The following is a 57,671-nucleotide window of genomic DNA, read 5'->3' on the forward strand; positions in this document are numbered from 1 at the left end:
GAGTCGACGCGGAGCGTCGGCGACCGACGACAACGCCGCAGATGTGCGTGCCAGACCCCGCGACGCCGGCATGATCCAAACGACAGGCCCTAGGGCGCCGCCGTACTGGGGGGACCTCGGCCGTACGCGGGGTAGGGCCGCGCCGGGATCGGCGCCGCCCTGCCCGGTCCGGGCCGTTCACCGTCCGAGCACGCCGTCGATCTCGGTCAACTGGCGGGCGGTGAGCGGCCCCTTGGCGATCGCGCCCGCGTTCTCCTCGGCCTGGGCGACCGAGCGGAAGCCCGGGATCGGGACGGTGCGCGGGCTGCTCGCCCACAGCCAGGCGAGGGCGCCCTGTGCCAGGGTGCGGCCGTCGCTGGTGAGGATGTCCTTCAGGGAGTCGACCTGCGCGAGCCAGCGCGGGTCGGCGCCCCCGCCTTCGGAGAAGCCGGGCAGCCAGACGGGCGGCGTGCGCGGATGTCCCCGGCCGTGAGCGCGCGCCCCGCGCGGTGCTTGCCGGTGAGCAGCCCCATGGCGAGGGGGCTGCGGTTGATGCTGGCGAGGTCCGACTCCGCGCAGAGCGCGAGGAGTTCGGGGGCGTCCTGGAGCACGTTGAGACGGTGCTGCACGGCCGCGCAGTGCGGGCCGGCCGCGAAGACGGCTGCGCGCTCAGGGCCGTCGGTGCTCCACGCGTAGGCCCGGACGAGTCCCTCACGCACGAACTCCTCGCAGGTGTCGCGCAGTTCGGCGGCACGCTCGGGGTCGGCGTCGGAGAGGTGGAGCTGGTAGAGGTCGACGTGGTCCGTGTCGAGCCGGCGCAGCGAGGCGGTCAGGGCCCGGCGGGCGTACGCCGGGGAGTCGTCGCTCCCTACGAGGAGCCGGCGGTCCTCGTCGATCACGTTGCCCCACTTGGTGGCGACGACCACGTCTGCCCGCCGCTTGCCCAGGGCCCGCCCGAGGACGCGCTCGCTGTGCCCGGCGCCGTACGCGTCCGCGGTGTCGAAGAAGGTGACACCGAGGTCGAGGGCGCGCCGGACGGCCCGTACGGACTCGTCGTCGTCGACCCTGCCCCAGTCGAGGGGCCGCGTCGGCGGACGACCACTCCCCGCCGATGGCCCAGCAGCCGAAGCCGAGCGCGCTCACCTCGATGCCGCTGCGTCCCAGTGTCCTGCGTGCGTGCCGCGTGTTGTTGTTCATGCCGCAGGACGCTAGGAGTTGGAGCGCACACGAGGGCAAGAGCCGCCGCTGGAACCTGTGTTCAGGCCTGGCCGGTCTCGAAGCGGGAGATCCTGCCGTCCTCGATGACGAAGGTCCACCGTGTCTTCATCTCGCCCCAGGTGTCGTTGCTGTAGCGGGCGAGGAGGGAACGGCCGCCGTTGGACTCGTTGTCGACCTCCAGGTGGCCGTGGGAGGAGAAGATCTCCCGGTCGGTCCAGTCGGCGAGGTCACGGTCGGAGCCGTCGTCGGACATGGTGGCGTCCGGGGTGAGAACGGCCAGGAAGGCCGCCTGGTCGTGGGCGTTCACGGCACTGACGAAGGCCCGTACGGCCGGGTCACTGAGCTTGGTCACCTGAATCGTCATGCCAGTCACACTCACATCGCTCCCCCAAGGGCGCCACCCGTACGGCCGCCCGGGCCCGCCGCACCCGGCCGATCGGTGCGAGGGTGAACGCGGGAGGGGTCCATTCCGACGCTGTCCGCCGCTCTGCTCTGGGAGTCATGGTGACCTGTTACGACCGAAACGACCTGGGCCTGCTGCTGCTCCGGCTGGGCACGGGCGGGGTGCTGGCCGCGCACGGGGCGCAGAAACTGTTCGGCTGGTTCGGTGGCGGTGGCCTCTCCGGGACCGCCACGGCCATGGAGTCCATGGGGTACACGCCCGGCAGGGCCAGCGCGACGGCGGCGGGCCTCGCCGAGGCGGGCGGCGGCACGCTGCTGGCGCTGGGCCTCGCGACACCGGCGGCGGGCGCGGCGGCGGCGGGCGGGATGGCGGGCGCGGCGGCGGTGCACGCGCCCAGCGGCTTCTTCGCGCAGAGCGGCGGCTACGAGCACGCCGCGTACCTGGGCCTGGCCGCGGCCGGCCTCGCCGTGACGGGACCGGGGCGGCTCTCCCTGGACCACCTGCTCGGCCACACGGTGAACCGCGGCTGGATGGTGCCGACGGCGCTCGCCGTGACGGCGGCGGCGACGCTGGTGGTGGTCGGCACCCGCAACCAGCGGGTCCGGAAGGCCGCCGAGGGCGAGCAGGACCCCCTCTTCGAGGAGTAGGCGTCACCGCCGGCCTCGGGGCGAGAGACTGCCCCCATGGCTGATCACACCGCTACCGCCGAAGACCTCTGGGCCACGATAGAAGACCTGCACACCTGGCTGGACGACAACCGCACGCACGACGGCCGGGAGGAACTCCTGCTGCGGATGCTGAAGCTCACGGAGGAGGTCGGCGAGGTCGCGCAGGCGGTGATCGGCGCGGCGGGCCACAACCCGCGCAAGGGCACGAGCCACTCGTGGGACGACGTCCGCGCCGAACTCTGCGACGTCGCGATCACGGCCCTGGTCACCCTGCGCACCCTGACCCCGAACGCCCGGGAGACGTTCACGGCGCATTTGGCGGGGGTGGCGGAGCGGTCACTGGGGGGTTCCCGGCCCTGTTGAGGGGAAGCCTGGCGCACGTCCGGCGAGCCACGTTCTCCCCGGATACTCCCCCGAAGGGCCCCGGAACAGAGCGGAAGAGGATGCCTCGCAGGTGGGTGACCTGAGAGGCAGACGAGTCGGGCTGTACGCCGGGTATTCCTGACGCACCTTTCTGACCTGCGCTTTCGTGGGCAGTATCGGCTGTGACCTGCTAGGTCGGGTCGCAGAGGCGACCGGAGGCAGTCAGAGGAAACCGCTCTGATTCGACCCCGATTCGAACCGAGCTGCTCGGAGCCAATCAGAGGCAACCGCCCTCTGTCTTAGTCCGAGTCTGCCCAGGTCAGACGGCGTTGATCGGGCTGTGAACCCGCTGACAGCACTCGGAATCGACCTCGGTCGAGCCGCGATGGGGACGTCTGCCTCCGGCATCGGAGCCAGGCATACGAATGCCTCCAGGATGGCCATCCTGGAGGCATCGCTGGCACCGGTTGGAGGTCGGTACCGGACACCACCCGTGGTTTTAGCGGGCCTGGGTGGCGTCTCTGTCCTTGCGGGACGGCTCCACAGTGCCACACAGCACCCACCAGACAGCTTCTCTCCGACGGCCATTTCACCCAGGCGAGCGACTGGGTCTTCACCATCTGCCTACGGCTGCAGCCGATCTCATTCTGCTCGGAGACCTCACTGGCCGCTACGCGGCGGGCAGTTACAGCAGGCTCGCCTCCGACGGCCGGACCGTGTCCCTACGCGATACCCGTCAGGGCGTGGCCGAACACGGGCACCGGGTCACGGCGGCCATCGCCTGCCATGTCGCTCGCGTCGGCGGCACCGTCGACGAGCTGGCGCAGCTGTTGCTGCATCCCGAGCACGAGGGCGGGTGGCACGCCCGGAGCATTGCGCTGCGGTCCGGGCAGTCGCGTGCCCTGGCGTACATCGGTCGCGTATGGGTCAGCGCCTCGGCCGCGGTCAGCAGCACAACGATGCTGGAATCGCGGCACCACGCGTACGAGGTTCTCGCCGCGCTGCGCGACCGCATCGAGACGACGCCCTGGCGTGGGGAACGTGGGCGGACCGCGCTACGGGTCCTGCGGGCGCATCTGAACTTCGCCGAGATCGCGGGCGGTCCCCTGCACCACGCCAGCGAGCGGCAGACCGCGGAGGAAGCGGGGATATCCCGCACGACCCTCCGGGTCGTCTACGAGACCGTCCTCAAACCGCGGGGCTGGCTGCGACGCCTTCGAGTCGGCCACGGCCGCGAGGGCTCGACCTGGTACCTCGCCGAGGGCAGCCCCGACCGCCACAGCATCCCCGTAGCGCAATCTCGTTTCCGAACCACTCAGTACCCCCCCGACCCGGCACTTGAGGAGTGGTTCACCCCTGAGACGGACACGACGGCCGACCTCGACTCCACCGTCATCGGCCGACTGATGGGCCACGACGCCTTCGCCCACCGCGGTCTCGGCAGCGCCGCACTGGTGATCATCGGTGCACTGCACGCCCGGCCGGCACAGACGGTCGCCGAGCTTGTCGGCTCGTCCTCCGTCTCCCGCGCCACCCTCTACCGCACCTTGCGGCGCCTTGCCGACCACGGCCTCGTCCACCACGGCGGTGAGACCTGGACCCTGGCACCTCGCGCCCTGGAAGGCTTCGGTGACCACCCTCCAGAGGCTGCGGCCGAAGAGATCGCCGAGCCAGCCCGCGGCTGGGACGCAGTCGCGACGCGGCACGGAATCACGGGCGTCGCGGCCCGGCGCAAGGCGGTGCACGCCGCCGAGCGCGCGGCGTACCAGAAAGCACTGGAGCGGCTGTCGGAGCACCGCAGCAAGGCCGTGGTGATCCTCCGCGACGGGCGCCAGGTGCTGGTTCCCGCGCCACGCCCCGACGAAGTTCCCGCCGCGTGGCACGCCCCGGGCGGCTGCGTCCTCGATCCAGCCAGTGGCCGTGCCGCTCCCGGCTGGCGGATTGCCACCGACGGGCGGCTGATCCTCATCACCCCTGCCGACCAGCGCAGTTACGACGAGCTGGCCGCCGCCCATGCCGAAGCCCTCAGCAAATGGGAGTCCGCAGCGTGAACCCACCCCCTCGGCCCACAGCCGGTCACAGCGATCAGATCACCGGGCAAGCACTGCGGGAGCAGTACGAGTCCGGTTCCACCGTGGACCAACTCGTGGCGAGCAGTGGCCTGTCCTACGGCACGGTCCTCAACCGGCTGCACGAGGCCGGGACCGAGATGCGCACCTCATGGCAGACGCGCAGGCTGCGCGACGGGCAAGCCCGCCGCAACCTCGCAGCCCGCCTGCGTCGCCTCTACGAGCAACAGGGCGCCACCCTCGCGGAGTTGGCTGCGGCGGGGTCGGTAACGCGACGTGTGGCTCGGCGGCTGCTGATCGAGGCTGGTGGCACGCCCCGGACCACCCAGCAGACGCTGCGCATCCGCTCCGCGGCCGATGCCGCACGGCGAACGAACCTCGCGTTGTCCCTGCGGGCGCGGTACGAGGCCGGCGCCACGGTGCCGGACCTGGCCGCGGAGTGCAGCTACTCCGTCGGCACCGTCTATCGGCTCCTGCGCCAGGCGGGCACCCGCATGCGGCCCAAGCACAACCACGGCCCGGCCCGTGCCCCGAGGAAGGGGTCATGAGAGCCCCGGCAGGTGTCCCCGGCCGGGCCTGGACCGATGGCGTGCCATCCCGGATCCAGCGCTGCCGCACGAGCCCCTCCTCTGTCCGCACTCAGCTGCCTCCGTGCGTCGGCCTTCTGGTCGATGCACGCACGTCAACACACCTTTCCCGATTCAGGAGATCAAGCACCGTGAGTGAGAACACTCGTACCAAGACCCTGGCCGCGGCCACGGCCAGCGCCTGGGACGCCTTCGTGATCGTTGTCGGCATGCTCAAGGGCGGCACCGGCAAGACCACCTCCGCCTGGTTCATCGCCCTCTACTACGCCGTCGTCCTCGACCTGCCGACGCTTCTGCTGGACGCCGACGCGACCAGCCAGTCCGCCTACGACTGGTTCAAGGTCGCCCAGGCCGCCGGCTTCGAAATTCCCGAGCACCTGATGGTCGAGCGGTACCCGTTCGACGACATCGCCGAGTACATCCGCACCAAGCGCGCCGAGTTCGGCGCGATCGTGGTCGACGCCGGCGGCGGCAGCGCCCGGATCTTCCACGAGGCTGTTACCGAGGCGAACCTGCTGCTCGTGCCGGTCGCCCCCACCAAAATCGAGCGCCGCAAACTCGTGGCCACCTTCGACGAGGCCGAACGCGCCGCCACCCGCAACGAGCAGGGCGTCACCGCCCACGTGGTCATGGTCAAGGCCGACGACCGCACCAGCCTGCCCAGCCGGGCCAAGGACCAGCTGCTGGAGCCCACCGAGGGCGAGGGCATCGGCCCCGACCGCGACGAGCCGTTCCCGCTCGCCGAGACCACCATCCACTCCTGGGTCCACTACATGGAGGCCTTCGGCGAGATCCCCACCGAACTGAGCGAGTACGCCAACCTGATGAAGGAGCTGACCGCAGCATGACCGAACGCATGAAGCCCCCGGCCCGCCGCACCGGCGGCCGTACCTTGGGCGGAGCCAAGAAGACAGCCCCGCCCCCTCCCCCGGCCGCCGAGCTCACCCCCGAGCAGTACGCCGCCGCCCAGGGCGAAGGCCGTCCCGCTGCCAGCGAGCCGCAGGTGCAGTCCGCTCCTTCCGCCGTTCCCGTCGAGGCATCGGCGCGGGGCCGGACCGATGCGGTGCCCGAAGTGGCGCAGTCCTCCGCCCAGCCAACCGTTGAGGTCACACCGAGCGGCTCCGTGCCGAAGCCAGCCACCAGTCAGCCGTTTCGCCCGGCTGTCGTCGCTCCCGAGGCGGGGACAGAGTCCGCTGGAATGCCGGTGGAACGGCAGGTGGCGCCTGTGGCCCCGGCTGCCGATCCTGCAGCACCTGCGCTCCAGCCGACGCAGCCGACCGAACCCGTTGCGCAGCACAGCCCGTCCACGGCTCCTGGCGCAGCCTCGGGCGCCGAGGTGGCGCTTCGCCCCGCAGCTCCTCCGACGACAGGCGGCAACGGGTTCCCCGCGAGGACCGATGTTCCACGGGCTCACCAGGAACAGGACGTGCAATCTCAGGCAGCGCCCCACGAAGGGACACCGTGGGCTCAGGGGGCCGGCCGTCCCAAGGACATTCCCGAAACCGCCGTCGTTCTCAACCAGCGCATCATCACGCGCGAGAGCCTCGACTCATCGGTCCCCGCTGCCCTGAAGTTGAAGAAGCGGATCAAGCGCTTCGCGCTGGACAACGAACTCGACCACCTGCCTATCGGCGACATCGTCTCGGTCGCGCTGGACGAGTGGCTCACTGCCCGCGGGTTCTGAGCCCAACGGCAGTGCACGAGGAGCGGCCGCCCCACTCCAGGGTGCGGCCGCCCCACGTGCCGACTATTCCAATAGCCCAGTAGGCGGATAGCTATCCGCCTAGCCGGACCAACCGGAGCAACTCTCGTGCCCGATGACTCCCCCTACGCGCGCCGACTGCGTGAAATCGCCGCCGCGCTCGACGCCGAGTTCCAGCCAGCCGCAGACGCTCTGACGCCGCACCCCGACACTCTCAACGTCATCAAGGACCGGCACACCAAACGAGGGCAGCTGAACCATGCCGTCCCTGAAGTTCTTCAGTTCCAGCGCCGGATCCGCCGATGCAACGCCGACACCGACATCCCTCGCGGTGACATCGTCGCTCTCGCCCTTGACGCCTGGCTCCGTGCGAAGGGCTACCCGCCAGACCTGAAGCCACTGGGCACAGAATTCCCTTAACCAGACGTCTCACAACGAAAGACGCTGGGGCGCCGGGCTTTACGGTGTGGGTGGCAGCCTGCCGAGATGCCGGGGCAACTGGCGAGCGATTCGAACCTACACACGCCGAAGGCGGCACGCACGCTGACGGCTCCGCGGCGTCCAAGACGCGTCCAACAGTTCACACTTGGCAGCCGGGGGCGGGCACCATCGTCAAGGTGACTACACCACCCGCCCACTGGGATCCGATCTCACAACGCCTGTGGCAATCAGTACGCAACGGCAGTCCCCTCGATCTCACCGCTGCTTCACCCGACGGCACAACGCAAGACCCGCATTCCATGAGCCAGGAAGTCCCTGCCGAGGTTATTGCCGCTCTCCTACTGCAGCCCCCTGCGCCGGAGCCGGGCGTGGTGTCGCGGCTTCAGCTGATCGGCGCACACATCACCGGACGCCTTCAGCTGCACTACGCCGCGGTCGAGATCGCCTTCTCCCTCCTCGATTGTCGGTTCGACGAGCGGGTGGAACTCGCCGACGCCTCCCTACGCGCGGCGGACTTCACCGGCTGCCGCGTACCCCGGCTGAGCGCGGACCGACTGCGCGTCGACGGCGATCTGACGCTCGACCAGCTGGTCAGTGGCGGAGTTGACCTGTTCGGCGCGCAGATCAGGGGTGATCTGTGGCTCACTTCCGCCCGCATCACCGGCAACGGATACGGCTTTGCCGTGAACGGGCCTCAGCTCCGCGTCGAAGGCGGCTTGTACGCACACTCCGCTCACGTGACGGGCGGACTGAACCTGTGGGGCGCCCAGGCCTTCACCCTTGAGCTCACCCAGGCCCGCCTATCTGGGGAGGGGGAACGTCCGGCGTTCCGTGGCGACGGCCTCCACCTCGTTCAAGACCTCCGCTGTACCGACCTGTTGGTCGACGGCGGCGGCATCCGCCTGTTCGGCGCAACGATTGGCGGCCAATGCTGGCTTGCCCGTGCCGACATACGCAGTACCACTGGGTGGGCCGTCAACGCACCTACTCTCACCGTCGGTGGTGGTATCTACGCTGACGGCCTAACGGTTGAAGGGGGCGTCAATCTGTTCGCTGCAGTCGTCGGCGAATCGATAGAACTCACCGCCAGCACGCTCCTTCCTTACCACCAGCAGGCGCTTCGAGCTCCCGGAGCCCGAGTGGAAGCAAACATCACACTGGACAATGCGACACGCGTCGCAGGAACCATGGACCTGACCCGCGCTGAGGTCAAGGGCATCTTTTCCGTCATCGGGACAACATTCGCGCAGGAAGCAACCGTCGACCTGCACCGCGCCGTCCTCGGAGCGCTCCATCTAGAGGCCCTCACTGCGCCACCCGCCACCGTCGACCTGAGCGCTGCCACCATCGTGGCCATCACCGATGCCGCCGACTCCTGGCCCGCACAGATTGCGCTCACCGCACTCACCTATCAAGCTCTCCATCCGGTGATGCCGGCCGCTCACCGTCTGCCCTGGCTGCAGCGCGACACTGACTACCACCCGCAGCCCTACGAACAGTTGGCCGCCTACTATCGTCAACTCGGCCATGACGACGACGCGCGGACAGTACTCTTGGCCCGGCTTCGACAACGGCGGCGTAGCCTGCCAAGGCCTGCCCGAATCTGGAGCTACATTGAAGACGCCACCGTCGGATACGGCTACAGACCGGGGCGCGCGCTCATATGGCTGCTGGCCCTTGTCGCTACCGCTGCCATCGCCTTCTCAGCAGCACCACCACAGCCCGCCCAATCCCACGGACCGTCCTTCCAACCGATCGTCTTCTCCCTCGACCTGATCCTGCCTGTCCTCGACCTGGGTCAGGAAAAGGCGTTCACCCCCGTCGACAGCACTGCCTGGATCGTCTGGCTCAGCTCCCTCTCAGGGTGGCTGCTCGGCACCACCGTCATCACCAGCCTCACCCGTCGCCTCACCCGCTCCTAAACACTTGCAAAACGTGCGTGCCTGAGCACGCAATCTGCCCTTGCGACCAGGCGCGAGCCTTCTCGACTATCCGAACTCGGGGCTCATCCGATGCTCGACGGTGCCACCGGAGCATGGTCCGCGAGGAGTACACCATTGGCTCGATCAGTAGAAGCCATGGTGTAGCGGATAGTAATTGGCTTATGGCAGGAGCCTCAGAATTCCCCGACGCTGCAGTTCCCGAATATGCTCCGCGGCCCTCTGCGGAGCGGCGCCGCCGCTGACAAGCACGCCAGCTTCCAGGTTCCTGCGTACTCCGGATTCGGTGAGGTTTGCGCTGCCCACCAGAAGGACGCGGCGGTCGGCCACAGCCAGCTTGGCGTGCTGCCGTGCACGCTCGTGCTCACGTGCAGAGGGAGCCCAGTGCCAGAGTCTCAGGCCAGACACCGAGGCGAACGCAGCAGCCGGTTCGGGTCCGTCGAGCAGTCCGGCCGCACCCTGCCGGGTTTCGACGACGACATGGACCTCCACACCTCGTGCGACGGCTTCGCGCAGGGCCGATATGAGCGGTGGGTGGCGGCGGGCCGCGTACGTCATGGCCAGCAGTTCAGAGCGGGCCCGGCTGACGACCTCGGTGAGTACGCGTGCAGTCGCGCGGACCGGGACGCCCGGTGTCGCTGGCCCGCTCCACACCGTCCGTACCTCTACTTCGTCTCCGCGCCGGGACCACCCCGCCACGAAGCCGCGAAGGTAGGCAGCAGCCTCGGCCGACGGTATGCAATCGCTGTGGGCTGCCTCGTACAGCGCCCGGATGGCGTCGCCTGCAGCCGGGACCTGGACCAGGAGCAGGGCGTGCTCCAAGCCCCGGCCTCGGGCGAACACACCCGCTAAGTCCTTGGTCCGGGACGGCCCCAGCAGGATGACCGCCTGCTCGGCTGCCGCCTCGAATCCTTGGCGGCTCACGGCCTCAGACTCGCGGGAGTGAGTACCTGGTCGGTGTCGTCACCGAGCGGGACAAGGAAACGCCGGTCCAGGAAACGGTTGCCGCGTTCGCAGGTGGTCTCGGAGACGAAGAGGCAGACGTGGCAGGCCGCGCCGTGCAGGTAGTCCGCAGGGTCCTTCGGCAGCCGTTCGGCGCACAGCGGGTCGGATGAGCAACGGGCCGCGTCCTCCAGGGCCCTGCGCACGATTCTTTCGAAGTGAGCGTCCTCCGTCAGCGAGACGAGGCCGCCGAGAGTGCCCTCGGAGTCGGGAACGGCGGTGTAGATGAGGATGCCGGTACGAGTGGTCTCCTCGTCTCCGGCGTAGATGCGTTCGCCGAGGCTTGCCGAACTGTAGCCGCATTCGAGGGCGATGGTGCGGATCAGCAGATGGGAGAGAGTGTGGAGGACTATGTAGCGTTCGCCGGGCCAGCCTCGCATGGGGTCGAAGGGCCCGGTGATCCGGTCCGACTTCCGGTTGCTGCGGAATCGGCCGAAGGCGTCCCGGTGGGCGGCCATCTGCAGTGATTTCTGCATTCGGTCCTCCCAGTCCGCCATCAGGTTCTCGCGTACCCGCAGGAAGATGCCCTCGCCTCGGACTTCGCTGGCCGGTACCCAGTTCTGCGAGGTGCGAGAGAGGCGCACGAGAGTGGCGATCTCGTCCGATTCAGGGTCGGGGGCGTCGAGCCGGGTGAAGCCGACCAGCGCTCGGGCCTCTCGTAGCCGCTGCACCTGGCGGACGTCCGCAAAGAGTTCGCCGAGTGCCGGGGGCACGGTGACGCTCTCCATCGCGAAGTCATCGGTCGGGTCGGGTACGTGCGGTGCGGCGAGGACGTCCCATTCGGGGCTGAGCAGGTCGGCCGCCACCTCCGCCGCGGGCTGGATCTGCTGTCCGGCGTTGCCCTGCCTGCGGGCCTCGACGGCAGCGATCAGCGCGTCCGGGCCGTACTCCTTGAGGTAGGTGAACTGAGGCATGGCGGCCAGTGCGTCGTAGACCGGGCGCGAGGTGACGTTCTGGAGCTCCACCCAGCGTTCCTCGACGAGTTCGGTCAGGTCCTGGTTTCTGCTCGGTGGCAGGGCGAGGGCACTGAGCGTCATCGGGAACCACTGGTTGGAGGCGCCCGCCACCATCAGAGTGGCCTCGCGGTCGCACCCGTCACTCTCGAAGGCGGACAGGTGCGGATGGCGGCCGCGGCAGGCGGGCAGCTCGGCGCGGCCCCGCTCCCCCATCGCGTCACGGATGTTGCGCTTCTCCCCACAGGCGACGCATTCGAGGGTGACGTTGGCCGCCTGGTTGCCGCCGTGGTCCTTCATGCGCATCAGCGGCCGGGGACTCTTCGCACACGGGTTGCCGTGGTGGACGAACATCGCGTACGGGAACTCGTCGAGGTGCCCATTCGTGCAGACCAGCGTGAAGCGGGCGGTCACGGCGAGGGGCCTGCCGAACTTGCAGTCGCTGTGAGCGAACTTCGCTTCGTGCGGGGTGCGCGGGTTGTTGTTGAGGAAGGTGAAAGCCTCTGAGTCGATGGGTGCGAGCAGGTTGCACGCGGTACAGCGCAGCCACTGCGGGAAGGGCGTGACGGGCACGCCGATGCCTTGGGCGGCCCAGTCCTTGGGGGCGCCGTCGGCACCTTCCATCCAGGGAGCGGAGCGCAGTTCACTGATCTGTGCCCGGCCGTAGAGCTGGAGGGCCCGGTTAACGGCGGTGCGCAGCCGGGGTTCCTCGATGAGGTAGTCGTCGGGGAGGAGCCCGGTGTGGCTCCAGGATTCGAGTCCTTTGACCAGGACGGAGAAGTTAGGCAGGTCGACGAGCGCGCCGACGCCGGCCGTGTACATGAGGTGGCTGGGGCGTGCGGCACCCACGCGCCGATAGTAGTTGCCGCTCATCGCCGTCCCTTTCCTGCCGCGGTTGCGGCGTCTCCGTACTCATCGGCGTCGACCGGTGTGCCACCGTCACCGCCGGTATCCTCATCGGCGGACGTGTCCTTGCTGCCCGCAGCCCCGAAGTACCAGGCGGGGCCGCCGTTGGTGGGCTGGTCCACGAAGTTACCGCCGCCGGGCAGCAGCAGGTTGAGTTCGTTCTCCGTCTCCCGCATGGACATGGGTACGGTGAGTTCGTCCCATCGCGAGCCGTCGGCACGGTGGAGAAGTCCGGTAACCAGGGTGTCCTTCTTCTTCTCCTTGCGGTAGCCCAGGATGCCGCCGCCCTCGCGCCGTTCCTCCCAGCGGTCCTTGAGGGCGTCGATGCGTTCGGTGAGATAGTCCTGCGCGCGTTGACCGCCGACTCGGTCCGCCCGTTCCAGCAGCCGCTGTTCGACCTGCCGGGCGAGGTCGCCGTGAAGATCCACGTGCTGGGCGTCGGTGTTGCGGGAGTTCTCGTAGGCAGCCTGGCGCAACGCCGCGATGTACGTCGGTGCGGTGCCGCGGTCGAGTGCGCGGCGGGTGAACGGGGTGACCGACAGGGCTTCGACCTGGCGGTAGAAGGTCGCGTGGTAGTGCGCGAAGTCCTCGAAGTGCGCCAGGTCGCGCGGCCGGGACCAGTTGTAGAGGGTGACGACCAGGCCGGGACGCCGCGCGTCACGGCCGACGCGGGAGGACGCCTGGATGTACTCGGCGGTGTTCTTGGGCTGGCCGACGACGAGCATCAGGCCGAAGCGGGAGACGTCGACGCCGACCTGGAGCATGGAGGTGGCCAGGACGACGTCCACCGCGCGTTCCTGCACGGGCGTCATGCGGGCCCGCGGTTCGCGCTTGTCCCGCCGTGCCGCCACGTATTCGGCGGCGAAGGCCTTGCGACGCTCCGTGGTGTCCCGTTCCGGGTCGAAGGGGGACTCCAGCCGTTTGAGGGTGGCACTGATGTCCGCCGAGGAGATGCGGGAGGTCAGTTCCTGGATGGTGAGCATCCCGGATTTGGTAGGGATGCGGTTCGCGATCGTGTCGTGCCCCTTGCGGCCGCCGTTGCTACGGACACGGGTGGCGATGTCGTCGTCGAGGTAGCGCCGCATGCCGGCGAGTTCACGGGTGGCGTTGAAGTAGCCGACGAGCGTCATGTACGGGTCTGCTGCGTCTCCGTAGGTGTCGAACTGCTCCTGCGCGGCGAGCAGCAGGATCTCGGCGACCCGGATCTCGGCGGCCTTGAGCCGGGTGCCGTGGGCGCACACGCCGAGGTAGCGGCGGCCTGGGTTGTCCCGGGCGAGTTCCACCTGCCGGGAGAAGAAGGTGTCGCCGACGTCGAGGACCTGTGGCGGGAAGACGGCGACCTGGCGGGCGAAGACGCCGCGCACCTGCTCGGCGGCGCGCTTGGTGGTGGCGGTGGACGCGACGATCTTCGGACCGACGTCGTGACGTACGCCGTCGCGATCGGAGTACGTCCAGCTGCACAGTTGGTCGATGGCGGCCTCGAAGAGTCCGACGGTGGTGCCGAGGGCGCCGGAGATCAGGTGCAGCTCGTCCTGGATGATCAGGTCCGGGGGCCGCAGCCGGGTGACGGGCTGGGCAGCCACCGCTTCCAGCGTCCCCTTTCGGGTGTGACGGCTACGGCAGCCGGTTCGCTCGTCGAGGTCGTCGTGGCGGTAGCCGTGGCGCGGGCACCATTCGGTGACTCGGCCGAACAGCAGCCCGGCGTAGCCGTTCCAGGGCAGCTGGGCGAACTTGTCGACAGTAGCGATGACCATGGCGGGGGCGAGGCGGTAGATCTCCTCGTCGACGGTGAGCACGGGGATGCCCTCGTCGGGTGAACCGAGCCGGGAGAAGGGACAGCGGTCCGCGCCTTCGCCTCGCGGGCAGTACAGCAGCACGCGGCGCCGGTCGGCGTCGTAGTCCATGTTGGAGTGGGCGGTCAGGCCCTGTCCGCACCAGGGGCAGCTGAGGACCTGGATGACGCGTGCGTGCTTGTCGCTGGCACTCTCCCGGGCACCCGCGATCTGCTCCTGTGCCTCGCCGAACCAGTTGGGAGACACGGAGGTCCCCACCCACAGTCCGATACGGAACGGGGTGCCGCCCCAGCGTCGGTCACGCGCGTACTCCTCGCGCCGCAGCACCTCACAGGCGCTCATGAGGGCAGCGGCCCGCTGGAACTGCTGGGCCGTCAGCAGCCGCAGGGTGTAGCGCATGAGGACGGCGACGCCCGCACTGCCGTCGTGGGCCTCGGTGCCGCTGCCCACGATGCCTTGGAGCCTGCGCAGGGCGAAGGTGTACGCGGCGAGGCCCAGGTAGGCCTCGGTCTTGCCGCCGCCGGTGGGGAAGAACAGCAGGTCGACGAGGGCCTCGCGGCCAGTGCCGCGGTGCGGGTGGCCGGGTGCGCTCAGTGAGGCGAGGTTGAGCAGGACGAAGGCGAGCTGGAAGGGCCGCCATTCGGCCGCCTCCTTGCCCTGTGCGTGCACCTCCTCATGGGCGCGTCGGTAGGAGGCGGGGTCGTCCTCGTGTCCGGCGCGTCGGCCGGCGATGGCGGTGTTGCGCCGCTGGAGGGCCATCGCCCGGTTGGCGAACCGGAACGCTTCGAGCGCGTCGTCGTCCGTGGACAGGACGTCGATACCGAAGGCGATGCGGTGACACACGTCCTCGGCCTGGTCGATGGCCGCCTCTGCGGCTGTACGCAGGTCGGCGGGGAGGGTCCGCGTCTTCTCCCGCTGGGTCTGGAGCCAGGTGCTGTAGCCGTCGGCAAGCGGGGCCAGGGCTGCGCTCAGTTCCGCGCGGCGTCCGGGCAGGGCGAGGGCCGCGAGTTCGTCCATGCCGAGTTCCAGCCCGGCCAGCAGCGGCTGTTCATCGATTTTGGGGGCGGTGGTGGCGCGCACGTCGTACTCCGGCAGCCAGGTGGTGGCCAGCCGGTGGGCCCGCCGCTCGCCGTGGCGGACGCCGGCCGTGACGGCGACGTTGCGGCCGACGGCGTAGCGGAGGCTGTCGCGGTAGAGCAGGCGCAGCCGCCGCTCCTCCGGTTCCTCGGAGGCCCCGGCGGACCGGGGGTCGAGCGGGTCGTCGATGGGCAGGAAGACGGCCGCCCGGTCGTCGGGGAACGCGGTCATCTCCAGACCGGTCTGGAACAGCCACTGGGTGTCCCTGCGGTCGGAGGTGCTCTCGGGGAGCCGGTTGACGAGAGCGACCTCCACGACGCGCAGGTCCTCGCCGGCCGCTCCCGCCGGGCGTTCACGGACCTGTACGTCGAGGTGGATGCCGTGAGTGTCGTCCCCCTCCAGGACGCGCCGCTGGTCGCCGGCACGGGTGACCTGGACGTCGATGGGGTGGTGCATCACGGGCTCGCGCCCCCACACCCGCACAGGGTTGGGGCTGGTGTCGACGATCCTGTCGGTCAGCGAGTACCGCCCCCAGCGGGCGGTGACGCTGAGGGTGCCGATGGACGCCGGGACCACGAAGGACAGCCCCATGGAGGAGGCCCAGATACGGCCGGCGGCCTGCGGGGTGAGGCGTTCGGGCAGCTCGCCGCCCTCGGCGGCCTGCCCGTCGTCGCTGCCGAGCTCGTCGTCGCCGGTCTGGGCGGCACTGCGAGCCATCCGGCGGGCGTCGTCGCCACCGTCCGGGCGGGGCCCGAGCATGCCCACGAGGTACCGGTCGCGCGGCCCCGCCGACCGGTGCGGCAGTTCCTCCGTCTCCCCGTCCCATGGGCCGAGGAGGTCCCGCCGGATGTACGTCACCAGCCCGTCACGTACGTCGTACGAGTCCCCGGGGCGGAAGGTCTGCGGCACCTCATTCAACGGATGCGGCGGCACGCCGGGGGCGGCGGGCAGGGACGACGGCATGGGGCGGGCCCTTTCTGCCAGGTGGTGAGCCAATGGGGTGAGGCTATCGCGGGGGTGTGACAGTGCGAGCGGCTTCAGCATGATGTCGATTGACTTAGTTCACACCAGTTTTGCGAGATCAGCGGACGTAATGAGCTGCGCTCTCCGCCACACCCACGCGTCCCACCGAAATCCGTACTAGTATCTGTACAGAATCAAGACTCTATATGGGTACGGTGACAGCATGGAGATCCCCGAAGTCGTGACTGTCAGCGACGCGCGCGCGAGACTGTCGCGGATCCTGACCGACCTGTCGGAGTCCGGCGCGGATGCCGACCCGGTCCTGATCGGCGCCCACCGCAAACCCCAGGGCGTCCTCCTGTCCGTCGAGGCCTTCGAGGCGCTGAGCAGCCGAGCGGCACGACGTGCGGCCGTCGCCTCGGCCACGGGCTCCATCGAGGCCGAAGGGCTCCACGCCTCCGAGGCCTCCGACCGCGACACCGAGGCGTACGTGAAGGGCGACCTCGACGCGGACGCCCTTGTCACCCGCGCGATCACCCGCCACCGTCAGACCTCGGAGCGGCGGGCAGGGTGAACGATCCGTACGCCATGCCCAACGGCGTGCTGCGCAACAAGCTCGGCATCACCGACCATCAACCGCTCGCGGCAGCAGAGGCGGACATCACCCGGGCGCGCCTCGTCCTGCTCGCCGAACGCCCCCTGCCCGGTGCGTACGACCTCGGTCATCTCCAGGCGTTCCATGCCGCGGTCTTCGGGGACATCTATGCGTGGGCAGGCGAGTTACGCACCGTGAACATCGCCAAGCGCACGCCGTTCTGTCCGGCGAGAAACCTGGTGCCCTACGCCGGAGAGGTCTTCGGTCGTCTCGCCTCCTCCGGCCATCTGCGGGATCTCCCCCGCCAGGAGTTCGCAATCCGACTGGCCGAGCTGTACGGCGACATGAACGTCCTCCACCCGTTCCGCGAGGGCAACGGCCGCGCCCAGCGAGCGTTCCTGGCCCAGCTCAGCGCTGACGCGGGATACGACGTGAACTGGTCGGGCATGGACGCCCAGCGCAATGAGGACGCCTCGGTGAAGAGCTTCCTCGGCGACAACAGCCTGTTGGAGCAACTGCTCGACGAACTCATCACCACCACGGGCTGACACCGTCGCCACCGACAGGCGGCACGGCGTCTGGCGTCCGGCACGTCAGGCCGACACGGAGTGCGCCGGTGCCGGGCGGAAGGCCGGGCACCTGGGCCGGAAGCGGGGTTCAGGACCCGCCCGTGAGGTTCGATGCCGCTTCGAGGCTCACCTGCACCAGGCCTTCCGCTGTGGCCAGGGCCAGGTCTCCGTCAACGCAGGCGACGTCGTTCACGCAAAGGCCCAGGGGGATCCTCAGCGTCTCGGTTCCCGTCTCGCAGTTCCAGAAGCGGACGGTTCCGTCGCCGTCACCCGTGACCAGCATGGTTTCGCGGCCCGGGATCGGGTACGACTCCACGGCGGTCACGCCTGGATGGGCTAACGGCTCCCCTACGGCCTGGCCGGTCATGAGGTTCCACAGCCGCACGACCCCGTCCTCACCACCCGTGGCCAGGAGAGACTGGCCGCCAAGGCCGACGAACGCGGACAGGGCCCGCACGCCACCGGCGTGATCCGTCACCACCTCACCGGCCTTCTCACCATTGCCCGGATCCCACAACCGCACCACGCCGTCCTCACCACCCGTGGCCAGGAATGACCGCCCACCGAACCCGGCGAACGCCGATAGAGCACGCACCCCACGGGCGTGATCCGTCACCACCTCACCGGTCATCTCGCCGGTGCCCGGATCCCACAACCGCACGACCCCGTCCTCACCGCCCATGGCGAAGACGAGCCTTTCGTCATCGTCCTGGACGACTCGGACCGTGGTCACCGTGAGGACATCACCGTCATGTTCGGTCTCCAGCCCGTCGACCTGCTCGCCCTCGGCCGGGTCGAACACGCGCAGCTTCGATTCGCCGTCCACGGCGGCGATCAGGGTCTGTTCGTCCTCGCCGCTGAAGGATGTCAGCGTCCGCGTGGTCGTCACGGCGTCGTCGAACGGCACGCCTGCCGTTCGGCCGTCGTGCGGTGCCCAGATCCGTAGCGTGTGGTCGTCACCGCCGGTGGCCAGCAGTGGGTGTGTGCCAGACAGAGGCGGCACCGGCGACACAGTCCTCACCCAGTTCTCGTGGCCTGTCAGAGGCGCTGTCACCGGCTCGCCGCCGACCGGATCCCACAGTCGTACGCTGTTGTCTTCGCCGGCGCTGACGAGCAAGGTCCGTTCACCGGCCTCGGTCTTCTCGACCAGCGTTCCCACCGCGCGGACCGGCTTGCCGTGGCCGGTGAGAGGTGCCCTGGTCTGTCTGCCGATGTCCGGGTTCCAGATCCGTATCGTCCCGTCCTCACCGCCCGATGACAGCAGCACCTGCCCTTCCCGCCCCTTGAACACCGCGACGGAGAAGACGGCTCCCTCGTGACCGGTGAGGGGATCGGTGGTCTCCTTCCCGGTGGCCGGGTCCCAGATCCGTATCGTGCCGTCGTTGCCTGCGGTGGCCAGGCGAACATGCCTATCTTGGCCGTCTAGGCCAACAAACGCCGCCACCGAGTAGACGTCGCCGTCGTGGCCGGTCTCCACGAGCCGTTCGGTCTCCTGGTCGGTGTGCAGGTCCAGGTCCATCGCATACTCATCCAGGCCTCCCACCGCCAGTTCCTTGCCGGTCAGCGGCTCCCAGACGCGTAGCGTCCCGTCTCCGCCTCCCGTGGCCAGCAGCGTTTGCCCGTCGGCGTCTTCGAACGCCGCCACGCAGTGAACCCAGTCGTCGTGGCCGGTCAGTGGCTCCCCCACTGTCTCTCCCTTGACAGGGTCCCAGATGCGTACCGTGCCGTCCGCGCCCCCGGTGGCCAGCAGAGTCCGCCCCCTCGGGCCCGCGAACTCCGCGATCGACTGGACGGCGCCGTCGTGCGGCGTCACCGGGTCCCCCACGGTCTCCCCCCTCACCGGATCCCAGATCAGCACCGCCCCGTCGTCACTACCCGAAGCCAGGAGCACCCGCTGTGAGGCGTCCGTGAACGCCACGAGGGTCTGTACCGAGCCGGTGTGACCGGTGAGACGCAAGTGGGGTGCATGGCGCTTCAGTTGGCCCCAGGCCACGGACCAGGCCGCATCAGGGTCGGAAGATCTCCTGCCGAAGCGCTGTACGACGGTCTCCGGCGTGCAGCGAAGGCTCGCCAGCTCGCGCAGTCCTCGCCGATCCCGGGGGTTCGCTTTGGTGAGCTGCTCTCGGGCGAACAGGACTCCCGCCACCGCCGGAGGCAGCTGGAATCGGCCAAGGGCTCTGAGCATGACACTGGAGACGACCGCCGAGGGGTTCAGCCGGTCGAGCAGTTGGGGACGGTCCGCCAGGGCTTGCCATCCGTCGGGCCCGGCGAGACCGGCATGGGTGGGCAGGTGTTGCACGACATAGGGGTTGGGGCGCTGCTCCGGCCCGGTCGGGGGCGTCGCCAGGTGCTCGGTGATACGGCGGTGCCGGTCGTCGTGCGCGGAGGACGGAACCGTCCGGGTGAAGTGCTCGGAGAAGGTCCGGTGGGCCAGTCGGTACACGCTCTGCCCGGATTCCGTGTCAAGCAGGAGGTAGGGGGCCGCCGTCCATGTCAATTCTTCGATATCCGCGTCGGTGACCTTCATGTCAGGGCTGTCGGCGAGTGCTGTAGCGACGTCGGCCCACACACCCCCGGTCAGGGGCAGGCCGTGCCCCTGTGCCAGGGCCAGCGCCTCCAGCAGGGCCTGGTTGACAGGAGCCTTCTCGGCCAGCCGGTCGACGGCGCGGGCGAAGAGCCGACGGTGGTCGTCCTCAAGCAGCGGCCCGGGGTCGTCGGCGAGTCCCGGAGTGGCGATGATCTCGTGCACCGCCAGGCGTGCGTAAAGGAACTCCCGCTCAAGGCACCCGAGTGCTTTCGCCAGGTGGTCGATCTGTGCGGGCTCCACCTGGAGTTCACCCCTGCTGCGCGCTACCTCCAGGCGTCGCTGGATGTAGCTGGTCATGGCCTCCTCGTCACGGTCAACGTGAACGACCTTCCGGTTCCGCTCCCGGCCGACGCCCAGAGCGTCAGTGAGGTCCCGGTCCGCCGGCTCCGGCAGGTCGGGGCCTTCGAGTGTGGAGCCGCGCGTGCCGACGACGACCCGAACACCGGGGAGATCCGCCAGAGGGCTCAGGATCCGCTCGGCGATCGTCAGAGGCAGGCGGGCCTCGTCGAGTGCGTCCGCCAGGACGGTGAAAGCGGGATCGTCGGCCTCAGGAACCTGTTCCGCAACGGGGTCGTCCGTCCTGCGGAACTGCTGGATCAGCCACGAGCACTGTTCGGCGATCGGCCCCTCGGGAGGGGTGGGGAACCCGGCTGCCGCGGCGATCCGCAGCACAACCTCCCTGGGTGTCGCCCCAGTCAGGTGGAGGACCAGATCGAAGGCTTCATAGGGGCGGGGGCTGCCGAGGGGAAGGGGGTCGAGCTGCCGGTGGCGGATGAGGATGTCGGAGAGCTCACGCCGGGAGTGCACCAGGACATGCCCGAGCAAGGCGGACTTTCCCGATCCTGCCGCTCCGGTGACAACGAGCATGCCCGGTGCGGCACGGGCGAGCCAGCAGAGGATCTCATGACGTTCCTCGACGCGCCCCTGGAAGTACCAGGTCTGCTCACCGAGTTCGGCACCACTGGCCTTGGGGACGAAGTGACGCCGTTCGTCGTCGGTCAGGGACGCGATGACGGCATCGATTTCGGCGACCACATCCAGCGGTGCCTGAGTATGCGCCGCGATGGTCGACCGCGTGCGCCGCAGCACGGCACGCCCCGTATCCGTCTTCGGCGTGACAGGGCAACCTTGGAGGTTGCGGTTCAGTTCCGTGGCGAGGTCGTGCAGGTCGATGGTCTGCTGTGCGCGGAAGGTCACCGTGAGGACGGTGGTCAGCGCTCTGCGGAACGCACCGAGCGTGGTACTCCCGTCCTTGGACGTCGCCACGAGCAGAAAGTTGTGGACGTCCCCATCCCGGTAGGCGTCCCCGGTCAGCAGTTCGACGAAGCGCCCGGAGGTGCAGGCGTCGATGATGACGATGGCCCAGCCGGCGCCGTTCCTGCCCTGCCTGGCCTTGAGGTGCCGCAGCAGAGTGGGTGGGTCGATGCCGTCTGGGGCGACAAGCTTGGGACTGTGGGCGTGTGCCAGCAACGAGGTGGGCCCTCCGTCACTGAAGCCGTGACCGACCCAGTAGAGGACGGTGTCGCCGATGTCTCGGGGAGCGGACCACGTCGTCAGGCGCGTGGTGACGGCTTCAACCCCGCGGTCCTCCGGGGAAACCGGCCAGGGTTCGGTCTGGGAACCGAACGGCTTCAGCAACGCCTCGATGCCTTCGATCTCGGGATCCGTCTCCAGCCCGGGGAGGTGGAGATAGACACCGATGCCGATGGGGAAGAACTGCAGAGGTCTTCCGTCAGTGCTGTCGGAGATGGTCATGACGCACTGCGCTCAGTCGTCGTCGGAGTCGAGCGCCAGGACAAGTTGGGTGACGGGGGCGTTGCCGCCGGTACCGGCCCTGACCCGGTAGAGGCCCGGCCCGGGAAGGGTGATCGAGGCACCGATCTCACCGTCGTGCCAGCCGAGCCGACCGGTGGCAACACGCAGGCCGGTCTCGGCGTCCTGCACAGTGCAGGTGATCCCGGCATACGTGTCCAAGACGGAACCCGGTCCGGGCCTCAGGCGCAGCAACCAGGGCCGGCCCGCCTCGACGCAGTCCGGGACGTCCAGACCGATGTCCCCCTCACCCACCGCGGGGCCGAGGTCCTGATCGTGCTCGGTGAGCACCGCGCGGATATAGGCGATGGCGACGCTGTCCTTTGCCAGGGCACCGTGCTGCAGCGGGAGTGGGGTCACGCCCATGGTCGGGCCGAAGGAAGCGGCGTCCCGGTAGACCGTGCCATCCCCGGCCCGGTCCCTGCGAAGCGGGATGCCGTTGCGGTCACGGGCCAGGCCCCCGTCACCGTTGCGCTCGAACGAGAGGTACTGCTCGTGCACCACACCACTGTCGAGACGCAGACTTTGCACGGTCGGCTGCGCGACGCCGACGACAGCGCGGTGCCCCGGCAGCGCAGGTCCCTTCTCCCGCAGGTGCTGCTGGAACTCCTGCGCCTCGCGGGCGAGTTCGGCATCTCCTCCCAGGACTGCCACGTCGGCCGGGGCGAGCCGGTGGACATCGAGACCCGCGTCGACGCAGCGGTAATCTGGCAGCAGGTCGTGTACACCGGGCAGTGTCGCGCACAGGGCCTGCATTCGGCGCCGCAGCCGGGCGGGCAGCCGGCCGGAGTGGTCACCATTGAGGATGACGGCCGCCATGACCGAACCCAGGAACGGGGTACCGAGGGTGACCACGGCCCTGGTTTCAGGGGTCAGGTCGCTGCCCTGGGAGGCGGCGTGGGCGAAGGCGGCCCGGGTGACCAGTCCGCCCATGGAATGGGCGACGAACACCAAACGCGCCTCGCGCTCGTCCGGATGCGAGCAACGTGCCCGAGCATGCTCCTCGCTGGCGCGCCACCGCGCCAGGTGATCGTGAGCGGCTTCCGCCAGCCGCGCTCCATTGACGGCGACGGGGAGCCGCCAGTCGTACGCGAACTCAAGTACGGCCTTGGGGCGGGCGACAGCACGGACGGCGTCAAGAAGATCGCCGTACGGCTCGAAGCCCTTCAGGAACGGCGCCACCGTCGGGACGCGCAGCAACTCGGTGGCTTCGATCCGACCGTACCGGCCGGATCGTTCGTCGTCGTCCAGGTGCAGCGGGCGCATCCCGTCCTCGTGCCGCCATGCCTCGACCACCCACCGAGGATCACGCAGTCCCCACACCAACCGCCCGGTCGTGGTGTCGCGCAAGGCGCTGCCCATGATCCCCGGCACCACGATCACCGCATCATGCGTGGCATCCCGGATCACGGGTGGTGTCGGCGTCCAGGGCGCCACGCCCGCGCCAAAGGACATACCGGCTCGCTCGGTCCCCCCATACGTCATGCGGGAACGATATCCGGCATGCCTCACGCGGAGGCGGGAAAGCCGAGGACCGTAGGCGTGGCGACACTGTAGCGCGTTGCCCAATGTCGCGCTCATTGAAGGTAGTTGTTCTTGTTCGAAAGGCTCCACCGAGGCGTCAGCAGTGACTGGGCGCCCGATCCACCTCGGCCCACAGCGTCTTGGTGCAGGGGCCCTGCGGTCCCGTGCACCAGCGGTCGGCGAGGGCTTCCACAAGTAGCAGCCCGCACCCCGACTCGGCCTCCGTCGCTGGCAGTTCGGGCAGTCTCTGGGTGTAGGCGGGAAGCCCGCCCGGCCGGGTGTCGGTGACCTCGACACGCACCGACTCCGGCGTCAGCGTCAGGCACAGCGCGAAGTCCCGTCCCGACGCGCAGCCGATCAGGCGATGCGGGCGCGACACTGTTGACAGCCTGTCACCCCTCGCTCACCATCGTGCCTCTTGCGGTTGGGGTCTGCGCCCGGCAACAACCCGATCACCTTGTGGATTTGATCGTCGGCCACTGCCGCATACCCTGCGGTCGTCGCCGGTGAAGCGTGCCGCATCAGGCGCTGGGTGAGCAGGAGATCACGCCCCGAGGCGCGATAGACGGCTGTCCCGAAGCGGTGCCTCAGCTGGTGGTAGCGCATACGGATGCCCTCCTTGGCCGCGATGGCAGCGACCGTGCGCGAAACTCGCTCAGGGGTGACTCCGCCCCATAGGCGCCCCTCGGCCGTGAGGTCTAGCTTCTGAGTGACAACGGGAGGGACCGGGACGATATCGGTACGTCCACCCTTGCCTTGCACCCGCAGGACGACCTCGCCGTCCTGGAGAACCGATATGTCCTCACGTCTGAGCTTGGCTGTCTCATGCGCTCGCAGACCACAGAAGGCCCCCAAGAGCACCCACGCGCGATGATGGCCCCGTGCGACTGAAGTAATGCGGGCCAGGTCCCCCTCCGGCAGAGGGTTCGGCGTTGAACGCGGTGCCGGCGGCTTTCGAATGCCTGTGACAAGATCTACGCCTCTCCATCTACCAAAAGCCTGTAAGTGGTTGAGGTAGGTCCGCCGGGACCACGGCTTGAGCGAGCGCACCGCGAAGTAGGCCATCACATGATCGACTGTTAAGTCCTCAACCCGAACGAGGGCCGCCTTGGCGATGGCGCGAATACAGCGGGCTCTGGCACGGATGGTGTTGATCGAGTATCCGTCCACATGCTGTGCAGCAATGAAGGCATCGAGGACCATGAGGGGAACGTGTGCACCAACGGGGTTGGCAAACCAGACTCACCATCACATGGCCATTAAGCATTCAATAATGTCTTAAAGTATGAGATTTCGGCATCCGACTGGTATCTGGGGACGCCTCGGGGCGACCAGGCGCCTATATCGGCTCCTACGTCCTAGGCAAGGGCTTCATCCTGTCGCCCCAGCAGGCCGAGGAGCTCATCCAGCGCGACCCGCGCAACCGCGACGTCCTCTTCCCCTACCTCAACGGCGAGGACCTCAACTCCCGTCCGGACTGCTCGGCGAGCCGCTGGGTGATCAACTTCCACGACTGGCCCGAGGAGCGGGCCCGTGAATACCCTGAAGTATTCGCCATCGTGGAACGCGACGTGAAGCCCGAGCGACTCAAGAACAACCGCAAGGTCTATCGCGATTACTGGTGGCAGTATGCAGAGAAGCGTCCGGCCATGCTTAAGGCGATCAAGGGACTGGACAGTGTCTTGGCGGTGGCACTCGTGTCCCGAACCGTGATGCCAGTTTCGGTACCGACAGGACAGGTCTTCTCACACATGCTTGGGGTGTTCGCAGCTTCGGATTCTGCCCACTTGGCGTTGCTGGACAGCGGTATCCACTACGCGTGGGCAATCGCACGGGCGTCCAGCCTCAAGGGAGACCTTCGCTATACGCCGTCAGATGTTTACGAGACAATGCCGTTGCCTACCGGCAGCACGACCATGGCCGTTGCAGGTGCCGAGCTTGATCAAATCCGGCGATCTGTCATGCTCCAACGCGGCCTTGGTCTGACCAAGCTCTACAACCTCGTTCACGACCCGAGCATCATCGACGCAGATATCCATGCTCTGCGTGCAGCACATGTGGAGGTCGACCATGCCGTGATGCAGGCCTACGACTGGCAAGACCTGCACTTCCGGCACGACTTCACAACGACTCGAAAGAGCACGCGCTTCAGCCTACCCCAGCCGGTCCAGACTGAAGTGATCGACCGATTGCTCGAACTGAACCACGCCCAGCACGGGGGAAAAGCCGACTTCCTGCTCTTTTGAAGATCAGAAGAGCAGCCCCTCGCGTACTGCTGAGGGCGACTGAAAATGTCGCTGGTGATTAAGCTCCAGGAGTCGGTCCAAGATCTCGGTAAGAGTACGCATCGGGAACGTGTAGCGCACGCCTTGACGAGTTTCATGGAACCCATGTTCCAAGTTCAGGTCGCTCCACCCGTAGGCTGCCGACACAGCCTCGTCCACAGCTCGATGGCAATCTCGTACAGCTGCAATCTCGGCATCTCCGACAGAAGGATCATGGACGAGGTTGTAGAGCTTGGTCAGACCAAGGCTGCGCTCCGCCATGATCTCAGCTCGCAGCTGATCAAGGCGGGCACCCGCATCTGCCATGCCTGATGAGTAGGTAGGACGTGGAAGTGTCTCGAACACGTCTGACGGTGAGTAGTTGAGGTCAGCCTTCATTGTGGACGAGTTACGCCATGCCCAACATGTATGGAACGAACTACTGAGGAACGCGAGATCCCCGTCGGAAGCGGACGCAAAAACGGCCAACTTGTGCGAAAGGACCTGTCGGCTTGGGACTCGGGCCGGCATCACGGTTCGGGACACGAGTGCTACCACCAAGACACGTTCGCGGCCGGAGATGGCTCGGTACAAGTCCATGGCGGGCCGGGTGAAGCGCCACCAGATCTCACGACGCTGTCGGTTGTTGTTCTTGAGTCGCTCGGGCTTCACGTCGCGTTCCACGATGGCGAATACTTCAGGGTATTCACGGGCCCGCTCCTCGGGCCAGTCATGGAAGTTGATCACCCAGCGGCTCGCCGAGCAGTCCGGACGGGAGTTGAGGTCCTCGCCGTTGAGGTAGGGGAAGAGGACGTCGCGGTTGCGCGGGTCGCGCTGGATGAGCTCCTCGGCCTGCTGGGGCGACAGGATGAAGCCCTTCCCCAGAACGTTGGCCCCCTGAAAGGACTTCCCGCGGTTGGCTACCAGTCGATACGGCCGCCCCTTCACCCGTGACTGTGGATCCAGCGACGTCGTGATGCCCCGAACCTTCTCGCCGTCCAGCACTCTGTCCGCCTCGTTCGCGAGCGGCGGCACCGAAGTCCAGACGGCGCAGTACTCCAAGACCGCCGACTTTGAAGGCCAGGGTGCGCTCTTCACCGCCCGCCGGATGCTGACCTTCCTCTTCTCCTCCAACTGGTCCAGGCCGACCTCACGGGTGTCACCTTGAGCCAGAGTGTTGGTAGCGATGAGCCCCGTCTGGCCATGCTTGTTGAGGAGCTGGTGAGCGCGGAGTTCAAAGTAGGCCACCAAGTCGGCGCTACCACGCTTCTTGTCGGCGAGGTAGTCGACCATGTACTCGCGGTACGCCTCGCCCAGGGCGCCCGTGAGTTTCTGGCCGCCGAGGAACGGCGGGTTGCCGATGATCGCGTCGAAGCCGCCATGTTCCGTGAAGACTTCAGGGAAGGTCAGGGGCCAGTGCAGAGGTCGTCGGGCCAGCCCTCCGCTCGGGGCTTCGGAGGAAAGCCACTCTTCAGCGGTGGCATGGGCTTCCCGCACTTCATCCGAGTCTTCCGAAACCTCCTCGTCGATGATCCGTTCCACGATGAGCTCAGCCTGCGGGAAGAGATCCTTGATGCGCTTGCCGCCGTCCTCCACGTACCACTCGACGCGTCCCGAGGCACAGGTAGCCAGTGCCGCACCGGCGAGAAGGTCGCCGACAAGCCGTAGCCGTGCGGAGTGGCGGTTCACCTCGGAGAGCTTCTCCCGTTTACGCTGCAGCGCGACCAGGTCCACACCCCTGACCGAAGTGATCGCCAAGCGAAGGTCCTTGAGTTCCTTGGCCTTCTTCTTCAGTGCTTCCGCGCGCTCGTCGGCGTGCTTGGTGAGCAGGCTGCGCTTCTCGGTCGGTTCCAGGTGTTCCGCTCTGATCTGCTCCATGTTGTGCACACCCAGCAGCGAGTCCCCCGCCACCAACCGGTCGTCCAGGAAAGTGAACGGACGCGTCGGGTCCATGGAGACCAACCACAGCGAGAGCTTGGCCATCTCCACGGCCATGGGGTTGATGTCCACCCCGTACAGGCAGTGCTCGATCACCTGGCGCCGGGCCTCGATCACTACCGGGTCGGACTCCGCGTCTGCTGCAGTGACCGCGTCAACAGCGCGCCCCGCCCGGTACTTGACCGCCTCCTCGCGGCCCTCCCGCTCCCACGCCTCGATCAGCCGATCCCCCAAGTACCGGCAGGCGGCCACCAGGAACGCCGCCGAGCCCATCGCGATGTCCGCGACCTTCAGCTCACGGATCCGCTCAGCTGTCTTCGGCACCCAGGCATCCCTGTCCGCCGTCTGGAGCGGACCCGGCTCGTACACCAGCGGCTCCAGCGCGTGCAGCACGACCTCCTCCGCCAACCGGCGCGGGGTGTAGTGCGTACCCGTGTTCTTCCGCAGCGAGGACTCCGTCACGAACAGCGCGCCCGCCGGGATGACCACCGGCAGGTCCCGCAGGTCCCTCCGAATCACACCGAAGAAGGGCAGCAGACGTTCCGTCAGGGCCGCGTCGCGGCAGGCTGCGAGCAGCAGACGCCTCGCCTCCGTCGCGGCCTCCGCCTTCGCCGGGGCCAGCAGCTTCTCCAGACGCACCGCGCTCGCCGGCGGCTTGGGGTCCTTCCACGTCTCGTAGATCTTCTTCGCGAGGGTCTTCACGTCCCTCGACGTGGCCGCCAGGGACTCCAACTCCCTCAGCGGTACCTCGTGTTCCACGCCGTCCGGGCCGATGAGGCCGACCATCGTCTCGACGGCGCGCCGGGCGTCGTACGAGAGCAGGCCCTCGTACACGTAGCCGATCTCCTCCACGCCCAGCGCGCGGAAGCTGAGCGTGCGGGTCTCCCTCTGCCTGCCCGTGCCGACACGGACCTCCTGCACGGACTGGAGCATGTGCAGCACCGTGCGGTCGTCGATGGGGAGAAGGGGGAAGCTGTTCTCCAGCCAGGGGTACTTGTCCGGATCGAAGATGGAGCCGTCGTACGCCGGGAGTTCGAGCTCAGGGTGCAGCACTCCGCCGTGCACGGCGTGGAACAGCGCGATCAGGCGGTGCCAGGCGGCGGTCGTGTACTCCAGGGAGGCCTCGCCCTCGGCGTCGGCGCGGGACTTCAGCTCGGCGCGCAGGAAGCGGGCGGAGTAGGAGCGGGCGTAGACCTCGTTGTCGGCGGGCAGCAGTCCGCGTTCCTCGGCGAAGAGGAGGAAGACGACGCGCATCATGACCGCGACCGCGCCCCGGTAGACCTCGCTCGCCTCGACGCCGCTCGCGCGCAGGCCGGGGGTACCGCGTTCCATGGCGCTGGCGTCGGCGCGGCCGATGGCGTCCACCAGTTGCTCGACGGCCTGGCGGACCTGGATGCCGAGGGCCTCGGTGACCTCGTCGCCCGCGTCGAGGCTCTTCCTCAGCAGACCGACCAGAGTCTCGGACTCGTCGTACTCGAAGAAGCGACGGCGGCGCAGCAGGGAGACGAAGGCGCGGACGACCGTGCGTTCGGCGGCCTCGTTCCAGCCGATGGCGTCGAAGACGGCCGTGGTCGTGACGCCGCCGACCGGGGCCCAGACCAGGCACCACCAGCGGCCGTCGGTGACCAGGCCGAGGGGTACGTCGTGGTGGCGCAGGAGTCGGGCGAGGCGGTCGGCGGGGCCGGCCGCCCAGTCGTCGCCCCAGCTCGGGCGGGCCGTTGGGGCGGTGCCGCTGGGGATGGTCATGCCCAGCATTCGTACGCGCTTGGCAGCAGACCCCGTGTCCGGTTCGGCGGCGAGTTCCGTACCAGGCTCGGTTAGCGCGAAGTCGGCGCGGACACGGGCGTTGTGCTCGTGGACGTCGAGAGTGAGGCGGTCCAGGGCGAGGTCGTCGTCCTGGCCCTCGCGCAGAACAAGCGCATCGCCCCACTCCAGCAGCGAGCGCAGGATGTAGCCGGTCCACTCGTCGCGGCCGGCGTTGGTGTCGGCCTGCCAGTCGGCGTGGCGGGCGCGCAGCCGGGTGCGCTGGTCCTTGTCGAGGGCGTCGAGCTGGGGCCAGGCCTGGAGCAGGACGGGCATGGTGAGGAAAGGGCCGGAGACCTCGGTGAGGTCCAGCCATTCCTGGTGCTGGCCCCGGCCGTCCATGGCCTTGGCCCTGGCGGCGGCGACTCCGCGGGAGGAGCCACGGAAGGAAGAGGCGGCGGAGCGGCTCATCGGCTGGCTTCCTTTGCGGGGATCACGACGACGACGGCGACGGGGAAGAGGTGGGAGCGCGGCTCGTAGTAGCGGGCCGCGATGGCGGCGAGTTCGCGCTCGCGTTCGGCGGTGAGGCCTTCGATGCGAGCCTGCCAGCGGTCCCGGTCCTCGCGGTACTGGCGCTGTTCGGCGGTGGTGACCTCGCGGGTGCCGAAGAGAGCGATCTGCTCGTTGTCGTCGTCGCCCTCCTCCTTGAGCTTGGCGCGCAGGGTGGCCTCGAAGCGGTCCAGGGTGGCCCGGATGCGGTTCTCCTCCTCGGTGCGGCGGGCGGCCAGCGCCGATTCGAGGGAGGTGCCGCGTTCACGGGCGCGGGCGGTGAGGGAGTCGTGGAGGGGCTTCTCCAGCCGGGACCAGGCGTCGGTGAAGGCGTGCCGCAGGTCGGGGGCGGCCTCGGCGCCGTCGGCGAGCGCGCGGGCGAGGACTGCGCCCTGGGTGCGTACGGACTCCCAGCGGCGGAAGCGGCCGGTGTCGCCGAACCAGCCGCCCGCGTAAAGGATCTCCTCGTGAAGGCGGGTGCCATCGTTGCCGACGAGGACGTAACGGGCGTAGGCGGAGACGAGGGCCGTCTCGACGGCGGGGTCGTCGGAAACGACGGCGGTCACGCGGTGCAGACCGACGGTGTCGGCGTTCCACACGGCGGCCGTGAGCAGGCGGGTGGAGAGGGCGACCAGCGGGTGCTTGAGGTGGGCGAGCACCACGTCGTCGCGGCCGAGGGCAGCGACCTGCGGGGTGAATGTGACGGGGCGCTGCTCGGCTGGGCGAAGTTTGTGGGCGAGGCCGCGGGTGGCCCGTTCCCAGGTGCCGGAGAGCGGCGGGACGGTCCAGAGGCCTTTCATGTCCTCGTTGTAGTGCGGAGTCAGGGGCTGCTGGTGGTCCAGGGTGAGGGCGGTGTCGACGACCCGTTTGATGTTGGCTGGGGTGAGGCCAAGGGCGTCCACGGTCTCCTGGTACTGCTCGGCGAGGCGCTTGGCCTGCGCAGTGACGTTCTGCTCGGCGGCGACGGTGCCGCCAGTGCGGCGACCGGCGATCTGCTTGGGCTTGGCGTTGTCGATGTCGACGGGGGTGGTGTCGCCGGTCATACGGCGCTGTACGGCGTCGGCGATGACGGCGTTGACGGAGCCCAGGTCGGCTTCAGTGCGGGCGATCTTGCGGGCGATGCGGGAGAGGAACTCCAGGTCGGCCTCGTAGGATCCGGCGGCGGCGTTCTCCCAGCCGGCGCCGATGAAGTGAGTGATCTCCGGGTCGGTCTTCTGGCCCCAGCGGTCGATGCGGCCGATGCGCTGTTCGAGCTTGTTGGGGTTGAAGGGGATGTCGTAGTTGAACAGGCGGTGGCAGTGGTTCTGGAGGTCGATGCCCTCGCTGGCGGCGTCGGTGGCCAGCAGGATGCGGACCTTGCCCTCGTCGGTGGCGGGATGAGCCTGGAAGCCGAGGCGGATGTCCTCACGGTCGTCTGTGCTGAGTCCGCCGTGGAGGACGGCGACGCGGCCGCCGTCGGTGAGTTCCTGCTGCTGGAGCAGGTTGAGCAGCCATTTCTGGGTGTCGCGGTACTCGGTGAAGATCACGACGCGTTCGTTGGTCCAGAACTGGCCATCGGGGCGGCAGATGGCCTTCAGCTCGCGGATGAGCGCGTCGGCCTTGGAGTCGGCGGCGGCCTCGTGGGTCAGTGCCCAGCGCTCCATCTGCTGGAGAAGGGCGAGTTCCTCGCCGTCCTCCTGCGGGGTGAGGCTGGTTGAGCGCGTGAGGGCGTCGTCCTCTGCCTCCGCCAGGCCCAGGTCGTCGAGTTCGGCGACGAGGTCGGAAAAGTCCTCCAGCCAATCGGGGACTTCGGCAGCGGCCGAGCGGGAACGGGTCCGGGTGTCGTCGAGGTGGGAGAGGTAGACCTGGACGGTGTGCAGGAAGGCGGCCGGGGAGGAGAACAGCCGCTTCTTCAGCAGGAGAGTGACCAGGTCGGCGGCGCGGCGGCCGCCGCGGGCCTTTGGGGTCATCCGCTTGCGGCGAAGGTCGGAGAAGCTGCTGAGCACGCCGTGGATCTCGCGTTCGGTGTCGGTGTACTCGACGGGGAGTTCGCGGGTGCGGCGGGTGCGGAAACGGGGGGAGCCGTCGGGGTTGGTGATGGTGGACTTCAGGCGTCGGACGACGGTCTCCTTGCGGGCCTGCTCGTCGGGGTCGACACCACGGGCGAACTTCTGATTGTCGATGAGCTCCAGCAGCGCGGTGTACGACTCGGGGTAGCCGTTGTGCGGGGTGGCGGAGAGGAAGAGGCGGTGCTCGAAGTGCGGGACGAGCCGCCGGATCAGCTTGGTCTGCTGGGAGTCGACGGCGTACACCTGCTTGGGCGCGGCGGGTGCCACGTGGTGGGCCTCGTCGAGGACTAGCAGGTCGAAGAAGCGGCGGTCGGTTCCGTCCTCCCTCGTCTCCTGGCGGGTCGGGACGACCTCGTCGAGGAGGCGCTGCGCCTTGGTGCCGCGCAGCCAGGGCAGGGACACGATGGTCAGCGGGTGGACGCGGAACGGGTTGGCGGCGGTGCCGTGGGTGCGGCGCAGCCGGGCGCAGCGCTCGGCGTCGACGATCGTGAAGTCCAGGCCGAACTTCTCTGCGAGTTCGTCGCGCCACTTCAGGGTGAGGCCCGCCGGACAGATCACCATGACGCGGTGGGCACGCCCTCGCAGCAGCAGCTCCTGGACGACGAGGCCAGCCTCGATGGTCTTGCCGAGGCCGACGTCATCGGCGAGGAGCAGGTTGACACGGGGGGCGCCGACCGCGCGGGAGACGGGTTCGAGCTGGTAGGGCTCGACGGCGACGCCGGAGCGGAACGGCGCCTGGAGGGTCTTGACGTCGGCGGAGGCGACGGCCGACCAGCGGACGGCGTCGAGGAACGCGGCGAGACGGGACGGCGGGTCGTACTGTCCGGTCGACGCGTCGGGCAGGGAGCCGCGGTCGAGGACACGGCGGCCGGGCTCGACTTCCCAGATAACGGAGAGGGTGTCCCCGAAGCGGCCGTCGGCGACGGACTGGAGGTGGACGAGGGTGGCGGCGCGGCCGTCGGAGGGCGGGGCGGGTTCCACCCTGCTGACGACCCAGCTCTGACCCCGTACTTCGACGAGCTCACCGTCCCCGGGTAGTCGCTCCTGAGGAGCCGCCGCACCTCGCTCCCGGTGAGCCGTCTGCGTCATCGGTGTTCCGCCTCCCCTTGGCCTGGCATACGGCCAGAACACTACGCAATACAGGGCCTTCGCCCCGCCTCCTGCAGTAAGCTAGCACCGACGGATTATTGTGAACTAAGTTCACGAACCTCTTTCGGAATCCGTCAGCATCCACTCCAATCGGGCGATCAGGCTATCTGTCCGCGCGCGGCGTTCGTCGTCAGCCGGGAAAAACCGCTGCTGCTCCTGCCGCAGAGCGGTGAGCTGGTCACGCGCCTCGCGCAGCCGTCCCATCCGGGCAACGAGCGAGCCGATCCGGAACCTGGTGTCGAACACGCGCCAATCGGCGGCGCCGAAGACGGTCCGCTGCACGGGCAGGAGACTCTCGAACTCGTGCAGCGCCTCGGTCGTGTGCCCCAGCTCGGCCAGACATGTGGCCGAGCCGGCCCGGCAGGCCAGTACATCCGGGTCGGTGGCCGGGCGGCTGCGGCGGAGCGCGTCGCCGAGTGCGGAGTAGCCGCCGTGGGCGCGGGTGAACTCTTCCGACTTCACCAGCAGGTCGCACAGTGTGAGCCGCGCCGCCACGGTCTCGCTGTCGCCGAGCGGGCGGCCCGTCTCGTGCAGCATCCGCTCCAGCGAGGCGGCAGCCGCCGCGTGGTCGCCCCGGGCGGCCTGGTCGAGGATCTCTTGAGGTATGGCGGCGGCCGGGGCGGGGTCTGCGGTAGGCGCGGGGCGCGGGGCAGGGATCGGCCCGGAAAGGGAGTGGCCGGCCGGGGGTGATACGGACACGGAAGCGGACCGCAGGGCACCGGAGCCGGTGGCTGCCGCGCTGCCCGGCTTGGCAGACGTGCTCCCGGAGGTGGCGGACGTTCTCCCGGTGACAGCCCGGCCGGGCGACCGGGTGAGCCATGGGCGTGCCGCGCTGCGGACCTCTTCCGTCGAGGGGCGGTCGTCGGGGGACTTTGCCAGCAGTTCCATGATGAGGGAGGCGAAGCCCGCGGGTATGTCACCGCGCAGATCGCCGAGCCGGGGCGGTTCCTCGTACGCGTGCCGGTAGAGGAGTGTTACGGCCGTCCCCGCGGTGAAGGGCGGTCGGCCCGCCAGGATCTCGTACAACACACAGCCCAGGGCGTACAGGTCGCTCCGCTCCGTCGCCCGCCCGCCGTCCGCCTGTTCCGGTGCGATGAACCCGGGTGTGCCCAGCACTTCCTGGGTGCGGGTGAGCCGGGGTTCGCCGACGTCCGGCTCCAGGGCCGCCGCGATGCCGAAGTCGAGCACCTTCACCGTGCCGTTCGGCGTGAGCATCAGGTTGGACGGCTTCAGGTCACGGTGGACGACGCCGATGCGGTGGGCGTGGGCCAGGGCGTCGGCCGCTTGTGCGGCAACCTCGGCGGCGAGGTGGATCGGGAAAGGGCCGTTGCGCTTGAGGAGCCGGGAGAGGGTATCGCCCTGCACGAGTTCCATGACGAGGTACAGTCCGTCGCCGTCGTCTCCGTCGAGCCGACCCGAGTCGTACACGACCGGCACGCTCGCGTGGCGGATCCGGGCGGTGAGGCGGGCCTCGCGCAGGAAGCGCTGTTCCATGCGGTCGAGGTCGACACCGCGGCCGCCCGCCGACAGGAACTTGACTGCGACGGGCCGGTCAAGCCGCAGGTCCCGGGCCGACCACACGTCGCCCATGCCACCGCGGCCCAGGCGGTCGATCAGCTCGTAGTGTCCTCTGATCCGTCGTGTCACGCCGTACTCGGCCCCCTGCCCAGTTCGTGCGGTCGCCCGTACGGCATATTCTCACGCTCCTGGTGATCGGGTGGTCACACCGGGTACGGGCCCTGCGGGAGCACGAACGGTCGGCGCGGGTCCTCGGTACCGAAGCCGCGCAGGGTGCCGGGGCCGGGGCGGGCGGCGGGCAGCCACGGTCCGAGCGCGCCGTACACCTCGGCGGCCGAGGAGGGCCGATTTTCGCGGCCCTTAGCCATCAGGGCGAGGGCCAGTTCCTGGAGCGCGTCCGGTACGGGGACGCCCGCCGTGGCGAGGCTGGGCGGCGCGTCGTGCAGATGCCCGCGCAGGACGGCCAACGGCCGCTCCGCGGGGAAGGGCGGGGTTCCGGCGAGCATGTGGTGCAGCAGGCAGCCGACGCTGTACAGGTCGCTGCGCCCGTCGAGCGCCGCGTCGCCCGACAGCAGTTCGGGCGACGCGTAGCGGAGGTTGCCGGGCTGCTCACCGGTGGCGGTCAGTCTCGGGCCCTCGTCCGCCATCAGTTTCACCAGGCCGAAGTCCAGGATCTTCACCACGCCGTCGCGACGGATCATGACGTTCTCGGGCTTCAGGTCCCGGTGGACGAGACCTGCGGCGTGCGCGGCGGCGAGGCCGGAGCAGATCTGGGCGGCGACGGCCGCTGCGGACGCCACGTCGAGCCGTTCCTCCTCGGCCTCGTCGATGACTGTACCGAGCGTCGCCCCATCGACGAGCTGCATCACGAGCCAGTGGGTGTCACCGGTGACGGCCGCGTCGTGGACGGTGGCGATGTTGTCGCTGTCGAGCGCCGCCGCGGCCTTCGCCTCCCGTACGAAGCGGCGCCGCGCCCGCTCGCGGTCCTCCGCCTCGGCGAGGAGTTCCGCGGCGACTGTCTTGACGGCGACAGGACGCCCCAAGTGCAGGTCGCGTCCCTGCCAGACCTGCCCCATGCTGCCGCGTCCAAGAGGACGGTCAAGTGCGTAGCGGTCGCCGAGCACGGTGCCCTGGCCGATGGTGTGCACGAACTCCCCCTCCTGGCGGGGCGATCAGTAAAGTGATCGTAGTTCCTGGAAGGCTGGCCGGAGGGGGCGGGGATGGCGACGCTGGGCATGCACCGGGACTTTCTGATGGAGTTCGCCACGCTGGAGAAATCCGTCCAGAAACGCGTCTTCGAGGTGTTCGAGAAGTTCGCGGCAGCCAAGCACGCGGGACTGCACCTGGAGAAGCTCACGCACCAGAAGGATCCGCGGCTGCGGACCATCCGGATCACCGACTTCTGGCGCGGCGTCGTCCTCAAGGCGGAGTCCGGCGACAGCTATCTGCTGTTGAGGGTGCTCCCGCACGACAAGGCCAACGACTGGGCGGCGAAGCACCGGGCGTCGGTGAACGAGGCCACCCAGGGCATCGAGATACGCAACGATGTGGCCCTGGAGCGGGCCACGGCTGGGCTGCGTGCGTTGGCCGCCGACGAGCCGTCCCGTCTGTTCCCCGCCGCGGAGTATCCGGACAAGGTGCTGCGCAGCCTCGGGGTCGACGAGGAGATCCTGCCGATCATCCGGCTGGTCCCCGACGAGGCCCACCTGGAGGCACTGCACAAGGTGCTTCCCGAGCAGCAGTACGACGTGCTGCTCGGGCTCGCGACCGGTATGAAGCCCGAGGAGATCGACCGCGAGCTCGTGCAGGCGTACGCCCGGACAGCCGTGCGGAGCGCCCGGGCCTCCGAGGGCGACGAGCTGGGCACCGCGATGGGCCGCTCACGCGGCCGTATCGCCCTCGTCTCCGGAGCCAATGAACTGCTGGAGATCCTTCAGCGCCCCTTCGACGCCTGGCGGGTCTTTCTGCATCCGAGCCAGTACCGGGTGGCCTACCAGGAGAGTTACGCCGGCTCGGCGCGGGTCACCGGCGGGCCGGGTACGGGCAAGACCGTCGTGGCGCTGCACCGGGCGTACCACCTCGCGCGGGGCCTGCCCGCCGACGCGCCCGACGGCTGTGTACTGCTGACGACCTACACGAAGGACCTGGCCGCCGAACTGCAGCGCTGCATGGAGCTGCTGATCACGGAGGACGCTGTCCGCGCGAAGATCCGGGTGGTGAACGTCGACGCCCTGGCCAACGAGATCGTACGGGCGGACCGCGGCGGCGCACCGCTGAAACTGGTCTTCGACCAGAAGGAGATCACCGCTCGGTGGGCGCGGATCGCGCGACGCTTGAACCTCGACTTCACGGACGTCTTCCTCGACCAGGAGTGGCGGCACGTCGTCGTCGCGCATGCCGTCGCCACTCCCGAGGAATACCTCAAAGTGTTGCGGACAGGCCGTGGGAGCGGGCTCGGGCCGCTGAAACGCCTTCAGGTGTGGCGTGCGGTCTCCGCTTTCGAGGAGCAGCTGCGCCAGGCCGGGGAATGGACGTTCCTGCAGGTGTGCGCCGAGGCCGCACGTGTCCTGGACGGGAGCGGCAAGCGGCCCTTCCGGCATGTCGTCGTCGACGAGGCACAGGACCTGCACCCCGCCCAGTGGCGGTTCCTGCGGGCCCTCGTCGGCTCCGGCGCCGACGACCTGTTCCTCGCCGGGGACACCCACCAGCGTATCTACGGCAACCGGGTCTCGCTTCGCTCGCTCGGCGTCGAGGTCGTCGGACGCTCGTACCGGCTGCGGGTCAACTACCGCACCACGCAGGAGATCCTCGCCTGGTCCACCGCGCTGCTGACCGGAGAGAAGCCCGACGACATGGACGAGGGGAAGGAGACCCTGGCTGGCTATCGCTCCACGATGCACGGCGAACGGCCCGAGACCGCGGGACACGCCTCGAAGCCCGAGGAGATGGCGGCGCTGGTGGCCCAGGTGGAGAAGTGGGCCGCCTCGGGCGTGGATACGGAACACATCGGCATCGCGGTGCGGTTCATCCAGTTCGGGCGGGACATCGCCAAGGCCCTGGAACGCGCCGGGATCCCTTCTTTCGTCCTGGGGGCCGGGCGCAGTGGTGCGGGGGTGCGGATAGGGACCATGCACCGGATGAAGGGGCTGGAGTTCCGCTGCGTCGCCGTGGCCGGGGTGATGGACGGCACGGTTCCGATGAAGTCCGCCGTGACTCCGGTGGACGTCGACGCGCAGCAGCACCAGGAGGATGTGAATAGCGAGCTGAGCGTGCTGTTCGTGGCGTGCACGCGGGCGCGGGAGGCACTGCGTGTGTCCTGGCACGGGACGCCGAGTCCGTTCCTGGCACCAGTCATCAGCGGTCCGCGTCCGTAGCACTTTGGGTTCGACGGGTGTGGGGCCCATGCGTTCTCGGGCCTCACACCCGTGATGACAACGTCAGAGCGTGTCCGGACCGTCGTCCATCATGCGGCGGGCCTCAGCCAGAGCGGCGGTCTGCGCGAACCATTCCAGCACCACGCAGATCTCCTCGCTGTGCCCGGAGAAGACCTCCAGGGCGAAGGATGGACGCAGGTCCAGTTTGGCCTCCGCCAGGTCGATGCCCTCGATGCCGTTCAGCCGGATCATCAGCTCCCGGCGCATTGGCTCGTCATCGAACGGAGGCCGCCGCTTCAAGTATTGGAAGACCACTTCGACAGTGCCCGCGACTGGGTAGATCCCCAGCGGCCAGAGCGCACGGGCGGTGTCGCGCGTGTCGCCGAACCGCACCATTGGGAAGCAACTGGTCTCGTCGGCTCGGCCGTAGGCAAGGTGGCCGCCCTGCTGCTCCCAATAACGCAGTGCGCCGAGGACGCCCTGCACGGTCTCCTCGGTCTGGTTGTCGCGGAGTTGGGCTTCGAACCGGTCGGCCTTTGTCTGCTGCTCGACTTCGGCCTGCGCGGATGGCACGGACTCATCCGCGGTGTCCCTGCCGAGCAGGGTAGCCAGGTCGGCGGTGGTCAGCCGGTGGGACCGGCGGGCCCGTCCCGCGTCGTCGAAGCGAACTCCCTCCGCTTCCAGGCGGGTTCGCGCGTCGCCGGACTCCTTGCCGTCCGGCCACCGGAAGCCCGCCGAGACGCGGCCGTCCGCCGTCAGCACGCGGTACGCGCCGTGCAGACCAACCCTGGTCGCCAGGTGCTGGCCCACTGGGACGGCATGGGTGCCGATCAGTGCCGCCACATCGCCGTACGTCGTCCACGTGCCGGCCGGCATGGCAAGGAGCGCAGCCCGGAGTTCCTTCCAGCCAGCCCACTCGTCCTCTGCTTGGACGACTCCCTCGGCGGGGCCGGGCCACAACCTCACGGCTTTGTCCGCCAGTTCGTCGGCGCGGGCGAGAATCTCCTTCCTCGCCCACCGTTCCTCGGCGGCGATCCGCTGGTTCATGCGCAAGGCGCTGGCGTCGAGGATTTCCTGCTTGCGGCGGAAGGGGTGGTTCGACAGGCGCGCGTTGTCCGCGGAGAGGGTGAGGTTGCCCAGGGTGTGGACGAGCAGGGCGTGGAGTTCGTCCGGGCTCTGGCCGTCCTCGGCGTCCTCGGCGAGAAGGTCGTACCATTGCTGGGCCGGGCTCTGCGGCAGCACGTGCTCGACGGTGAGGGATGCCTTGGCGTAGTCCACGGGCTCACTACCGTCATAGCTCTCCTCCAGTCGGCGCAGCACCTGGAACCGCTGGTTGCTGCGGCCCGCCTTGTAGAAGGGGCGGGTGCGGACAGCCTCGCGCAGCGCTTCGTCGCCGGGCCAGACTCGTGCCCCCGTCCTGTTCCGGGACAGGAAACGGCGTACGGCGTCCGCCGGGTCGTCGTCCTTCTCCAGTTCCTTGGGCATCTCCATGAAGACCCGGTTGCTGCCCGTGGTGGACAGGCCCGCCAAGAGGCGGCGCACCATGTAACTCTCGGCGTAGGCCAGCGCTCGGGCGGCCTGCTGGGGCGTGGCCCGGCCGTCGTCGACACGGTCGAGCAGCTGGAGCGCCAGCGGGTAGTGGGTCTGACCGCCCCAACGGAACAGCCTCTCCAGGACCTCTCGCAGTTCCGGGTCCGGCTCCCGCCGAGGCTCCAGGATGCGCATCAACCGTTCGGCCCGCCGGGCGAGGGAGGCGATCTCGGCCTCCAGTGCCGCCTCGTCGGTGCTCAGTGGCTCCAGGCGCTTCTTCTGGTCGCGGTAGATCTCGCTCTGCTTGGCCCGGCTGTTGCCAGCCACAACCAGATCAAGCCAGACGAGCAGTTCGAGGTTGTCGGGACCGAGGAGCTCCTGCATAGGCAGCCAGTGGTTGCGGTAGACCGACTCGCCACGGGTCTGCAAGCACATGAAGAGGTAGTTGCGCAGCAGGTCGCTCTGGCGGAGACCGACACCGGTGTTGTTGATGGACTCGAAGATGCGGTAGACGTTGTCGCCTTCGGCCGCGGTGATCTCGACGATGGACACCAGACTGCTCAGGACGGTTTCCACCGCGCCCGTCCACGCTTCGCCGCCGTTCTCCTCGCCCTCCGTGAGGACGGCCACGAAGAAGCGGTAGGCGGCGCCCACATTGCCGGGGCCACCGGCCTTGGGGGTGTTCTCGACGCACGCGGTGAAGGCCTCGCGGTCCGCCTGTGTCGGCAGGAGACGGTAGTGGTCGTCGCCGTTGCGGTACCTGTTGACGAGCACGAGGTCGTGAATGCGGTCGGCGTCCCGCTCGGCGCCGCGCTCCCGGTAGCGGTCACGCAGCGCGGTGAGGGCCAGCATGAGGGTGGTGAGCCGCTGCTGCCCGTCGACGACGAGCCAGCGCTGCATACCTCCCGCGGTGATCCTTCCCGGGGCGAGCACCACGGAGCCGAGGAAGTGGGTCGCGGGCGTCCTGCCCTCCAGGTGCTCCTCGACCAGCTCCAGCACGTCGTCCCAGAGCTGCTGCAGCTCGTCCTGCTGCCAGCTGTATGTGCGCTGGTAAAGCGGCACCTGGAACTGCTTCTCGCCTTGGACGAGCTCCTTGAACGTGGTCTCCTGAGCGTGCACGCACCCCTCCCCGCTGTCTGCCGGGCCAGCTCATACTCCCCCATCGGGTTGGGATGGCCTCTGCCCCGACTCGATCACCAGCGGTGACACTATCGGCCGAGCCTCAGGCGCACACCTCGTTCCCCCGTCATCGGGGAGGTCGTGGGGAACTCGCGGTTCCGGAGGCACTCACCCGACAACGACACGGATCGGGCCCGACAACAGCCGCGGAACTCCGCGTGGGCTGCCCACAGGGGATAGCAGCAGTACAGCAATCAGCCGCCCGGACACGCCAAAACGTCATGCCGTTCGGGCACCGCCGAGTTCATGGCCAGTCGGCGAGGGGGCGGTGGCGATTGAGCTCCTCAGAAAAATGACCACCAACAAAGTGCTTATCCCACATCAGTGCGAGATGGATTTTTCGGGTTCTCCCCCAATATGGTTGACGAGCCGCCCTGGTTCCACACCAAGCCCCGCTGCGATGCCGAGGAGTGTCAGCACGCTGAGATTGCGCCTCCCGTGCTCGATATAGATGAGGCCTCGAAAGCTCAATCCGCTGCGTTCAGCAAGCTGCTCCAAGCTGTAACCGCGCTCTTCTCTGAGGCGTCGAATTTGCAGACCGATGGCCAGGAGTCGCGGATCGGGCGGCGATGAGCTTTCAGACACATGGTGACTCGACCGTCAACCCATCAGGTACACCATGAACAGCTGTGCATAACTACTTCCCGTAGTGGAAAGTCTGCGCGGGGAACGGATAGAGCAGCACACCGTCGGCCGTCGTCAGCACTCGCGTGCTGGCGTTGATGGCTGTGGGCAGGTCCTGTTCGCAGCCATCAACGGAGCACTCGGGCTCCGAAGCCAACGCGAGGTCAACAAGGCCGAGGGGTAAACAGTAGACAGGCAGGCGGGATTTCATGGGCAGGCCAAACGAACCTTTTGACCGCTGGCACAAGACGTATCCAAAACCGGACCGCGGGGAGATCCCATGCCGCTGTGGAACGACACGTCGCCCGCTGTATCCCTCATCGGATCACGGGCGAGGACTCCAATGGCAAGCCCGATACGCGGACTCCAACGGTAAACAGTACCGTCGCTCCTTTGCCGCCTGGCAGGAGTGCCGCGACCATCTGGATAATCTTCATGCAGCCATGCAGTTGGGTACATCGGGTAACCCGGGTGCAGTCAGCCTGCCTGTCGAGTTCTACGCGAAACAGTTGATCGAGAGGAGGCGCAAGAGAAACAAAAACGCCAACACGACAAATACCTACGAGAGCCATCTTCGGAATCACATCCTGCCGTTCGCCGGACGCCGGCCCGCGAGCGCGCTACGCCGCCGGGACTCCACGGCGCTAGTCGACTGGCTCCTCGTCAAACCCAGCCTCAGTTCCACGTGCACGGTCGTCCAGATCTTCAAAACTTGGCGGATTCTTGTGCACTACATGCTGGACGAGGACGTTCCACTACCGTCCAACGTCGTGGCGCGCATCGACCTTCCGGACGTCACACAGCGCGTAGCGGTCGCGCTGTCACCCGGACAGGTCGCAGCCATCGCAGCAGCCATGCGCAAGGTGGCGCCCCGCTACGAGATCCTGATCTGGCTCGCCGCGTGCGCCGGGCTCCGTCAAGGTGAGGCCTTTGGGTTGAGGCAAAGCCAAGTCATGCAGAGCCAGGACCGGCTCTGCATCAAGGAGCAACGGCAGCGCGGCAAGGCCGTAGGGCTCAAGACCAAAGCCAGTTACGCCACGCTGCCAGTGGACCACTTCCTGATCGAGCAGCTGACCCAGCACAGTTCACAGTTCGTTGAACCGGAGCTCGTTTCGCCATACACCGAGCAGCGCCGCAGGGCGCGCGGCTACGCGGAGCCACCGGGCGAGGACCTCATCGTCACCAACCGCTTCGGCAGGCCTGTCCTGCGCAGCGATTTTCATGACAAGTGGAAAAGGGCCGTGAGGCTGGCCGGGCTTCCCGGAACGACACGTTTCCACGATCTCAAGCACTTTTACACCACCACGCTCGGCTCCTCCGGTAATCACGATCCGAAGACCGTGCAAGCGCTCTCCCGGCATGCCGAGTTCTCCGAAACCTGGGACACTTACGCCCATCCTCCACTCGCCGTGGAGCATGTCACGGTCACTGCGTTCAGCTCCGCCTTCGCACACATCGCGCAACACAGTTCGTGCCACGAGCAACCTTGACGGCTCCCTGCTGCTCGGCGAGCGGCCTCTGCGCCCGGGGCATGGGTCCGGAGCTGGCCGACTCCGTGGATGGCAGGTGCGCGACTGGCAGGCTGCCGGGGTCACTTCCCCGAAGATCGCGGTCTGCGCGGTTCGAGATGCACGCTGCGTAGATCAGCGAGCTCGCCAAGGCGAGGCTTCCGGTGGTGCGGGTCGAGGAGAGGGAGCCCGCCGACACGGTCGGCGTTTAGGTGTCGAGCCTGTACAGCGTCAAGGGGCTTGAGTTCTACTGCGTGGTCGTGGCCGGGATGTCCGTCTCCGCATTCCCGTTCCTCGATCAGGTGCATGGAGCGTCTGAACGACCATGCCTGACCTGTGAACAAAGTCAATGGCCGTAGTAGCCTGACGGACGTAAGAGGAGAAGGGTGGCTCGATCACGCACCCACCGTCGGGGGCAAATCCTCGTTCGCCCAAGAAACGCCCTGGGAGTGCAGATGACCACGCCTCGCGCCGTACCGGTGACTCTGGCCGAAATCGCCCGCCTCGCCGGCGTCGGGCGGGCTGCCGTCAGCAACTGGCGGCGGCGGCATCCGACCTTCCCCCAGCGCATCGCGGGCACCGACGTCAACCCCCAATTTTCCATGACCGACATCGAGAACTGGCTGCGCGAGAACAAGAAACTCAAGAAGTCCGTCGAGCGGGAATGGCTCTGGCCCCGCTTCGAGGTGCTCGGCGGACGCGACGAGACCGGGGATACCATCGCACGGACGGGACGGCTCCTCGCCAGCCAGGAGGACGAGGATTGTGGCCAACTCCCCCCTGAGGCTGCGGAATTGATCGACCGGACCGTGGCGCTGGGGCGGCGCGAGGGGGAAGCCGAAACATTCGCGTTCCTGCTGCGCCGGTGGCTCGATGTCCACGTACGCCAGATCGCCACGACGCCGGAACCCCTGGCAGCACTCATGGCGAGCCTCGCTCTCAGCGCGGCCACCAGCGCTGGGAGCGGCTCGAACAGCGTCACAGTGATGGATCCGGCCTGTGGCACCGGGCACCTGCTCGTAGCCGGGGCCGAAGCGGTGAAGGCAGCCGGAGGCGGGGAGCCCACCCTGCTCGGCGGTGACCGCGACCCTGTCCTCGCCGCACTTGCGGACGCCCGCCTGAGACTCGCTGAGAGGGAGGGCGGGCGGGCCGTCATCGATGTGCGAGCTGGCGACTCGCTGCGCGACGACCCCTTCGCCGATGACCCCGCCGACATCGTCCTGTGCAATCCGCCCTTCAGCGAACGGGACTGGGGATATGAGGAGCTCGCCACCGACTCCCGCTGGAGCTACGGGCTGCCCCCGCGCACCGAGCCCGAACTCGCGTGGGTCCAGCACTGCTTGGCCCGGCTGCATCCCGGCGGCGCCGCTGTGCTGTTGCTGCCGCCCGCCGTCGCGGCCAGGAAGGCCGGACGACGAATCCGCGGTTCGCTGCTGCGCACCGGCCACCTCCGGGCCGTCGTCGCACTGCCGCCGGGATGCGCGGCACCACACAGCGTCTCCCTGCACCTGTGGCTGCTGCAAACGCCCGTGCCCGGGAAGGAGAAGCAGGCGGGCGGGCGACTCCTGGTCGCCGACGCCGCGTCACGCTTCCCCCGGGATTCCACGCGGGAGAGCGCCCCCGCCCCCGACTGGGCATCGATCGGCGCCTTCGTCCGCGAGGCCGTCGAGCAGGCCGACTCCCCGCAGCTCCCCGCCTACGTCGCGCAGGTGCCCGTCATCGAACTCCTCGACGACGAGGTCGACCTCACCCCGGGACGCCACATCAGCCCGTCCCCAGCGGACACCGCGCCCCGACTGGCCGCGTCCTGGGGGGAGTTCACCGCACTCACCGCAAGCGTGGACAAGTCGGCGCAGCTGCTCGCCGCGCTCGACCTCGTCGCAGCCACGGCGGACACACCGACAGCGACCACCGTCGCCGAACTCGCCCGGGCCGGTGCACTCACCCTGCGCGGCGGCCAACAGCCACCGGAGAAGTCGATCAGCACCAGCCCCTCGTCCGACGGCGACATCCCCTTCCTCACCGTTCCCGACCTATTGGGGACGGGGGAACCCGGGGGCTGGCTCGCCTCCGACGGCGATTCGGCCCGCGAGGCCGTGATCGTCCAACCCGGGGACATCGTGGTCGTGGGCGTGGCGCGGAAATTCTCCGCCTGGGTCCACGAGGGGCCGCCGACCGCCCTCGGTCCGCAGCTGCATGCCGTGCGGGTGCAGCCCGAGCAGCTCGACGCCTGGTTCCTCGCCGGTTCGCTCCGCGCCCCGGCCAACGCCCGGCAGGCCGGCACCCACACGACGAGTTCCTCCCGCATCGACGTCCGCCGCCTCCAAGTCCGCCAGGTCCCGCTCAGCGAACAGCGCCGCTACGGCGAGGTTTTCCGTGAACTGGACTCCTTCGAGCGGGTGTTGCGCCGCGCCACCGACCTCGGCGCGGACCTCGTCCGCGACCTCGGCGACGAAGTCGCGGCCGGACGCCTGGCGGGCGGGGCGTAGGACGGCGAGCGTGACACGGTGGCCGGGTCCGTCTGGCTCACGCAACGCTCTGCCGCCAACTGTGAGCGTCATGCGGCCCGGCCTGCGCGGACCGTGCTTACGTACTCGTGTCCGTGGGACCGGCGGGTAGTCTCCGGTCGTCCGCAGGATGCGGCCGTGCGTCGACGACATCGCCCAGCTGCTCAGCGAGCGGTCACGCCCCCACATCCCCCGGGTCCGCCAGGCGGGCCGAGAGCTGGGTGTCGACCGCGACGCGTACGGCCTCGACGCGGGCCGCGAGATCCAGTGTCAACCCGGCGGCGGTGCGGCCCGCCGCCTCGACCGCCCTGATGGCGGACTCCAGCTCACCGAAGGCGAGGCGGCACTCGGCGAGGCGCAGCCGGATGACCGCCCGTTCGGCCCGCTCGGCCGGGCCGTCCCCGTGGATGAGGTCGTCACCGATGGCTCGATAAAGACGGGTCGCGGAGCCGAAATCGCCGACCAAGCGGAGTCCGTCCGCCGCTGCCTGCCACACACGGCGTACCAGGGGACGACGCTCTCCCCACTCGCTGCGGACCCGTTCCGTCAGGCCAACCAGCACGGCGGCCGCGTCGCCCGGCTCGCCGGAGGCGATCTCCGACTCGGCCTGCGTGCACAGCTGGTCGACTGCACCCTGATCCAACCACTCCTCCTCGGTCGACGCGGATTCGGCGGGCGAGGGAGCGGGGGCGGGGCGGCGCGGGGCCCGCTCCTGCGGCCGACGCAACGGGGCGGTGGGGTCGGGGTGCGTACGCGGACTGGGCCCTGGGGCACCAGGCCGAGGCGCGAACGGGGCCAGCATCGCCAGCACCTCGCCGACGGCGGGACGCTGCTCGGGCTTCTTGGCAAGCATCCGTACCACCAGATCTTCGATCGGCTCCGGGATGCCCGCGGCGTACACGCTCGGCGGCAGCGGCTCCTCGTGGAGGTGCTTGTCGGTCAGGCCGGAGTCCGCACCGAGCGGGAACGGGGGCCGTCCGGTGAGGAGTTCGTAGAAGATGCAGCCGAAGCAGTAGACGTCCGTACGAGCGGTCGGCTCCAGCTCCAGGAGCTGTTCCGGCGCCAGATAGCCACGGGTGCCCAGCGTCGAACCGTGCGCCGTGTACCGCGTGGCATCGGCGCGCAGTGGCTTGGCGATCCCGAAGTCGATGAGGACCACCGCGCCCTCGTCGTCAATCATGATGTTCGCGGGCTTGAGGTCCCGGTGAACAACGGGGAGCGTATGCGCACAGGCCAGTGCCCCGGCCATCTGCGCGGCGACGGCGACCGCCGTGGCAAGGGGCAGGGGATTGTGCTCGTCGAGGAAGGTCCGCAGGCTCACCCCGTTCACCAGTCGCATGGCGATATACGGCACGCCCTGGTGCGATCCGCTGCCGTACAGCTCCGTGATACCCGGGTGGTCGAGCGTACCCAGGAGGCTGGCCTCACGCCGGAACCGGGCGTTCCTGACTGCGAGTTCGGCCTCCCGCTCGTACGGTTCGAGGCAATAGAGGGCCTCGGAGTCGTGGCGCAGGAACTTCACCGCCACCTCCCGGCCCCCGGACACCTCGCGGGCCCGCCAGACCTGGGCCATCCCGCCCTTGCCGAGCGAGTCTCTCAACTCGTAACGCCCGTCGATGAGATCGCCCGCACTGGGCCTGTACGTATCCGCGTCCACCGCCGTGCCCCTTTGCGCTCCTGCTTTATCAGGCACACCAGAGTAGCGTGAAGGGAGCATCACGCGAGTAGTCCATGGACTGAGTTCACAAACGTATGTCATGCTCGACTGGCATCGGGCCTCAATAGAGTCCCATCAGTCCTGGGCACCTCCTGCCCATGCCGCCATCCACGGGGGTCAGCATGCAGAATCCATCGGGTGTCGTCGGCCACGACTGGCTGATCAAGGCGAGCCCCCGGATGGCCCGGCCCGACGACGCGGCCTGTCCTACCCACCGGCGCACGGCGATGCGCCCCCTCCTCGTCGCCGAACCGCCCGTACCGTTCCGGCCCGACCCGCGCGAGGAGTTCCCGTTCGCCCCTCTCTTCACGGCCCTCGACCTTGTGGAGCACAGTGGCTGGCCCATCGAGCGGGTGCGTGAGGAACTCCGCAACACCCGCGGCCCCTTTCGAGGGTGGGGCGCCCCGGTCCACCCCGCTCACCTGGCCTGGACCGCCCACGCCCTGGAGCGCTACATAGCCGCCCGCCACCAGGAGCAGGCTGCTGCCGTCGAGGCCGGACTGCCCCCGACCGAGCCGGTGTTGAAGCCATGGACGTGGCGCACCCTCCGCACGGACACCCCCGATCCGCGTGGTGTCCGGCAGTACGAGCACACCCTCTGGGGGCGAATGTACGCCTCTCAGGACGGAATGGTGCGCGACCTGTGGCTCCCCTCCCTGGGCCGCGCCAAGACCGGCCGCCCCGATGCCGAACTCGCGGCCGTGGCCAAGGTGATGGTGTACGGCGCGCCCACGCCGCGGCGTAAGGCGCGCAGCGAACCTCCGCCCACTGCGACCGATGTCGTCCGGCCGCCCGGACTGCTCCGCGTCTTCGATGTCGGATGCGCCGACGGCTCCGTACAGGGGCTGCTCTCCACAGACCCGGCCGAGGCGAGCCGGCGATTCACGGAAGACGCCGTGCCTGCCTTCCTCTCCGCCGCGACCGGAACCGGTGTGCGGCCCGGGGAGAGCTGCGTCGACTGCAAGGCCCTCGCCAGCTGTACGGATCTCAAACGCACCCCGCGGCTGTGGAACGGGCGGCCCCCGGTCCCCGTTCGCAAACGCCGCTCCATATCTGTCTGGGATCTGCGCCTGCACGCCGAGTGTCCTGCCCAGTACCACCTGGTACGGCGGCTGCACCTCAACGATCTGTCCAGAGAGAACCAGGGCGCACAGCGCGGCCGGGCCGTCGATGCTTGGCTCGACGCGCAGCACGCCGAACGCCCAACGCGGGGCTGCCGGGACCGTCAGCCCCCGGGGCCGGTCGACATTCGCGCCCGTACCGTACTCGACGACGCGTCCGCACGCGAAGCCGCCGCCATGCTCGCCGAGCACCGGCTGCTGTGTCCGCTCAACGGGCTCGGCGCCGACGAGGAGGTGCTTGTACAGCATCGGGTAACGACGTACGTGCCCGAGCTCGACGTCGTCGTCCTCGCCGTACCCGACCTGGTGTACACCCATCGCGGACGATGGATCTGGCGCGAGACCAAGACGTCGGCCCGCCCGCTGTGGGAACGCGAGTCACTGCTCCGTACCTACCCTCAACTCGCCCTCGGGGTACTGCTGTTCCATGCAGGTGCGCTCGGCGCCGAGCCGCGCCGGTCCTGGGTCGAACTGGAGCACCTACGCGAAGGTCATGGGGAGAGCCGGCTCGAACCCATCGACCCCGGCCGCGCTGAGAACGTCGACGAAGCCCGGGCCGTCATCGCCGAACTCGCCCAGCCACTCCTGGACGACACCACGTACGAACCGAGGACCGGGCGCCACTGCCACGGCTGCCAAGCCCGGACCTGGTGCCGGCCCGGCACCGCCTACGTCACCGACCATCCACGCCCGGGAAGCCCCGCCGTGGACACCCCCTACGAGGAGACACCCCGGCACGTACCTGACGAGCAGCTCGCGCCCGACCGCCTGTCCGCCCCAGGGGCAGCGTCCTCCCCGGATGCGAGGCCCACACCGAGAGGAGAGGCCTCCGCTCATGACTGACCAGCAACTCGTACCGGACTGGCTGTCCAACCCCGATGTCGTCCTCCTCCGGGACGTCGCCACCGCCGTCCTACACCTGGCGGCCGTCGACCGCCTCGACTCCTTCACCCTGCCCTACCCGCCCGCCGCGCAGCGCGCCTTGGACGCCCTCGTGCTCCAGTGCCTGCGCAACAGGGCCAAGCCTCCAGCAGGGGTGCCCGAGATGATGCGCTGGGCCCGAGCCCGTCCCCTGGGCAGCTGGCCCCTCGACAGGCTGCCCGCCGATCTGTTCGACGCCGCCGACCGACTCATCGACGCGGATTCGGGAGAGCCCGCGCAGCTCTGCCACGAACTCGCCGTGCAGGGACACGGCGACAGCACCGGACGACAGTACGACCGTCTGGTAATCCACGAGGCCCTCCGTGCCTGCCGCGCCATGTCATCGCCCGAGTCGTACACGGCCTTCCGCCGCCTTCTGGTCACCCAGCCTGTGCTCACGGAGGCGGACTGGACCGAGGTCAGTACGGACCTCTTCCTCGACCCGGTCCGCTTCCTCATCGAGGAGATCTACGCCCCCGTCCCCCTCGGGTTCCGCCGGAACGGGGCTTACCTGTGCTGCCACCGCTGCCTGACCCTGCTCCACCCGGTGTCCAACAACGAGTGGTGGTGCGAGCGTGACCAGTGTCGGCACCGGGGCCCCGCACCGCACGGGAGGGAACTCGTCGCGGCGGAAGTGGGTGAGCTGCGCCAACTGCGCAAACCCCTGCGGCAGTTCGTCACCGGTCCCGGACGCTCCGAGGTATCGCTGGAGAGCGAACTGCGTGCCCTCGGGCTCACCGTCGAGATGTGGCCCGGCTTCGACGCGTACGACCTGCGCGTCACCTTCCCCGACGGCCACGTGTGGGCCGTCGACGTCAAGGACTGGGCACACCCCGCCTTCCTCGGACGCGCCGCCGCCACGGTCCGCGCCGAGCCGCCGTACGACGAGGCCTGCTGGGTGGTGCCGAGCTTCCGGGTGCGCGCCCGCCGCGACTACCTCGACGTCTACACCCGGGAGCGTGGTGCGGGGGCGGACGGCCTGCGGCTTCTGACTGACAAGCAACTGATACGGGCCGCACGGCTGCGGCTGTCCGGCGAACGCGGACCGGACGCGTCCATCGCGCCCACCCGCACAGTGCGCACCCAGTCGCCCCCGGCCGGAAACCACACGGCGCCGGCCGATGGCGCCCGGAAGAACGGAGCGGATCATGCGTGACCGCAGCAGCTGGTACCAGCCAGTCGTCGCCGCCCTGGGTCCCTGGCCCGAAGAGCATGCCCGGACCCGGCCGACCCTACTCTGCCAGGTCGAGCTCGCCCTGCGGTTACTGGAGACCGTGGCACCCGGCCACGCGGCCAACGGAGCGTGGACACTTCTCGGCGGTCATGGTCTCCGGTTCGTGCAGGCCGCGAAACTCCCCATCGGAACCGCCGAGCAGACCGCGCTGACCGCAGCCCGACACCTGCTCTGGCCGATGCGCCGCGGCCGGATGTGGCGGCAGAGCCTGGATGCCTACCTGGAGCTGCCCGAACGGCTGCGCGCGTACTACGTACCGGCGGCCGGGGAGCCTGCTCTCCGGCTTTCTCTCAAAGTGGCCGCCGATCGCTTCACCACCTACGACGACGCCCTCGCGGACCTCCCCGGCTTCACTACGAAGCCACTCCCCCAAGCGGAGGCGGGAGAACACCGCTTCATCGATCGCCGCCACCGGCGTACCTCCGTCTCGATCCCCGCCGACCTCGTACGCGTCCCCTTCCCCGGCCACCCCCTCACCGCCGACCGCCCGGCCACCGCGGGCCCCCTTGATGTACCGCTCGGCGAACTCGCCGACGTGGCGCGGTGGATGGATGGTGAGGAGCGGCGCCGTGGGCTGAAGGCGGGAAACTGGGAGGAGCGCCTCGACCACCTCGAACTCGACACCCGCACCCCGGACGGGACGGCATTCGAGGAAGCGGATGCGCTGCGACTCGACCGGCTCACCCACCTCGTCGGCATGGTCGGCGCTGGCAAGTCCACCCTGATGACCTTGCTCGCCGTCTGGGCGCACCAGAATGGTCTGCGCATCACCCTTGTAGTCGGCGACGTGGCCGAACAGCTCACCCTGACCGAACTGTTCCGCGCGCTCGGTCTGAGCGCCGCCCTCGTGCAGGGCGGCACCACGCGGCCCCAGCACACCCAGCGGCTGCACCGCAGGCTCGCCGCACGCGGGGAGCACTCGTTGCTGGCCCACACCCTCCCCAGCTTCACCCACCTGAGCACCGCCTGCCCGCTGGACGCTCTCCGGGCCCTCGACACGTCCGAGCCGCTGCGCTACGCCGACGCACCGTGCGGTGCCCTCCACCCCGCACCCAGCAAGGAAGCCGTCGAAGAACCGGTGGGCGAGCGCGCCGTACGCGAACTCGAACACGCCCGGGGAATCGCCGGAAGGGAGACCGCCGCGGACGATGCAGACAACGAGGACTTGGGCACCCCGCACGCCTGTCCGCTGTGGAGCGCCTGCCCCCGGCACTCCTCCGCCCGCGACCTCGTGGACGCGCTGATCTGGGTGGCCAATCCCGCCAGCCTTGTCCAGACTGCCGTACCGCGCCAACTCAACGCCGAACGCCTGCGTTACTTGGAACTGGCCTGCCTACGCAGCGACATCTTGATCGTCGACGAGGCCGACCGCGTACAGATGCAGCTCGATCAGATGTTCGCGCCGTCGGCCACCCTCGTCACCACCGGTGTCTCCGAATCCTGGCTCGACCGGCTACAGACCCATGAGATCGCCGAACTCGCCCGGCAGGGACGACTCCAGCTCTCCGACCAGGACGTGGAACGGTGGTCCGCCGCACTGGATGTTGTCGGATCCGCCGCGGACCGGCTGTACGCCATGCTCATCGACGACGAAGGGCTGCGGAACTGGGCGCAGATAGACTATTTCAGCGCGTGGACCCTCCAGGAGAAGCTGCTGCACGCCTGGTACCCGCCGGTGTCGAGCCGGGCCGAGGGGCAGCCGAATAGCCGCACAGACGAAGGAGGCATTGAAGACGAGAGCGCGCTGTACGAAGACGAAGACGGTCTCGGAGACGACAGCGACATCACTGCTCCGGAGGCTCCTTGGGAGCAGCGCCGTATCGAGATCACCCGGTTCTTCGACACGTTCCGCGACGATCCGCTCGGCGGGCGCGGCCCCTACGGGACGCCCGCGGACGAGCTGACCGCCCTCGCCCACGACGTTCTGCACACCCTTGACGAGAAGCGGACACGGCGCCGCGTCCGCAGCCTCCTCGACTCGCTCCTCATCGGAGCGCCGGGGCCAGAGCAGCGCCGCGCGCCCGTCACCAAGCGGGGTAAGGAACCGGCCTCCGAGGACGTGCCCCTCACCGAGGCATGGCGCGAACTCAACGCACGCCGACTGGAATTCACCCTCGTTCTCGCTGCCCTGCACCAACGCCTGGACCGGGTTACGTTCCTGTGGCCCCAGGTGGAGGCGGCACTGCGGCTCGACGCAGCCAGCCACGAACTGACCCGCCGCCCGCCCCTCGACTACGCGCCCCTCCTACCCGAGGCGCCCATGGGAAATGTGCTCGGCTTCCAGTACCTGGTAGACGAACGTGCCGCGGCCCGTAACAAGGACGGTCACCGCACCGGTACTCTGCGCTTCTTCCGCTGCGCAGGCGTGGGCCGCGAGCTGCTTCTCAACCTTCCCCAGCTCGGCGCCGACCCCGGCCGCGGTCAGGCGGGCCCGCATGTCTTGTTGATGTCGGGCACCAGCTGGGCCGGCACCTCCACCAGGGCACACGTCCTGGCTCCCGTGCGCGCGGTTCTTAAACCGCAGAGAAAGGCGCTGGATGCCATCCGGAAGACCGTGTTCCGTACCGAGTTCCTCTACGACGCCGCCGGGCAGCCGATCCGGCTCTCCGGGCAGGACCCTGACCATCGCGAGGACGTCCTGCGTCTGATGATCGACCGGCTCGCCCGGTCCCGGGGCGACGGAAACTCCTCTCCGCTGCAGAGTGAACTGGCCCGCATCCCCGACCAGCGCCGCAAGCGCGCCCTGCTCCTGGTGGGCAGCTACGCCGAGGCCAAGGTGGCCGCCGCTGCCCTGGACGAGATCCCGCGCTGGCGCGGCCGGGTGCGTGTTCTGGCAGCTGACGACGCCGAGTTGGAGACCGCAGTCGAGGGTGCGCCCCCGTCGGGCAGCCGGACATCGGACACCGGATCGCGTACGGGATCAAGGGCCGGAGCGGTCCGGCGCGGAGACCTCGCCTCCTTCGCCGACGACTCGGACGCCGAACTCCTCGTCGCTCCCCTCCTGGCCGTCGAGCGAGGGCACAACATCCTCACCGTCCCCCAGCGTCCGGGCGAGGAGAGAGTGGCGGCGTTCGGGACGGTGTTCTTTCTGGTCCGACCGCACCCGCGCCCCGACGACCTGACCCTGGCCGTCTTCGCCGTCAACGACTGGGCGACCCGGTTCGTACGCGGTCAACTGACGTGGCAGGAAAGAACATTCGACGAGCTGGTTGCCGAGGCGGGCAGCCTGGACGCGGCTGGCGGCGCCTTCCGAACCACCGCCCGCGGCGTCTGGCGGCACCTGCTGTCCCGGCCCTATATCTACTCCTCGCTCCCTGAAGACGAGAAGAAATCCTTCGTCTGGGACCAGCTCGTCACCATCTGGCAGGTCATCGGACGCCTCGTGCGCGGCGGCGTGCCCGCCCGCGTCGTCTTCGTCGACGCGGCCTTCGCGCCACAGCTCGCAGCGGCCCAGGCGCCTTTCACCGAACAGGGACGGCAACCCCGCCGTACCAGTGACCCGGGATTGCTCGTGCGGCTGCGGGACGTCCTCGCCCCGTACTTCGGGGAGAGCGGGGTCGGGGGCGCCTTTGGGGGCGCGCTCCCCGACCCCGCTGACGCCGAGCTCGTCAAACTGCTCTACCGCCCGCTATACGAGGCGCTGTGCGTCATGGGAGCACCTCCGCCCGACCCTCTCGACGCGGGCTGACAGGCATCGACCGACGCCGTCGATGATCTGGCCTGCCATCGATCACGTACGACTTCGCAGGGAGAACCGACATGTACAAAAATACCCGCCGATCCGCGTACCACCTCGCCGAAGACAGCGCTCCCTGGACTGAGGACTTCCGCGCGCTAGCCTTCCCCGAACACTGGCACGCCGGACTCCTCGATCTGCACAACCACGGGCGGGACGAGGAGAAGCAGCTGCTGACTCTACCCACCCGCCGGTTCGATGGTGTCCTCCAGACCCTCGCCCCTGACGTGATCGTCCGCCCCCGGCCCCGGACGCCCGTCGAGCCGGGTCCGCAGGTAGCCGAGGACTTCTGGATGTACGTACCCGCCTCGGTCCCTGATCCGCTGCCGGGCCGTTCGCTGCAACAGCTCCTTGATGCCTGGCTGCGCACACTGGGTCCCAAGGGCGCCGCACAGGACCCCGGATTTCGCTCGCTTCTACTCGCCAGCAGCGCCGACCTGAAGCGGAACCTGCCCACGTGGCAACCCGTCGCCGGCGTCGAACTGCTCACCACCCCGACCACCGCGGGCGGCACCGCGGCCCCCGAACCAAGGCAGTTCCAGCTCGCCACCGACGCACTGGCACGCCGCATCCTGGCCCTCGGCGCCTACCCGTTCGAGGGCGGACAGCTGCGCTTCCGTGCTCTGCCCCGGGGGCCGCGGGACCAGGGCGCTGAGCTCATGTCGCAACCCCTGTGCCGGACCGTCAAACGGAAGGAATGGTGGTTCTCCGTCGTCCTGAACATCTCATTGCACACCACACCGTTCGACCCCAGGCCGCGCCTCCACCTGCACTGGGGCGTACGACGCTGGGCCACCCACCCGCGGGCCACGACCAAGCGCCTTAACCTGTCCTACCGTGAGGCCACTACGGCCTACCTCCGTCCCACCATCCCTTGGCTCCCCGGAGCACCAGCCACCGAACGCTACGCCGTCGCCCGGCTGCGTCGCGACCGGGCCGCCGATACCTTCGTCTGGTCAGAGAACGACACCGCCGGCATCCTGCGCGGACTCAGCCTCGCCGGCAATTTCCCCGACCCCGAACAACTCCTTACCGAGCCGGTCTCCTGGATCGGCGAGGGCCGCGGAGTCCGCGGCGCCGTTGTCCACAGCACCCGAATGGGCAAGCACGAGATCGGCGTCGGCTTCATGCCCAACCAGCGGGCCCAGCTGACCGAATGGGCCGAACAGGCCCTTCCCGAGACGTTGGTCCGGGTGCCCGATCTGACACGGGGACGCGGCAAGGGCATCGCCGCACCGGAGAACCGGCGGCCTAAGAAGAGGACCGACGAAATCAAGAAAGCCGAGGGCCAGGCCCGGCGCGTGGCACTCGCCACGCAGGCCCGGATCGACGGCCACGGTCCGCACCAGGATGCCCCGCCCGTGGTGGAAGCCCGGCTGCTGTGGCAGTCGCCTGAGGTACGCAAGGAGGCGGTGGCACAGTTTGCCGAGGTCCTGGGACTCGATGGCGACGGCGGTGTCTCCGTCGCACACGTCACGGATCAGGACTTCGACGAGGCCAGGCCTGGGTCACCGATCGTCCTCGAATGGCGGACGGCTGAACTTACCCTCCGCCTGCGCTGCTTGCCCCTCGCCGATGGGCTTGGTGACCGGCTTGTACCCGATCCCGTCGTCAAGGCAAGGGGTGCAGCCCTCGCATCGGCCGTCGCCGAACGTCGCCGCGCCTTGCATGCCTGGCTTCACGCGGACGGTGTTGTCCCCTCCCGGCCGGGCCTTGCCCTGGTGGAGATCGCGCACCGAAGCACTTTCCGTCCCACATCGACGGACCCAAAGTTCGCTGTCCGTCTCGGGTGCGCCGACGCCGGGCTGCTGACCCAGTTCGTCGTGACCCCGTCCACCGACCGTCAGATCGACAACGCGGAAGATATCGATCACCGCACGCACAGTTCCTGGCTTGACGGACTGCGCCAGCTCGGCGTCCGTGTCCTGCCCCAGCACACCCTCGGCGACGACCTCCCCGACGCACTGCAATACGCGGCTGTGTGGATGGTGAAGCGCCGCAAGGATGGCCCGACCCGGCTGCCAAAGCACCTGCCCGTGGCCGTCCTGGTCACCCCGCTGCCGGATGGGGAAGGCATCGCGTCCGTACGCGGCTGGGACGACAGTACGGGGGAGTGGGTCTCCTACCCACGTTTCCTCCTAGGTCTGGTGAAGCAGGCCGAGATAGACCCCGAAGGATTCGCGGAGCCCGAGCCTTCGACCGATGGCCCGCACATCAGCGCGCCCCGAGTCACCGGCAAGCAGTGGCGTACCAACCTCACCCAGCAGCGCAAGGAGACCGCGGCCTTCCTCCAGCGCGTCCTGCACTCCCTGCGCGGGCAGCCCACCGTCCTGATCACCCATGCGCAGAACAGCAGGCTTCACTGGCCGTGGCTCCAGGACGGACGCATCGAACGTGACCTGATCAGGACCGGTCACGCCCCCGCCGGCCGTCTCGACGACGAGCTCCGGCTCGTCCGTGTACGCGGGTGCGGCGGACGCGAGAGCGCCCAGTGGTGGGGACTGGCTGACCCTGGCAATCCCCATGGTCAACCGGCCGGTTTCTGGAAGCAGACTCCCAGCCAGGACCATGGAGAACCCGTGAGCGAGCGAATCTTCTACAGCACCACAGAACGCCCCGCAAGCCACCCGGTCTCACCCTCCCTCGACCGGCTCGCCACCAGGGTCAACGCGGCAGGCAACCTCACCTCGCAGGCAGGCACCAGCGCCTGGAACCCAACTCTGATGGAGATCGCGGTACTGGGTTGCCACGAGGACACCGACCCGGGTGCCCCAGTACCGGGCCAGGCCGACGACGCCGAGGCACTCGCCCTCGCCATGCACCAGCTGCGCCAGGCACCGGACTACGTCTCAGCACTGTCTCTCCCATTGCCACTTCATTTGGCGGGACTGGCCCAGGCGTACGTCCTCCCTGTTCTAGCTGATCGCGACGAGAGCCCAGGCGAGGAAACCACGGAGGCCGCCGTGGAAGGGAGCACAGAGCACCTCGACCCAGACCTGACCGATGCAGCCGGACTGTCCACAGAACCCGACATCGACGATGACTATGTGGCGGAGACACTCAGCGCCTCATGAGCCGGGCCGTTGACCGAAGACTCCGGGATCCGTGCATGCAGGCCAAAGCACAGGACCCCGAAGTTGACCAGTAGGTCAGGGCAGCACGGGTTCCACGACCGACGCCAGACGGCACCGGAGACACGTCAGAATCATGAGGCAGAAGAGGGGGATCATGGACGGCAGGCTCTGCGATGGCTGGGTTCGCTCGCTCAGAGGACAGACACTCTGCTTCACCGGCAAAGTGCTCATCGACGGCGAGTGGACCATCCGAAAACACTGCATCGAGATTGCCCTGAGGCTCGGGGCGGGGTGGAAACCAGACTTCTCACGCAAGATCACTGTCGTGGTTCATGGTGATCTCGCAAGCCAGGTTGTGACCGACGCACGCCGGGAGTACAGCCAGAAGCTCGTGCGTGCAGCGTGGGAGCGCGACCGGGGCTACCACGTGTGTGTCGTGGACGCGGACGGCTTCGCGGACCTCCTCGGACGATTTCCCGCACGTTGTCGAGAGCTGCGACAAGCTGAGAGCGGCAGTGACCGAGTCCTCGTACTGCCTCAGACTGGGGATGGCATCCTCGGCGGCCCACTCCGGCGACGGAGCGTCGGTCAGCACGAAGCTGGTGCACTTGCGCTCGACCTTGATCAGCTCGACAAGGGCACGAGAGCACACGAAGCAACTGTCACAGCACTGGTCGAGCACCTTGCTCGACAGCAGATCGAGCTTCGCGGGCATGCTCGCCACGCTCCGAGGTTCGACGCGGGCTGGTCGCGCGGCGACGACGTGTTCATCGCTGAGGTCAAGAG

Annotated in this window: 34 protein-coding genes and 1 pseudogene (1 of these 35 running past the window's edge); 19 read left to right on the forward strand and 16 right to left on the reverse strand. The window is 68.7% G+C overall.

Annotated elements, in window-relative coordinates:
- Window positions 1–177: 177 nt before the first annotated feature.
- Together AC069T_RS21990 and AC069T_RS21995 are read right to left on the reverse strand one after the other, a co-directional pair.
- Window positions 178–1,176: pseudogene (locus AC069T_RS21990) on the reverse strand (aldo/keto reductase).
- Between the two features lie 61 nt (window positions 1,177–1,237).
- Window positions 1,238–1,561: a nuclear transport factor 2 family protein gene (locus tag AC069T_RS21995; RefSeq protein WP_478784359.1), complete on the reverse strand. Its 324-nt coding sequence runs from the start codon at window positions 1,559–1,561 to the stop codon at window positions 1,238–1,240.
- A gap of 140 nt (window positions 1,562–1,701) precedes the next feature.
- Here AC069T_RS21995 and AC069T_RS22000 point away from each other — a divergent pair, with 140 nt between their 5' ends.
- The 8 genes from AC069T_RS22000 (at window position 1,702) to AC069T_RS22035 (ending at window position 9,352) form a co-directional block, all read left to right on the forward strand.
- The gene (locus tag AC069T_RS22000) at window positions 1,702–2,247 is read left to right on the forward strand and encodes a DoxX family membrane protein (RefSeq protein ID WP_478784434.1); all 546 of its coding nucleotides are present in this window, start codon (window positions 1,702–1,704) and stop codon (window positions 2,245–2,247) included.
- 36 nt (window positions 2,248–2,283) lie between these two features.
- Window positions 2,284–2,631 carry a MazG-like family protein gene (locus AC069T_RS22005; RefSeq protein ID WP_478784360.1) on the forward strand — a complete coding sequence of 116 codons (348 nt, stop codon included), beginning with the start codon at window positions 2,284–2,286 and terminating at the stop codon, window positions 2,629–2,631.
- Between the two features lie 743 nt (window positions 2,632–3,374).
- On the forward strand, window positions 3,375–4,682 hold the full coding sequence (locus AC069T_RS22010) for a transcriptional regulator (RefSeq protein WP_329470511.1): 1,308 nt from the start codon (window positions 3,375–3,377) through the stop codon (window positions 4,680–4,682).
- A complete protein-coding gene (locus AC069T_RS22015) occupies window positions 4,679–5,248 on the forward strand; it encodes a helix-turn-helix domain-containing protein (RefSeq protein ID WP_319096224.1) in 570 nt (189 codons plus the stop codon). The genes AC069T_RS22010 and AC069T_RS22015 overlap by 4 nt, the downstream gene beginning before the upstream one ends.
- 170 nt (window positions 5,249–5,418) lie before the next feature.
- Window positions 5,419–6,135, forward strand: a complete 717-nt coding sequence (locus AC069T_RS22020; RefSeq protein ID WP_478784361.1) for a ParA family protein — start codon at window positions 5,419–5,421, stop codon at window positions 6,133–6,135.
- The gene (locus AC069T_RS22025) at window positions 6,132–6,971 is read left to right on the forward strand and encodes a hypothetical protein (RefSeq protein ID WP_329470512.1); all 840 of its coding nucleotides are present in this window, start codon (window positions 6,132–6,134) and stop codon (window positions 6,969–6,971) included. Before AC069T_RS22020 ends, AC069T_RS22025 begins: the two co-directional genes overlap by 4 nt.
- A 126-nt stretch (window positions 6,972–7,097) precedes the next feature.
- Window positions 7,098–7,409, forward strand: coding sequence for a hypothetical protein (locus tag AC069T_RS22030; RefSeq protein ID WP_062647788.1), 312 nt, complete (start codon window positions 7,098–7,100; stop codon window positions 7,407–7,409).
- A 320-nt stretch (window positions 7,410–7,729) separates the two neighbouring features.
- Window positions 7,730–9,352 carry a hypothetical protein gene (locus tag AC069T_RS22035; protein ID WP_319096222.1) on the forward strand — a complete coding sequence of 541 codons (1,623 nt, stop codon included), beginning with the start codon at window positions 7,730–7,732 and terminating at the stop codon, window positions 9,350–9,352.
- Window positions 9,353–9,532: 180 nt separating this feature from the next.
- Here AC069T_RS22035 and drmC read toward each other — a convergent pair whose 3' ends face one another.
- The 3 genes from drmC to drmA are packed head-to-tail and all read right to left on the reverse strand — an operon-like array spanning window position 9,533 to window position 16,064.
- Complete coding sequence (gene drmC / locus AC069T_RS22040) at window positions 9,533–10,294, reverse strand: DISARM system phospholipase D-like protein DrmC (protein WP_078890369.1); 762 nt, start codon at window positions 10,292–10,294, stop codon at window positions 9,533–9,535.
- Window positions 10,291–12,198 (reverse strand): DUF1998 domain-containing protein, encoded by a 1,908-nt coding sequence (locus AC069T_RS22045; RefSeq protein ID WP_319096221.1) that lies wholly within the window; start codon window positions 12,196–12,198, stop codon window positions 10,291–10,293. Before AC069T_RS22045 ends, drmC begins: the two co-directional genes overlap by 4 nt.
- Window positions 12,195–16,064 carry a DISARM system helicase DrmA gene (drmA, locus tag AC069T_RS22050; protein WP_199825089.1) on the reverse strand — a complete coding sequence of 1,290 codons (3,870 nt, stop codon included), beginning with the start codon at window positions 16,062–16,064 and terminating at the stop codon, window positions 12,195–12,197. The genes AC069T_RS22045 and drmA overlap by 4 nt, the downstream gene beginning before the upstream one ends.
- 223 nt (window positions 16,065–16,287) lie before the next feature.
- Here drmA and AC069T_RS22055 point away from each other — a divergent pair, with 223 nt between their 5' ends.
- Together AC069T_RS22055 and AC069T_RS22060 are read left to right on the forward strand one after the other, a co-directional pair.
- Entirely contained in the window at window positions 16,288–16,638 is a 351-nt protein-coding gene (locus tag AC069T_RS22055) for an antitoxin VbhA family protein (RefSeq protein WP_478784362.1), read from the forward strand.
- Window positions 16,635–17,207, forward strand: coding sequence for a Fic/DOC family protein (locus AC069T_RS22060; protein WP_478784363.1), 573 nt, complete (start codon window positions 16,635–16,637; stop codon window positions 17,205–17,207). Before AC069T_RS22055 ends, AC069T_RS22060 begins: the two co-directional genes overlap by 4 nt.
- 109 nt (window positions 17,208–17,316) lie before the next feature.
- Here AC069T_RS22060 and AC069T_RS22065 read toward each other — a convergent pair whose 3' ends face one another.
- From AC069T_RS22065 to AC069T_RS22080, 4 genes are all read right to left on the reverse strand, one after another.
- Window positions 17,317–21,570: a hypothetical protein gene (locus tag AC069T_RS22065; protein WP_319096219.1), complete on the reverse strand. Its 4,254-nt coding sequence runs from the start codon at window positions 21,568–21,570 to the stop codon at window positions 17,317–17,319.
- 12 nt (window positions 21,571–21,582) lie between these two features.
- Window positions 21,583–23,112, reverse strand: a complete 1,530-nt coding sequence (locus AC069T_RS22070; protein WP_478784364.1) for an esterase/lipase family protein — start codon at window positions 23,110–23,112, stop codon at window positions 21,583–21,585.
- A 136-nt stretch (window positions 23,113–23,248) separates the two neighbouring features.
- A complete protein-coding gene (locus tag AC069T_RS22075) occupies window positions 23,249–23,530 on the reverse strand; it encodes an ATP-binding protein (protein WP_063781183.1) in 282 nt (93 codons plus the stop codon).
- Complete coding sequence (locus tag AC069T_RS22080; protein ID WP_078890370.1) at window positions 23,509–24,354, reverse strand: tyrosine-type recombinase/integrase; 846 nt, start codon at window positions 24,352–24,354, stop codon at window positions 23,509–23,511. The genes AC069T_RS22075 and AC069T_RS22080 overlap by 22 nt, the downstream gene beginning before the upstream one ends.
- Before the next feature lie 170 nt (window positions 24,355–24,524).
- Here AC069T_RS22080 and AC069T_RS22085 point away from each other — a divergent pair, with 170 nt between their 5' ends.
- Window positions 24,525–25,397 (forward strand): type IIL restriction-modification enzyme MmeI, encoded by an 873-nt coding sequence (locus AC069T_RS22085; RefSeq protein WP_308418052.1) that lies wholly within the window; start codon window positions 24,525–24,527, stop codon window positions 25,395–25,397.
- A 3-nt stretch (window positions 25,398–25,400) separates the two neighbouring features.
- Here AC069T_RS22085 and AC069T_RS22090 read toward each other — a convergent pair whose 3' ends face one another.
- From AC069T_RS22090 to AC069T_RS22105, 4 genes are all read right to left on the reverse strand, one after another.
- Complete coding sequence (locus tag AC069T_RS22090) at window positions 25,401–29,567, reverse strand: Eco57I restriction-modification methylase domain-containing protein (RefSeq protein WP_478784365.1); 4,167 nt, start codon at window positions 29,565–29,567, stop codon at window positions 25,401–25,403.
- The gene (gene drmD / locus AC069T_RS22095; RefSeq protein WP_478784366.1) at window positions 29,564–32,782 is read right to left on the reverse strand and encodes a DISARM system SNF2-like helicase DrmD; all 3,219 of its coding nucleotides are present in this window, start codon (window positions 32,780–32,782) and stop codon (window positions 29,564–29,566) included. Before drmD ends, AC069T_RS22090 begins: the two co-directional genes overlap by 4 nt.
- Window positions 32,783–32,893: 111 nt before the next feature.
- Window positions 32,894–34,489 (reverse strand): serine/threonine-protein kinase, encoded by a 1,596-nt coding sequence (locus AC069T_RS22100; RefSeq protein WP_062647816.1) that lies wholly within the window; start codon window positions 34,487–34,489, stop codon window positions 32,894–32,896.
- A gap of 74 nt (window positions 34,490–34,563) precedes the next feature.
- Complete coding sequence (locus AC069T_RS22105; protein WP_234437011.1) at window positions 34,564–35,508, reverse strand: serine/threonine-protein kinase; 945 nt, start codon at window positions 35,506–35,508, stop codon at window positions 34,564–34,566.
- A 72-nt stretch (window positions 35,509–35,580) separates the two neighbouring features.
- Here AC069T_RS22105 and AC069T_RS22110 point away from each other — a divergent pair, with 72 nt between their 5' ends.
- Complete coding sequence (locus tag AC069T_RS22110) at window positions 35,581–37,734, forward strand: UvrD-helicase domain-containing protein (RefSeq protein ID WP_062647818.1); 2,154 nt, start codon at window positions 35,581–35,583, stop codon at window positions 37,732–37,734.
- Between the two features lie 63 nt (window positions 37,735–37,797).
- On the opposite strand, the gene AC069T_RS22115 is transcribed toward AC069T_RS22110, so the two are convergent.
- Together AC069T_RS22115 and AC069T_RS22120 are read right to left on the reverse strand one after the other, a co-directional pair.
- Complete coding sequence (locus AC069T_RS22115) at window positions 37,798–40,383, reverse strand: GmrSD restriction endonuclease domain-containing protein (protein WP_062647820.1); 2,586 nt, start codon at window positions 40,381–40,383, stop codon at window positions 37,798–37,800.
- 381 nt (window positions 40,384–40,764) lie between these two features.
- A complete protein-coding gene (locus AC069T_RS22120; RefSeq protein WP_234437012.1) occupies window positions 40,765–41,028 on the reverse strand; it encodes a helix-turn-helix domain-containing protein in 264 nt (87 codons plus the stop codon).
- Window positions 41,029–41,510: 482 nt separating this feature from the next.
- Between AC069T_RS22120 and AC069T_RS22125 the strand changes: the two genes are divergently transcribed.
- Window positions 41,511–42,557 (forward strand): tyrosine-type recombinase/integrase, encoded by a 1,047-nt coding sequence (locus AC069T_RS22125; protein WP_078890371.1) that lies wholly within the window; start codon window positions 41,511–41,513, stop codon window positions 42,555–42,557.
- Between the two features lie 473 nt (window positions 42,558–43,030).
- Entirely contained in the window at window positions 43,031–45,064 is a 2,034-nt protein-coding gene (locus AC069T_RS22130; RefSeq protein WP_062647826.1) for an N-6 DNA methylase, read from the forward strand.
- 193 nt (window positions 45,065–45,257) lie between these two features.
- Here AC069T_RS22130 and AC069T_RS22135 read toward each other — a convergent pair whose 3' ends face one another.
- On the reverse strand, window positions 45,258–46,739 hold the full coding sequence (locus tag AC069T_RS22135; RefSeq protein WP_062647828.1) for a serine/threonine-protein kinase: 1,482 nt from the start codon (window positions 46,737–46,739) through the stop codon (window positions 45,258–45,260).
- A gap of 182 nt (window positions 46,740–46,921) precedes the next feature.
- Between AC069T_RS22135 and AC069T_RS22140 the strand changes: the two genes are divergently transcribed.
- From AC069T_RS22140 to AC069T_RS22160, 5 genes are all read left to right on the forward strand, one after another.
- The gene (locus AC069T_RS22140) at window positions 46,922–48,763 is read left to right on the forward strand and encodes a PD-(D/E)XK nuclease family protein (RefSeq protein ID WP_234437013.1); all 1,842 of its coding nucleotides are present in this window, start codon (window positions 46,922–46,924) and stop codon (window positions 48,761–48,763) included.
- Entirely contained in the window at window positions 48,756–49,997 is a 1,242-nt protein-coding gene (locus AC069T_RS22145) for a pPIWI_RE_Y domain-containing protein (RefSeq protein ID WP_062647830.1), read from the forward strand. The genes AC069T_RS22140 and AC069T_RS22145 overlap by 8 nt, the downstream gene beginning before the upstream one ends.
- A complete protein-coding gene (locus AC069T_RS22150) occupies window positions 49,990–53,763 on the forward strand; it encodes a pPIWI_RE_Z domain-containing protein (RefSeq protein WP_319093071.1) in 3,774 nt (1,257 codons plus the stop codon). Before AC069T_RS22145 ends, AC069T_RS22150 begins: the two co-directional genes overlap by 8 nt.
- Window positions 53,764–53,834: 71 nt before the next feature.
- Window positions 53,835–56,885, forward strand: a complete 3,051-nt coding sequence (locus AC069T_RS22155; protein WP_319093072.1) for a pPIWI_RE module domain-containing protein — start codon at window positions 53,835–53,837, stop codon at window positions 56,883–56,885.
- 133 nt (window positions 56,886–57,018) lie between these two features.
- Window positions 57,019–57,671, forward strand: the 5' portion of a protein-coding gene (locus AC069T_RS22160) for a BRCT domain-containing protein (RefSeq protein ID WP_329470534.1). 208 nt of this gene lie beyond the right edge of the window; only the first 653 of its 861 coding nucleotides appear in the window; its start codon is at window positions 57,019–57,021; the stop codon falls past the right edge of the window.

The organism is Streptomyces sp. NPDC043867, assembly GCF_056435845.1.

Coding starts and splice junctions, on each gene's coding strand:
- AC069T_RS21995 (WP_478784359.1), bottom strand. CDS start 1,561: ATGACGATTCAGGTGACCAAGCTCAGTGACCCGGCCGTACGGGCCTTC.
- AC069T_RS22005 (WP_478784360.1), top strand. CDS start 2,284: ATGGCTGATCACACCGCTACCGCCGAAGACCTCTGGGCCACGATAGAA.
- AC069T_RS22025 (WP_329470512.1), top strand. CDS start 6,132: ATGACCGAACGCATGAAGCCCCCGGCCCGCCGCACCGGCGGCCGTACC.
- AC069T_RS22035 (WP_319096222.1), top strand. CDS start 7,730: ATGAGCCAGGAAGTCCCTGCCGAGGTTATTGCCGCTCTCCTACTGCAG.
- AC069T_RS22045 (WP_319096221.1), bottom strand. CDS start 12,198: ATGAGCGGCAACTACTATCGGCGCGTGGGTGCCGCACGCCCCAGCCAC.
- drmA (WP_199825089.1), bottom strand. CDS start 16,064: ATGCCGTCGTCCCTGCCCGCCGCCCCCGGCGTGCCGCCGCATCCGTTG.
- AC069T_RS22055 (WP_478784362.1), top strand. CDS start 16,288: ATGGAGATCCCCGAAGTCGTGACTGTCAGCGACGCGCGCGCGAGACTG.
- AC069T_RS22065 (WP_319096219.1), bottom strand. CDS start 21,570: ATGACCATCTCCGACAGCACTGACGGAAGACCTCTGCAGTTCTTCCCC.
- AC069T_RS22070 (WP_478784364.1), bottom strand. CDS start 23,112: ATGACGTATGGGGGGACCGAGCGAGCCGGTATGTCCTTTGGCGCGGGC.
- AC069T_RS22080 (WP_078890370.1), bottom strand. CDS start 24,354: ATGGTCCTCGATGCCTTCATTGCTGCACAGCATGTGGACGGATACTCG.
- AC069T_RS22090 (WP_478784365.1), bottom strand. CDS start 29,567: ATGAGCCGCTCCGCCGCCTCTTCCTTCCGTGGCTCCTCCCGCGGAGTC.
- drmD (WP_478784366.1), bottom strand. CDS start 32,782: ATGACGCAGACGGCTCACCGGGAGCGAGGTGCGGCGGCTCCTCAGGAG.
- AC069T_RS22110 (WP_062647818.1), top strand. CDS start 35,581: ATGGCGACGCTGGGCATGCACCGGGACTTTCTGATGGAGTTCGCCACG.
- AC069T_RS22125 (WP_078890371.1), top strand. CDS start 41,511: ATGCAGTTGGGTACATCGGGTAACCCGGGTGCAGTCAGCCTGCCTGTC.
- AC069T_RS22130 (WP_062647826.1), top strand. CDS start 43,031: ATGACCACGCCTCGCGCCGTACCGGTGACTCTGGCCGAAATCGCCCGC.
- AC069T_RS22140 (WP_234437013.1), top strand. CDS start 46,922: ATGCAGAATCCATCGGGTGTCGTCGGCCACGACTGGCTGATCAAGGCG.
- AC069T_RS22145 (WP_062647830.1), top strand. CDS start 48,756: ATGACTGACCAGCAACTCGTACCGGACTGGCTGTCCAACCCCGATGTC.
- AC069T_RS22150 (WP_319093071.1), top strand. CDS start 49,990: ATGCGTGACCGCAGCAGCTGGTACCAGCCAGTCGTCGCCGCCCTGGGT.
- AC069T_RS22155 (WP_319093072.1), top strand. CDS start 53,835: ATGTACAAAAATACCCGCCGATCCGCGTACCACCTCGCCGAAGACAGC.